We start from the raw sequence: 55545 nt of genomic DNA, 5'->3' as shown, positions 1-55545 counted from the left end.
CAGGCCGCCAAGCTGGTAGGTGGCGATGATGCCGCCAACGATGACGATCGCCGGCAGCGCCGTCGATTCAAGCGAGACGGCAAGGCCCTGGATGACGTTAGTGCCGTGACCGGTGACCGAGGCCTGGGCGATGGAATTGACCGGCCGCTTGTTCGTGCCGGTGTAGTATTCGGTAATCACGACGATCAGCGCCGTGACGATGAGACCGACGATGCCGCAGCTGAAGAGCTTCGTACCGGTAATGTCGAAGCCGGCGACAGTGCCGATCGAGCCCCAACCGATGGTCAGCGAGGTCGCCGCAGCCAGACCGACGATCGACAGCACGCCAGTTGCTATGAGGCCCTTGTAGAGAGCGCCCATGATCGAGCCATTGACGCCAAGCTTCACGAAGAAGGTGCCGATGATGGACGTGATGATGCAGGCACCGCAAATCGCCAGCGGGTAGATCATGGCAGAGCCGAGGAGCGGCGAGCCAGCGAAGAAGATCGCGGCAAGCACCATCGTCGCGACAACCGAAACGGCATAGGTCTCGAACAGGTCGGCCGCCATGCCAGCGCAATCGCCGACATTGTCGCCGACGTTATCGGCAATGGTGGCGGGATTACGCGGATCGTCTTCCGGAATACCGGCCTCGACCTTGCCGACGAGGTCGCCGCCGACATCCGCACCTTTGGTGAAGATGCCGCCACCGAGACGGGCGAAGATCGAGATCAGCGAGGCGCCAAACCCAAGGGCGACGAGCGCATCGATCACGTCGCGCGAGCCTGCTTCATGACCGAGAATGCCGGTCAGGACATAGAAGTAGATGGAGACGCCGAGCAGGGCGAGGCCTGCAACCAGCATGCCGGTGATAGCGCCCGACTTGAAGGCAATATCGAGGCCTGCGGACAGGCTCTGCGATGAGGCTTGCGCGGTTCGGACATTGGCGCGCACGGAGACATGCATGCCGATGAAACCTGCGGCGCCTGAGAGGATCGCGCCGATCAGGAAGCCGAAAGCGGCTTCGGCCGACAAGAGGAGCCATGCCGCGATGAAAACGATGACCCCGACGATGGCGATGGTTCTATATTGGCGCGCCAGATAGGCTTGCGCTCCTTCACGAATATACCCGGCAATCTCCTGCATGCGGGCATTGCCCTGATCGGCAGCGAGCACCGACCGGGTTGCCCATACGGCATAGATGACCGAGAGCAGTCCGCATGCGATCACTCCTAAAAGAATCGACATTTCGCTTTTTCCCTCCAAAAAAGCCGGCGGTTCACTCCTCCCCCGGCCGCCTGCGACAACAGCCGGTCCCCTCCTCCAGGAGATCGGCTGATGTGCAGTTGCGAGATTGCTGTTGGGAAAACGTCGCGTCAAGACCGCCCGCAGGTAAAACACCCGCAGGAGGTTCAAAAGAATATTCAGAGATGAAATCAGGCGCGAACGAAGCAAACGAAAATGCGTTACGCCGCGATCCGAACGTCCGGCGAAGCTTATTTCTTCGCTTCGCCGCGAACCTGCTTAGCGATTCGGTCGAGCACAGCGTTCACGAGCTTCGGCTCGTCCTCCTCGAAGAAGGCATGCGCGATCTCGACATATTCGGTGACGATGACCGGAACCGGCACGTCCTTGCGATCGATAAGCTCGAAGGTGCCGGCGCGCAGGATGGCACGCACGGTGCTGTCGAGGCGCGACAGCGCCCAGTCATCCTGAAGCGCGGAGCCGATCAGCGGATCGAGCCGGGTCTGCTCACGCACGACGCCCGACACGATGGAGCGAAACCAGGATGCGTCGGCCTTCAGATAGGTCTCGCCATCCAGCTCCTGACCGAGACGGTGGGCTTCGTACTCAGCCACCACCTCCAGAACGCCGGTTCCGCCGATATCCATCTGATAGAGCGCCTGAACCGCCGCAAGACGCGCAGCGCCCCGCTGGTTGGCGGGCTTTGCCGGTCGCTCGTTATCCTGATTGCTCATTTATTATGCACCCAACTTCTCTTTCAGCGCGATCATGGTCAGCGCCGCACGGGCGGCGAAACCGCCCTTGTCCTTGTCCGAACGGCGCGCACGCGCCCATGCCTGCTCATCGTTCTCGACGGTGAGAATACCATTGCCGATCGCGAGAGATTCGCTGACGGCCAGATCCATCAGCGCCCGCGAGGATTCATTGGCGACGATATCGAAATGATAGGTCTCGCCGCGGATAACCATGCCGAGAGCGACATAGCCATCATAGACCACATTACCATTGTCGCCACCATCGAGCGCCATGGCAATCGCTGCCGGAATCTCCAGCGCGCCAGGCACGGTGACAATGTCATAGGTCGCGCCAGCCTCGTCGAGAGCAGCCTTGGCGCCATCGAGCAGGGCATCGGCCATATCGTCATAGAAGCGAGCTTCGACGATAAGGATATGAGCATTGGAAGAGCTGGTCATACATCACCTGCGATTTGAGAGGGCGCGGCACCTTGTTAGGCCCGGGTCAAACCACGGCGGGCCGCGCTTGGCAAGTGTTTTTCAATGGCCCGCCCCGATTCCGACCCTATTTGGAAATGATCGGCGCACCGCGGAAATTGTGGCTTCCGCACACGCAACCGCTTCGATAATAATTTGAAGCCTGCGAGGGGGAGGTTCATGACGAAAAAATCCACACCCGCCGTCAATGTCGGCGAGCTTGAACTGGAACATTGGCAGCAAGGCAGCTTCTTTGCCGGCAGCGACACGTCCTTCGGGGCGAAGCTCGGGCTGAAGCAGCTCGGCATCAGCTACAACGAGGTGCCCCCGGGCAAATCCGGCTGTCCGTTTCACAATCATCATGTCGAGGAGGAGATGTTCGTCATTCTCGACGGCGAAGGCGAATATCGCTTCGGCGATCAGCGCATCGCAGTCAGCAAGGGCGATGTGCTGGGCGCTCCGGCCGGCGGCCGGGAAACGGCACATCAGCTGATCAATATCGGCCCCAGCGTGCTCACCTATCTCGCCATTTCCACCAAGGCCCGGACCGAAATCGTCGAATATCCCGATTCCGGCAAGTTCCTGGCTAAAACCTACAGCGACGGCAAAACGGCGTTCCGTGCCATCGGCCGAACCGCCACCACCAATCTCGACTACTGGGACGGCGAGCCCGGCGCCTCGAACGACTGACCATCACCAAAAACATTTTCGGCGAAGACCTAATCCGATGACCCATATTCCAACACTGACGACGGACCGGCTCCTGCTGCGCGGCCATACACTTGATGATTTCGACGAATTCCTCGAGCTCTGGAAACACAAGGACATTGTCCGCTTCATCGGCGGCGAGATGCCGACACGTGAGCAGGTCTGGGCTCGCCTGCTGCGCTATGCCGGCCTATGGCATCATCTCGGCTTCGGTTTCTTTGCCGTCGAGGAACGCCAAAGCGGCCGATTGATCGGTGAGGTGGGATTTCTCGATCTGCATCGCGACATGACGCCGATGACGGAAGGTACCCTGGAAGCCGGCTGGGGCATTACCCCGCCGATGCAGGGCAAGGGCTATGCGACGGAAGCCATGAGCGCGGCAATCGCCTGGGCGGACAAGCAATTTTCAGGACGTCGCATGACCTGCATCGTGGACCTGGAGAACGTACCGTCACTGCGGGTTGCCGAAAAGATCGGCTTCCGCCGCATCGGCGAACTCATGCTCAAGGACAGGTCCAACATCATATTCGAACGTCAGGCGTCACAGGGATGACCATCATGTCGGTTTCGCGGGGTGGATTTTCCGTCAAACCTTACGAACCGGGTGACGCCCAAGCCACGATCGACCTTTTCCTCGGGGCTATTCGCGAAGCGGCGTCGAAAGATTACAGCCCGGCGCAGATCGCCGCCTGGGCGAAGGTCGATGATCCCGAAATCTGGGCGCAGTATCGAGCCAGCCGGCCGACCTGGCTTGCGATGGATGGTTCTACACCCATCGGCTTCACCGACCTGAAATCGGATGGTTGCCTGGATATGATGTTCGTTTCGCCCGACTACCAGGGAAAGGGCGTCGCCAGCCTGTTGCTTGCGACTGTCGAAAACGCCGCGCGCGAACAAGGTTTTCGACGGATCTTCACCGAGGCGAGCCTGACCGCCCGCCCCTTCTTCGAGCGCAAGGGCTTTGTCATCCTGGCCGCGCAGCAAGTGGAAAAGCGCGGCCAGACGCTGGCGAATTTCCTTATGGAAAAAACGCTCCTACAGGATGCCGAGGCACCATAAGCGCCTCCCCAGCGCAGCCTATCCGTAAACCTCAGGATTCGCGGACGGCAGGGAATTCCGCCAGCCGTGCAGCGTAGCGCGCCATGGTGTCGACTTCGAAATTGACGAAATCGCCGGCCTTGCGCTCACCCCAGGTCGTCACCTCCAGGGAATGGCGGATCAGGAGCACGTCGAATTCCATACCCTCGACGGCATTGACCGTCAGCGAAGTGCCGTCGAGCGCGACCGAACCCTTCGGCGCCACGAATCTTGCAAGATGCTCCGGCGCGCGCAGGCGGAAGCGCGTGGCTTCGCCTTCGGCCGTCACCGAAAGAATTTCCGCCTTGCCGTCGATATGGCCGGAAACGATATGACCGCCAAGCTCGTCGCCGATCTTCAGGGAACGCTCAAGGTTGATCTTGGCGCCGGCTTCCCAGGTGCCGATGGTCGTCAGGCGGAGCGCCTCTTCCCAGGCCTCGACCTCGAACCAGCGCCCGTTGCTACCCTCTTCCGGCAGTCCGGTCACCGTCAGGCAGACGCCGGCGTGTGAAATCGAGGCGCCCATATCGATCGTCGCCGGATCGTAGTTGGTGGCGACGCGCAGCTTGATGCCTTCCTGCATCGGGGAAATGGATTCAACGGTGCCGACGTCGGTGACAATTCCGGTAAACATCAAAAACCTCTTTCGTATTCGTCGCAGAGATCATCGCCGAAGCGGCTCTCGCCGACATGCATAAAGTCAGCTGGGATATTGGACTTGAGGACGGGCGATTCAATACCGCCCTCGCCGATATCGGCCGGCCCCTGAAACAGCAGAATGCGATCGACCAATCCGGCGTCGAGAAAACGCCGCGCCGTCTTGGCACCGCCTTCCACCAGCAGGGACGAGATGCCGCGTGTGCCAAGCGCCTCCAGCAGTTCTCCCAGCTCGTTGGAATTGGATTGCAGCACCTCGACACCGGCGGCATCTAGGGCCGCGCGACGTCCAAGGAATACAGCATCGGTATTGTCGTCGAAGGACGGCGGATGGCCGGCGACCGCAATCACTGGATATTGCCGAGCCGTCCGGACCAGCTTGCTGCCGAGCGGCAGCTGAAGATCTTCGTCTATGACGATACGCAGAGGCGAGCGGTCTTCGAGGCCGGGAAGCCTGCATGTCAATTCCGGATCGTCGGCGATTGCCGTGCCGATGCCGACGAGAATGGCGTCGCTTTCAGCACGCAGCATCTGCACCTCAGCCCGCGAGACATCGCCGGTGATGCGGATCTGCCCCTCGCCCGTCTTGCCGATCATGCCGTCGGCAGAAACGGCAAGCTTGAGAGTCACATAGGGCCGGTTTCTCGTCTGGCGCATGAGATAGCCGGCGAGAGACCGTCTGCCTTCCGTCTCCAGAATCCCCGTATCGACCTCGATACCGGCCTCGCGCAGCATGGTGATGCCGCGCCCGGAAACGCGCTGATCGGCATCGGTGACGCTGATGACGACGCGCGCCACGCCATAAGCGATCAATGCTTCGGCGCAGGGCGGCGTCTTGCCGTAATGAGAGCAGGGTTCAAGCGTCACGTAGGCGGTGGCGCCTCTGGCCGCCTCGCCTGCCTCGGCCAGCGCCTGAGGCTCGGCATGCGGGCGTCCACCCAATGCGGTTACGCCGCTGCCGAGAATGACACCATCCTTGACAACGAGGCAGCCGACCGAGGGATTGGTGGAGGTCAGCCCCAGATGCGTGCGCGACAGGCGGATTGCCTCCGCCATAAAACGCTCGTCTTCCGGCCGCTGCACCATGATCAGGGATCCAGCGGATCGCGGGCGATCTTTGCGTTGATCTCCTCGATCACATGCTCGAAATCCTCCGCGTGCGAAAAATCGCGATAGACGGAGGCGTAACGCACGAAGGCGACGTCATCGAGGCTCTTCAGCGCTTCCAGTACCTGTAGGCCGATCTGCTCCGAGCTGATTTCCGTCTCGCCGGAGCTTTCCAGGCGGCGGACGATGCCGGACACGGCGCGTTCGATGCGATCACGATCGACCGGGCGCTTGCGCAGCGCGATTTCGAAGGAGCGTACCAGTTTGTCGCGATCGAAAAGCACCTTGCGGCCGGTCTTCTTGATGACCATGAGCTCGCGCAGCTGCACGCGCTCGAATGTCGTGAAGCGGCCGCCGCAATCGGGACAAATGCGCCGACGGCGGATGGACGTATTGTCCTCCGCCGGGCGCGAGTCCTTGACCTGAGTGTCTTCCGAGCCGCAGTAAGGGCAGCGCATGCGCTCTCCTTAGCCCATGTAGCCGTACATCGGGAAGCGGTCGGTGAGCTTGACCACTTTCTCGCGCACGGCAGCCTCGACGGCGGCATTGCCTTCGTCCGAATTGGCGACCTTCAGGCCATCGAGCACTTCGATGATCAGATTGCCGATTTCACGGAATTCGGCTTCCTTGAAGCCGCGCGTCGTGCCGGCCGGCGTGCCGAGGCGGACACCGGAGGTGACGAAAGGCTTCTCGGGGTCGAACGGAATGCCGTTCTTGTTGCAGGTGACGTAAGCGCGGCCGAGGGCCGCTTCCGCGCGCTTGCCGGTGGCGTTCTTCTTGCGCAAGTCCACAAGCATCAGGTGGTTGTCCGTGCCGCCGGAGACGACGTCGACGCCGCCAGAGATCAGGGTTTCGGCAAGAGCCTTGGCGTTCTTGACGATCTGGGCGGCATAGTCCTTGAAGTCTGGCTGCAGCGCTTCGCCGAGCGCGACGGCCTTGGCGGCGATGACATGCATCAGCGGGCCACCCTGGAGACCCGGGAAGACGGCCGAATTGAACTTCTTCGCCAGATCCTCGTCATTGGTGAGGATCATGCCGCCGCGCGGGCCACGCAGCGACTTGTGCGTGGTCGTCGTGGCAACGTGGCAATGCGGGAACGGCGACGGATGCTGGCCACCGGCGACGAGGCCGGCGATGTGCGCCATGTCGACCATCAGATAGGCGCCAACGCTGTCGGCGATCTCGCGGAAGCGCTTCCAGTCCCAAATGCGGGAATAGGCCGTGCCACCGGCGATGATCAGCTTCGGCTTGGTTTCTTCGGCCTTGCGCTGCACTTCGTCCATGTCGAGCAGGTTGTCGCCTTCGCGCACGCCATAGGAGACGACGTTGAACCACTTGCCGGACATGTTGACTGGCGAGCCATGCGTGAGGTGACCGCCCGAGTTCAGGTCAAGACCCATGAAGGTATCGCCCGGCTGCAGGAGCGCGAGGAAGACGGCCTGGTTCATCTGCGAACCGGAATTCGGCTGAACGTTGGCGAAGTTGACGCCGAACAGCTTCTTGGCGCGCTCGATGGCGAGCTCCTCGGCGATATCAACGTACTGGCAGCCGCCATAATAGCGCTTGCCCGGATATCCCTCGGCGTACTTGTTGGTCATGATCGAGCCCTGCGCTTCCAGAACGGCGCGCGAGACGATGTTTTCCGAGGCGATCAGTTCGATTTCGTGCCGCTGGCGACCGAGCTCCTTGCCGATCGCGCCAAAGATTTCCGGATCGGTATCGGCAAGCGAGCGATTGAAGAAGGGTTCGGTGGACGCGTTGGTCATCGTGAAAGCTCCTGAACGGGCCGGAACGGCAATGCAAACGGTATTAGCGTCAGGGTCGCCGGAGAGCAATACGACCAGCGACATTTGCTGGGCATTCTACGCAGAGCAGTGCCAGCCAATGAAAAAGCCGCATCAAAAGACGCGGCTTCGATAGGAATTGCAATTGGAACGCCGATTACTGAACCGGTTGCTCCATACCCTGGGTCGTGTCGAGCGCCAACTGGGAATTGCCGTCGAGATTGTAGATGTCGTCGCGGAACTGGACGATGCCGTCACGGGCGCTCCAGGCGGAGATATAGACGAAATAGACCGGGACTTCCGACGCCAGCGTAATCGGCGTGTTGACGCGGGTGGAGATGACCTGCTCGATGTGCTGGCGCGGCCAGCCCGGAGTTTCGGCCAGCAGCCAGGTCGCCAGGTCGCGCACATTCTGAACGCGCACACAGCCCGAGCTGTCGAAGCGCATCAGCTTGTTGAACAGGCCCTGCTCCGGCGTATCGTGCATATATTCGTTGTTGGGGTTATGGAAGTTGATCTTCGTGGACGCCATGGCATTCGTCTTGCCCGGGTCCTGGCGAAACATCAGGTCCGGCGCCTTGTCCGAATTCCAATCGATCGTCTCGGGTGCCACTTCCTGACCCTTGCCGTCGAGAAGGCGGATGTTGCTCCTCGCCAGATAGGTCGGGTCCTTGCGCATCAGCGGCATGATATCCTTGACGATGATGGAGCGCGGCGCCGTCCAGTAGGGATTGAGGATAACCTCGTAGATCTTCGAATTGATGATGTGCGTCGGGCGCGACTCCCGGCCGACGATCGCCTCGTGGCGCAGCGCCACCTGACCGTCTTCCACGGCTTCGACACGGGTCGCCGGGATGTTGACCATGACGTGACGGCGGCCAAGATCGGACGGGAATGTCTGAAGGCGGACGAGATTGGTATTCAGCTGCTGCAGACGGACGTTGGCGGGGATGTTCATCGCCTTCTGCGTGAAATCACCGATGACGCCATCCGGCGGCAGACCGTGGCGAGCCTGGAAACGCTTGACGGCGCCGTCCACGTAGGAATCGAAAGACGATGAAATGCCCGCCTCGCGCGGCAGGTCGCCTGAAACCATCAGATGCTGGCGAAGTGTCTGCACGGCGGGATCGGTAACGCCGATCTGCAGCGGCTGCTGGCTCGTCGGGCTGACTTGCGGCCAGCCGCCATTGGCAACGATGCTCTGATACTGAGCAATCGCCTGCTGAATGTTCGGCACGGAATCGGGGCCAAGGATCGGCGTGTTCGACTGGACGGCGGCGGCCGTACGAGCAGCAGCCTTGGCGTCGAACTGATCGTCCCAATTGCCGCGAGAACGGTCGTTGATCAGCGCTTCAAGCGGGGTCGCGTTTTGCGCTAGAGCCGGAGCGGCCAGTGCGGCAGCGCCAAGAGTTGCAGCCGACCGCAGGAAAGAGCGGCGCGAAAAGGGTCCAATTCCGTTTTTCTTCGACATGTCCTAACCGTTCAACGCTGCGATCCAATCATGCGCAGCCTAGAGAGGAAGCAGTAAATAGCGCAAGCTTGCGCCAAGTAACGTGGCTCAGTATCAATCCGTTCCCTTAATGCACCACCAAAAACTTGGCCACGAACTATCACAATATCGCGAAGCCAAGACCTTCAGGTTGGAAGATCGTATTTCGAGAACGCTGCTTGCAGTCGATTTCCGCTGTCATAGCAATATGGCCAATTCGTGTCTCCCGGCATGAAACTTGCCTTGCCATGCGAGGGCGAAAGAAAAGCCAAACTGCTTTTGCTAAAATACCACAGCTGCGCGTGGTTCATAGCGTGTCTTCATCCGGCGTCAATGGCTTAGCCGTCCGGGACCTTACATGTGACGGAAGGTGAAGCGCGGACGTGGCAAAAAGCGCACAACGGCCGGGCCGGCAACGCGTTCAAGCCGGACACGCAGGGAAACGTGTCCAGCTTGTTTGACTGGAAGATCTTGCGATCGTTCAGCTGCACTCACTCACATGCGGTAAGCGATGCTGTCGTTCCAGAAGCGGTCCAGACGCTGCAGCAGCTTGTTCATCTGGGTGAATTCGTCGGTGCCGATGCCGCCGACCTTGTCGATCGAGCCGATGTGGCGCTCATAGAGCTTGGCGACGGTTTCGGCGATGTCCTGGCCGGTTTCCGTCAGGCTGATGCGGACCGAGCGGCGGTCGATGCGTGAGCGCTGATGGTTGATGAAGCCGAGGTCGACCAGCTTCTTGACGTTGTAGGAAACGTTGGAGCCGAGGTAGAAACCGCGGGAGCGCAGTTCACCGGCCGTCAGCTCGGAATTGCCGATGTTGAAAAGGAGAAGTGCCTGGACGGCATTGACGTCGTCGCGACCCTGACGGTCGAACTCGTCTTTGATAACATCAAGCAGGCGGCGGTGCAGACGCTCGACCAGGTGAAGGGATTCCATGTAGAGAGCCCGGATGTCATCAACCTGCTGATCCCGAGCGTTTGCAACTGCCTGCGGCTTGATTTTCGTGTTCATCATGACTTGGCCTCACTCTGTTTTGTTTGGCGGTGTCGTTTTCTTCCCGCCTTGAGTGAGACCCTATCGAATACACATAAAATTCTACTTAAACTGCAGGCTTAACAGCACCTTACCAGGAAGTGTTGCTGTCTCAGGGTAAATCAACCATTACCTGCTGCTGGCGGCGCCGGCGTTTCTCCTGCCACAGAAGGACGCGGAAAAGGCAATAAATCACCGCAACGCAGGCATGCAAGATCATGATCAGTGGATTGGATCCGAATATCTCCGGCCAGACGCCATACATCAGTCCCTGGCCGCCTGCGGCCAGCACCCACATGACCGGCCCCCAGGAAACGGTGAGCCATAATCCGAGGGCTGCGACCGGGAAAACCACGGCAAGCCCCGCGCCCGCGACCTTCCAGGGCAGAGCGAGCAGATCGAAGCGCGCGTGGCCCGCGAGCGAATAGCCGACCAGCATCGCCCAATATTGCAGGCCGAGCCAGAAGCAAGCGATCGCGATCAGCCGCAGGAACAAAACGAACAGGATGTCCGTCAGCGTATTCTTGGGTACGGTCGAAGAATCAGGTTCCATGCGCGAACAATACGTAGGAGGCATCTGCCTCGCCAGAATATAATGGCTGCGGCCTTTCGCCTGGTTTTGAATCCTGGGGACAGCGTGATAGGTACGCGGCCTATATAGAGTGCCATAAATAAATGAAGAAGGATGACGGCATCATGGAGAACAAGACGCATCTCGTCGACGAGATCACCGGGCATCGCCGCATGCGACGCAACCGCAAGGCCGATTGGACACGCCGTCTCGTGCAGGAAAACCGTCTGACGGTGGACGATCTGATCTGGCCGATCTTCGTGATCCCGGGCACCGGCATCGTCGAGCCGATCCCCGCCATGCCCGGCGTCAACCGCATGACCGTGGACAAGGCGGTGGAAGCGGCCAGGGAAGCGGCCGATCTCGGCATCCCCGCGCTTGCCACCTTCCCGAACATCGAAATGGAACTGCGCGACGAGACCGGCTCCAACAGCCTCGAGAAGAACAATCTCATCAATCTTGCCAGCGCCGCGATCAAGAAGGCGGTGCCGAATATCGGCGTCATCACCGACGTCGCCCTCGATCCCTTCACAAGCCATGGCCATGACGGCATCCTGCGCGGCAATGAGATCGTCAACGACGAAACGGTCGAACAGGTGGCGCGTGCCGCCGTCTATCAGGCGGACGCCGGCGCCGATATCATCGCGCCTTCGGAAATGATGGACGGCCGCATCGGCGCGATCCGCCAGGCGCTCGATGCCGCCGGGCACCAGAATGTCGGCATCATGAGCTACGCGACGAAATTCAGCTCGGCCTTTTACGGCCCTTACCGCGAGGCGATCTCGACGGGCGGCCTGCTAAAGGGCGACAAGAAGACCTATTACATCGACCCGGCCAACGGCACCGAGGCCGTGCGCGACGCTGCGCTCGATGTCGAGGAAGGTGCCGACATGCTGATGGTCAAGCCCGGCCTGCCCTATCTCGACATCTGTTGGCGGCTGAAGGAAGCCTTTGGTCTTCCGACCTTCGCCTACCAGGTCTCCGGCGAATACGCGATGATCAAGGCCGCCGCCGCCAATGGCTGGATCGACGGCGAAAGGGTGATGTTCGAAACCCTGCTCGCCTTCAAGCGCGCCGGATGCGACGGCATCCTCACCTATTTCGCTGTCGATGTGGCAAAACATCTGGCGAGAAAATAGTTTCGACTCACGGGTTGGCGGCCTGCTTATTGTATTTGCAGGCCCTGACACCATATGTTCGGCAAATGTTTCCCAAGGAGGAAAGCAATGAGCCTGAACCCCAGCCCGCTTTATGCAGCACCGGACGACTGGCGCGCCTATAGTGGCGTGCTGAGCCGGCGCATCTTCGCCTTCATCGTCGATTACATCATCGTCGCGCTGCTCTGCATTCCTGCGGCCGTGCTGCTGTTTTTCGTTTCGATCCTGACGCTGGGGCTTGGCTTCTTCCTCTATCCGGTGCTCTTCGTCCTGGTTGCCGGCCTTTATTTCGGCTGGACGCTCGGCGGCCCCTATCAGGCATCGCTCGGCATGCGCGCCATGGGCCTCACCATGGTTCGAGTCGACGGCCGGCGAATGGATTTCCTGACGGCGATCGTCCATCTGGCGCTGTTCTGGATCCTGAACTCCGTCCTGACGCCGCTCATTCTGCTGGTAGGCCTCTTCACCGACCGTAGCCGGCTGGTGCATGACCTGCTGCTCGGCACCGTCATCGCCCGGACGGCTTAAAACAACGCATAATCATCGGACACCGCAAGATCTCCTGCGGAGCCAAAGGGCGCGCGGGAGATATTTCTGTGCATGGTCAATTAGGAAACTTCGATCTTTAGCGAAGGACGTAGTTGACGTTTTCTAAACTTGAGCCATGCTTGTAGAAAACGAGTGCCGAGAGAAAGGTCAATCAACGGCAGATGAACACGCAGTCGACGCCATCCCCGCAGTTTTATCTGACGGCACCGGCTTCCTGCCCGTACTTGCCGCACGAGATGGAACGCAAGGTCTTTACGCACCTTGTTGGTCCCCGTGCCGCCGAGATGAACGATATTCTGACCCAGGGCGGCTTCAGGCGCTCGCAGAACATCGCCTACCGTCCAGCCTGCGAATCCTGCAGGGCCTGCATATCGGTGCGTATCCTCGCCCAGGAATTCGAGCCCACCCGCTCGATGAAACGGGTGCTGACCGCCAACAGCGATATCATCGCCACCGAATTTCCGGCGCAGCCTTCCAGCGAGCAATATTCGCTCTTCCGCCGCTATCTCGACTATCGCCACCAGCAAGGCGGTATGTCCGACATGACCGTGCTCGACTATGCGATCATGGTCGAGGACACACATGTGAACACGCGCATCATCGAGTATCGCCGCCGCGAGGAAGGATCGGGGCTCGAACAGCGCCCGAAGGGTGAACTTCTGGCCGCTGCCTTGACCGACGTGATGAGCGACGGGCTTTCGATGGTCTATTCCTATTTCAATCCTGACCTCGATGCGCGGTCGCTCGGCACCTTCATGATTCTGGATCACATCAAGCGGACGAAAGCCCTCGGGCTGCCGCATGTCTATCTCGGCTATTGGGTCAAGGGCTCGCGCAAGATGGACTATAAGACGCGCTTCCAGCCGCAGGAACATCTGACGCCGCGTGGCTGGGAACGTTTCGATCCGGCCGCCGACGGCGACAAGGATACCTTCCGCTGAATGTTTGCCCATCTCTCGGATCATAAGAAGGGCTTGCTGCTGACGACACTCGGCGGTCTGGCCCTGTCCATGGACATCCCGCTGATCAGGCTTTCCAGCGGCGAGGTCTGGTCGGTGCTGTCAGTGCGCAGCCTTGCGACCATTGTCGTGGCGCTCGCCGCCCTCGTCGTCATCCGCCGGGTCACGGGTTCGCTGCGCGGCGTATTGCCGGGTTGGCTGGGGCTTCCCGTCGGCTTCTTCTATGGGCTGACGACCATCACCTTCCTGCTTGCTGTCTATTACACGAAGGCGGCGAACGTGGTGTTCATCATCGCCTTGAACCCGATGTTCACCGCGCTGCTCTCGTGGATATTCCTCAAGGAACGCCCGGCAATTTCGACCTTCATCACTATGGCTGTCATGATCCTCGGTGTCGGCCTGATTGTCGGGGATGGCATGGAGGGCGGGCATATGCTTGGCGATGCGCTTTCCGTGGTCGCCTCGTTCTCCATAGCGTGCGCCATCACGATCAGCCGTGCTTCGGGTCGGGATATGGGCTTCGCCTCCCTGCTGGCGGCCGTCATTCCAGCGGCGGTCGGGCTCTATCACATGGTGCCCTCGGGTTTTTCCATCGACCATCCGGGCTGGATCCTTTTCGACGGCGCCGTGCTGATGCCGCTTTCCTTCTGGTGTCTCGCAACAGGCACGCGCTTTCTCTCCGCGCCGGAAGTGGCGATGTTCTATCTGCTGGAAACGATCCTTGCGCCGATCTGGGTCTGGCTGATCTTTTCAGAGGCGCCGACCAACATGACGCTTGCCGGCGGTGCGATCCTGATCCTGGCGCTTGCCGCACACTCGGTCTGGCAGGCGCGGGTCAAGGCGAGAGCGGCGTTGGCGACGCAGGGACTTGCACATTGAAGCACGGCCCACCCAATGTTATAACTAGGTTATTACATTGGAGCTGAAATATGAACGTCACCATCCGCAAGATCGGCAATTCCGAAGGCGTGATTATTCCGAAGGAAGTTCTCCAAAGGCTTGGCCTCAAAAACGGCGATGCGCTGGAGATACGCGAAGTAAACGGCAACATCGAGTTGGTTCCCGAACGTGCGGATCTTGCCGAACAACTACGCGCGGCGAGACTTGGCATGCAGAAATATCGCAGTGCCCTGCGTGAACTCGCAAAATGAATGATTATAAATGGCTATCCCGTGAAGCCGTTGAGATCATGCATGAGGAACAGATCGCCGAACATGGTGGATTGCCGGGCCTAAAGGATGAGAACGCCTTGGAAGCCGCGATGGCACGCCCATTGAACAAGGCTGCCTACGGCGAAAGCAATTTATTTGCCTTGGCAGCGGCCTACCTCTACGGCATCGTCCGAAATCATCCATTCTCGGATGGAAACAAGCGAGCCAGCTACCTCGCGGCGTTTACGTTTCTCTATATCAACGGCTACCTTATCGAGGCTGACGATGGAACTATCGTCGCCTTCGTGCAGGGCGTCGCGGCTGGAGAAATTGACGAAGCGGGTGCGACGCAATTTCTCAAAGACTTCTGCGTCCCGCTGACCGGATGACAGCTATCTCATCAGCCGCAACACCTCGGCCCTTCGCTAGGGCTCAGGGCGTTCGTCGCTGCAATCGACCCACTGGGTCGATTGCTCGGGCTTTGCCCGACCACTCCTCACCCCGAAAACCTGCCGCTCCTTGGGAAGCCCTTCGGCACGGCACGGCCGGCGCCGGCGCGGTCGCCCAGCCATTCCGCCAGCTCATCCTTCGTCTTGGTGAAGGTGCGGCCGGCGCTGTCTTCCCAGGTCAGGCCCTCCGCGATCATGAAGCAGCGGATGTCGGAAATGCCGCCATCCTTGTATTTCTGCAGGCGCACGCCCTTGCCGCGTGACATTTCCGGTACCTGCGAGAGGGGGAAGATGACCATCTTCCGGTTCTCGCCGACCACGGCGACGTGGTCGCCTGATATCGGAACCAGAAGCTTGGTCTCGTCGGGATAGGAGACGTTCATGATCTGCTTGCCCTTGCGGGTATTGGCGACCAGTTCCGCCTCGGCGACAATGAAGCCGTTGCCTGCCGTCGATGCGATCATCTGCTTGCGCTGCGGATCGTGGACGAAGGCGGTCAGCACGTCCTGATCGTTTTCCATATCGATCATGATGCGCAGCGGCTCGCCATGACCACGGCCGCCGGGCAGCTTGTCGCCGCCGAGCGTATAGGCCTTGCCGCCCGTGGTGATGATGAGGATCTTGTCCGTGGTCTGCGCTGGGAAGGCGACCTTGAGGCCGTCGCCTTCCTTGAAGGTCAGCGACGAGGTATCGGAAATGTGGCCCTTGAGGGCACGGATCCAGCCCTTCTCCGAAACGACGACGGTGATCGGCTCCTTCTCGATCATCGCCTGCTGGATGGCTGCATCATCGGCTTCGGGTGCCTCGGCAAACTGCGTGCGGCGGCGGCCGATTTCAGTCGCCTTGGCGAATTTCTTCTTCACCTCGCCGATTTCCCAGGACACCGTCTGCCACTGCTTCTCGTCCGAAGCGAGCAGCGCCTCGATATCGGCCTTCTCCTTCGTCAGGCCATCGAATTCCTTGCGGATTTCGAACTCTTCCAGCTTGCGCAAGGAGCGCAGCCGCATGTTGAGGATCGCCTCGACCTGATTGTCCGTGAGGCCGAACCGCTCCATCATCACGGGCTTCGGTTCATCTTCCTCGCGGATGATGGCGATGACCTCATCGATATTGAGATAGGCGACCAGGAAACCGCCAAGGATTTCGAGTCGCTTTTCAATGGCCGCCAGGCGGAAGCGCGAACGGCGCAGCAACACCTCGCGGCGATGATCCAGCCATTCCTTCAGCACCTCGTTCAGGGCCATGACCCTGGGGATACGGCCCATGGACAGGACGTTCATGTTGAGCGGGAAGCGGCTTTCCAGCTCCGTCAGCTTGAACATCGATTCCATCAGGATCGTCGCGTCGACCGTGCGGCTCTTCGGCACGAGCACGACGCGGATATCCTCGGCGGATTCATCACGGATGTCCTCGAGCAGCGGCAGCTTGCGCGCCAGCAGCAACTCGGCGATCTTTTCGATCAGCCGCGACTTCTGTACCTGGAACGGAATTTCGGTGACAATGATCTGATAGCCACCGCGACCGAGATCCTCGATCTCCCATTTGGAGCGAACGCGGAAGCCGCCACGGCCAGTCTTGTAGCTTTCGATGATACTCTGGCGATCGTCGATAATGATGCCGCCGGTCGGAAAGTCGGGACCTGGAATATACAGTTCCACCAGCTTCTCGACCGTCGCCTCACGATCCTTGATTAAATGCAGGGCAGCGTCGCAAAGCTCGTGAGCATTGTGCGGCGGGATAGAGGTCGCCATGCCGACAGCGATGCCCGAAGAGCCATTGGCGAGCAGATTGGGAAAAGCCCCCGGCAGAACGATCGGCTCGGAATTCGACTCGTCATAGGTGTCGCGAAAATCTACCGCGTCCTGGTCGATGCCCTCGAGCAGCAGTTCGGAAACCGCCGTCATCTTGGATTCGGTGTAGCGCATCGCGGCCGGGCTATCGCCGTCGATATTGCCGAAATTGCCCTGGCCGTTGACCAGCGTATAGCGCTGCGAGAAATCCTGCGCCAGGCGCGCCAGCGCATCGTAGATCGACTGGTCGCCATGCGGGTGATAGTTACCCATCACTTCGCCGACGATCTTGGCACATTTGCGGAAGGCAGCATTGGGGCGCAGCCCCATCTCGCTCATGGCATAGACGATACGGCGATGCACCGGCTTCAGCCCGTCGCGAACGTCCGGAAGCGCGCGTTGCGTAATCGTCGACAAGGCATAGGCCAAGTAGCGCTCTTCGAGCGCCGCCTTCAGATCGACCGGAAGGATATTGTCGTCGCCGTCACTGGGCGGCGGTGTCAGATTTTTTCCCATGGCCCTTGACTATAAGAGATGGCGATTCACAGCAAGAAATCAGCCGAAAGCACCTGTGGATGAAGGCGTTTCGGCCCTCTTGCACGACGGCGACCGATGCATTTTTGCTGCACCTGCTTTCAGCACTCATTGTCATTGGATTTTCGAAGAAAGATCAATATAAGTCAGCGCAGTACACGCTCAATCTGTACACCCCCGCAATATACCACCGGCTCAACGAGGAACGCCATAATGACTTTCTATCGGACCACGCGGCTGATGCTTTGCAGCGCCGCAATCCTGTCTTTCGCCAGCTCGGCCTTCGCGCTCGACGGCAATGATCTGCTGAAGAAGATCAACGACGTCTACGGCCAGCAGGGCGGTTCGATTGCTGCCACGGGCGTCGACGTCGACGGCAGCACGGTGACGCTGAAGGGCGCAAGTTTCAAAGCGGCCGGCATGGACGACAGCATTCCGCTCGGGGACATTACCCTGGACGGCGTCGAGGAAAACAATGGCGGCTACACGATCGATGAAATCGATTTCGCAGATGTCGATTTCGAAAAGGACGGCGCCTCCGTTTCCGCCACCGACCTCAAGCTGAGCGGCGTCGAGATCCCAGCCGACACGACCAAGGGCGATCTCAGCTCACTGCTTTACTACAAGAGCGCCCACGCCGGCGCCGTGTCCGTGACCAAGGACGATACCGAGGTGTTCTCGATCGAGGGCGCCGACGCCAACATGAAGAAGCGCGACGACAAGTCGGGCCTCGACTTCGATGCCAAGATCAATGGCGTCAAGGCCGATCTCAGCAAGGTCGACGATGCGAAGACCAAGGAAGCTATCGAAGCGCTGAAGCTGCAGCAGATCGACGGCACGATCTCCATGAAGGGTAGCTGGGAAATCGGACCCGGCACGATCGACATCACCGAATATTCCTTCGACTTCAGGGATATCGGCAAGCTGAACCTCGCCTTCAGCATTTCCGGCTACACGCCGGCCTTTGCCAAGTCGATGCAGGATGCGCTCAAGACGGTTCGCTCCAACCCGAACCAGCAGGAAGCACAGCAGTCCGCCGGCCTCGCCATGCTCGGCCTGCTGCAGCAGCTCACCTTCAACAGCGCCCAGATCCGCTTCGACGATGCATCGATCACGGCTCGTGCGCTCGATTTCGCAGGCAAGCAGCAGGGCGTTACAGGCAAGCAGCTCGCCGACACCCTGAAGGCAATGACGCCGATCATGATGGCGCAGCTCAACATTCCGGAACTGCAGAACGCCGTTTCCACGGCCGTCAGCTCCTACCTCGACAACCCGAAGAGCATGACGGTGACGGCAGCTCCCGGCAAGCCGGTTCCTGTTCCGATGATCATCGGCGCTGCCATGGGCGCACCGCAGACGATCCCGCAAGTCATCGGCCTCAAGGTTTCCTCGAACGACTAATCTGTCGCTCCAGACCTCATTCAGAACCCGGCGATCTCGGTCGCCGGGTTTTTCTTTGCCTTGGTTCAGGCATCCTGCTGCACCTGATACGCTTTCAGCTCGCTGAGCGCATGAGACAGGAGGGCAAGCAATTCCTCCGTGGTCGCACCGTCGCGGGCCTGAACGGACATGCCCTGCACGATCGCGCCCAGAAAGCGGGCGAGCGAACGAGCATCGGCATCCGGGCGCATATCCCCCTCGGCAATGCCGCGTTCGATGCGGGCGGTGAAGATGTCAAGCGTCTGCAGGCGCATCGACGCGACGTGATGGGCGATCGGCTCGTTTTCCTCGGCGCAGTTCAGCACCGCCGTCGATATCATGCAGCCTTTCGGATGCTCCGGGGCCGTGAAAATCTTGGCAGAATTCATCAGAAAGCGCTCGAAGGCCGCCACCGTATCCAGCTTGTCCTGAAAGGGATTGCCGGGCTCCGGCCGCGGCATGCGCCGATATTGGTCGAGCGTCTCGCGATAGAGCTCGGCCTTAGAACCGAAGGCGGCATAGAGGCTTTGCGGCGTGATGCCCATGGCGGCCGTCAGATCGGCAATGGAGGAACCGTCATAGCCATGCTTCCAGAAGGTGTCGCGTGCCGACGCAAGAACCGTCTCGCGATCGAAAGCCGGCGGCCGCCCGCGCTTGCGCGGTGAAGAATTGTCCTTGTCTTCAATATTTTTCACAATGGTCACTCTAGAATTATTTCTCGACTTGGTTTATTCAGGAATGGTCATTGTGATTATATAAGGTTTTGCCCCATGAGTCTTCCCCTGGAAAATTCCGCACGCACCAGCGACGGCAGCCTTGCTGAAGGCGTCGATGCTGCAATCAATTCCGCCCTGGCCGAAAAGAGGCTGGTCGGAAGCGTCGTTCTCATCGCTCAAGACGGAGAATTGGTCTACGCCCGTGCCGCCGGCCTGGCGGATCGGGAAAACGGTGTGGCGATGCAGGAAGATGCCATCTTCCGCCTCGCCTCCGTCACCAAGCCGATCGTCACTATTGCCGCCATGCGGCTCATCGAACAGGGCCGTCTCGGCCTCGACGATCCGATCACCAAATGGCTGCCGGATTTCCGGCCGCGGCTGCCGGATGGCGGCGAAGCCACCATTCTCATCCGGCATCTCCTCACGCACACATCCGGACTGGGCTATACATTCGCGGAAGAGCAAGACGGCCCCTATCATCGCGCCGGCGTCTCCGATGGCCTGGACACGCCGGGCCGATCGGTGGCTGAAAACCTCAAGCGTCTCGCCAGCGCTCCCCTTCTCTTTGCGCCCGGGGAAAACTGGCAGTATTCCCTGGCAATGGATGTCCTCGGCGGCATCATCGAAAAGGAAACGGGCGGCGCCCTCGGCGATGCCGTTACGGAGCTTGTCATGAAGCCGCTCGGCGTCTCCGACACGGCTTTCTCGGTGCGCGACCGCAGCCGCCTGGCAGCCAATTACGTAAACGGAACTCCCGCGCCGCGGCGAATGGAAGACGGCACGCTTGTTCCCATACTCGACGGTGTGATCCGCTTTGCGCCCGACAGGATATTCGATCCCGCCTCCTACCACTCCGGCGGCGCGGGTATGGCTGGAACGGCAAGCGACATTCTGGCCATTCTCGACACCATCCGCAAAGGCGGTGCGCCGCTGCTGTCGGCAGATACGGTGAAGACCATGATGGCCGATCAGGCAGGCGGCCATATGCAGGCGCTGCAAGCCGGCGTCGGCTTCGGGTATGGCTGGTCCGTCGTCACCGATCCCGTGGCAGCGCAAGTTCCCTTCTCGGCCGGCACGATCAAATGGGGCGGCGTCTACGGCCACAGCTGGTTCGTCGATGCCGAAAAGGGGCTGACGGTGGTTGCCCTGACCAACACCGCGCTCGAAGGCATGTGGGGACAGTTCACCACGGATCTCGCCAAGGCGGTCTATGCGGCGATCTGACTGACACAAGCAGACAAACAAAAACCCGGCGATTTCGGTCGCCGGGTTTTGCATTTCGTCAAACTTGGAAGACTCAGTCCTTCTTGACCGGCGGTACCGGGCGAATGGCCAGTTCGCGCAGCTGTGTCGGCGTTGCGGCCGAGGGAGCGCCCATCAGCAGATCCTGTGCCTGCTGGTTCATCGGGAACAGCGAGATCTCGCGCAGGTTCTTGGCGCCGACCAGCAGCATGACGATACGGTCGATACCAAAGGCGGCACCACCGTGCGGCGGTGCACCGTACTGGAAGGCGCGGTAGAGGCCGCCGAAGCGCTCTTCGACGTCGGTCTGGCTGAGGCCGACCTTTTCGAAGGCGGCGACCATGGTTTCCGGCGACTGGTTACGGATCGAACCCGAAGCGATTTCGAAGCCGTTGCAGACGGCGTCGTACTGGAACGCCTTGATCGTGAGGGGATCCTGGTTCTGCAGCGCCTCAAGGCCGCCCTGCGGCATCGAGAACGGGTTGTGGGCGAAATCGACCTTCTTTTCTTCCTCGCTCCATTCGAAGAACGGGAAGTCGACGATCCAGCACAGCTCGAAGCGGTCGCGATCGACAAGATTCAGCTCTTCACCGGCCCTGGTGCGGGCTTCACCGGCAAACTTGTAGAACTTGGAGGGATCGCCGGCGACGAAGAAGCAGGCGTCGCCGTCATCGAGGCCGAGCTGGGTGCGGATCGCATCCGTGCGCTCTTCGCCGATGTTCTTGGCAAGCGGGCCGGCACCTTCGAGCTTTTCGCCTTCCTTGCGCCAGAAGATGTAGCCAAGGCCCGGCTGGCCCTGGCTCTGCGCCCAGGCATTCATGCGATCACAGAAGGCACGCGAGCCGCCGGTCTTGGCCGGGATTGCCCAGACTTCGACCTTCGGGTTGGAGGCGATCATGTTAGCGAAGACCTTGAAGCCGGAGCCAGCAAAATGCTCGGTGACGGCTTCCATGACGATCGGGTTGCGCAGGTCCGGCTTGTCGGAGCCATACTTGCGAATCGCGACGTCATAGGGGATGCGCGGCCACTCCTTGGTGACCGGCTTGCCTTCGGCAAACTCCTCGAACACCTGGGTCATCAGCGGACCCATCGTGTTCCAGACGTCTTCCTGGGTGACGAAGCTCATTTCGAGGTCGAGCTGATAGAATTCGCCCGGCAGACGGTCGGCGCGCGGGTCTTCATCACGGAAGCACGGCGCGATCTGGAAATAGCGGTCGAAACCGGCAACCATCAGCAGCTGCTTGTACTGCTGCGGCGCCTGCGGCAGCGCGTAGAAGGTGCCGGGGTGAATACGGCTCGGCACGAGGAAGTCGCGCGCGCCTTCCGGCGACGAGGCCGTCAGGATCGGGGTGGTGTATTCAGTGAAGCCGACATCGCCCATGTGGCGGCGCATCGAAGAGATGACCTGCGTGCGCTTGACGATGTTCCGGTGCAGCGTTTCGCGTCGCAGATCGAGGAAGCGATACTTCAGGCGAACGTCTTCCGGATAGTCCGGCTCACCGAAGACGGGCAGCGGCAGCTCCTTGGCGGCGGAGAGCACTTCGATCTCCTGAGCGTAAAGCTCGATCTCACCGGTCGGCATGTTCTTGTTGACGGTATCTTCCGTGCGGGCCTTGACCAGACCATCGATACGGATGACCCATTCGCCGCGAACGGTTTCGGCAAGCTTGAACGCCGGAGAATCAGGGTCGGCAACAACCTGGGTGATGCCGTAGTGATCGCGCAGGTCGATGAACAGCACGCCGCCATGATCTCGGACGCGATGAACCCAGCCGGAGATGCGGACGGTCGAACCGACGTCGGACTTGCGCAGGGCGGCGCATGTGTGGCTGCGATAGCGATGCATAGTATATATCCTGGGCTTGGCGGGCGGTGGCGCAAGGACATGCAAACCCCTCGCCCGCCGACGAGAAAATCGGGCGGAAAAGCGCATGGCACGCCCGATTTGTCAAGGCTCGAACGCCGGAAGTCGGGTTAAAGCTGTTTTCAATCGCCACCCATAACAGCATCCACAAGTAGCCGCTGCGGCAGTTTGGCTACCTCGATGCTATTGCTGAACATCGAAGTCAACTTTAAACAGGCATCCGTAGATCTTCGCCCCCGGAGCCTGACATGCCGATCCTCACCCGCCGCAATCTCCTGAAAGCCTCAGCCGTTGCAGGCGCCTATGGTGTCGGCCTTGGCATTGCCGCGAAGTTTGCGGGCAAGGCGGTGGCGGCCGAGCCACTCACGCTGAAGACCGCTAAGATCGAGGCGAACCTTACCGACGGCGGCACGACCAAGAGCGTGCTGACCTATGGCGACGCCGGCATGCCGCCTGTTGTCCGCATGAAGAAGGGCGAGTCCTTCGCGGCGCGGCTGATCAATGGCATAGACGATCCGACGACCATTCATTGGCACGGCATCCGGCTACCCAACACTATGGACGGCGTGCCCTTCCTCACCCAGCCCTATGTCTATACCGGCGATCATTTCGATTACGCCTTCACGCCGCCCGATGCCGGCACCTTCTGGTATCACCCGCATTGTAACACGCTGGAACAGATGGGCCATGGCATGACCGGTGTTATCGTGGTCGAAAACCCCAAGGACCCGGCATTTGATTCGGAAGTCGTGCTCAATCTGCGCGACTGGCGACTGGGCGGAGACGGGCAGTTCATCGCGCAGTTCCGCCCGCGCGATGCCGCCAAATCCGGCACTTACGGCACGGTCCGCACCGCCAACTGGCAGCAGGAGCCGCAATATGACGCGCCGTCCGGCGGCCTGGTGCGGCTGCGCATTGCCATTACCGATGTCACGCGCATCTTTTCCTTCCGCATGGACGGCGCCGAGGCGACCGTGATCGCGATCGACGGCAATCCCGTGCCGCAGCGCTTTCCGCTCGATCTCCTGCAGCTTGGGCCGGGGCAGCGGCTGGAGCTTGCCGTGCGCATGCCCGACAGCGAAGGCGCGATCGTCAAGCTCGAGGATATCAAGGGCACCAATCCGAAAGTGCTGGCGACCTTGCGCGCGGTGGGCGCTTCGCTGAAGCGCGATGTCCACGATCTCGCGCCACTCGAAGACAATCCCGTGCAGAAAGCCGATCTCAACTCGGCCACCCATATTCCATTGATCCTGAGCTCGACCGCGGAAAATACGGCCGACAACACCATATGCGGCTCGCTCGGCTACAGCTTCTGGGCCATCAACAAGGTTCCATGGCCGGGCGACACGCCCGATCCCACAGCTCCACTCGCCGAACTCAAGCTCGGCAAGAGCTATGTCATCGATATGGAAAACGTTACGCCGCACAGCCATCCGATCCATCTGCACGGAATGAGCTTTACCGTCATCTCCTCCTCGACCCGGCAGGTGCAACCGTTCGTGTCCGATACCTATCTGATCCAGCCGGATGAGAAGGTGCAGCTTGCCTTCGTTGCCGACAATCCCGGCGACTGGCTGCTGCATTGCCACATCATCGAGCACCAGAAGACGGGCATGACAAGTTACGTCCGCGTGGCATAGGCGGCCGCAAGCCATCCCGATTGCAGGCGGTTTAGGTCGAAGCCGTCACAGTTCCCGGCAATTTCAGCGAAAAGCGAAACGCGGCAAAGGCTTTGTCCGCGAAAGTATTGACATATCCGGCTGAAAGGAGAAGGAAGTTAAGGAAGTATTTTACCGTTGAATGTGTTGAGATGATCGAAACTACCGCCCAATTGGAGGCGGCCTGCCAAGAGCTGGCCAAGTCGGAATTCATTACCATCGATACGGAATTCCTGCGAGAAACGACCTTCTGGCCGGAACTGTGTTTGATACAGATGGCAAGCCCCACCACCGAAGTGCTGGTGGACCCGCTGGCCAAGGGGCTGGATCTGGCACCCTTCTTCGAACTGATGGCCAATCCATCGGTCCTGAAGGTGTTTCATGCTGCGCGCCAGGATATCGAAATCATTTTCCATCGCGGCAATCTCATTCCGCATCCGATCTTCGATACGCAGGTCGCGGCGATGGTCTGTGGCTTCGGAGATTCGGTTTCCTACGACCAGCTCGTCAGCCGCATCAAGAATGTCCATATCGACAAATCCTCGCGCTTTACCGACTGGAGCCGGCGGCCGCTGTCCGAAAAGCAGCTGGACTATGCACTGGCCGACGTCACCCATCTACGCGACGTCTATCTCTCCCTCAGCGAACAGCTGAAACGCGAAGGACGCGCATCCTGGCTGCAGGAAGAAATGGCGATCCTTGAAGCACGCGAGACCTATGACCTGCATCCGGACGATGCCTGGCAGCGACTGAAGATGCGACTGCGCAAGCCACAGGAGCTGGCCGTCCTCAAATATGTGGCCGCCTGGCGTGAGCGCGAGGCCCGTGCGCGCAATGTTCCGCGGGCACGCGTGCTGAAAGACGACGCGATCTATGAGATCGCCCAGCAGCAGCCGAAGGACACCGAAGCACTTGCGCGGCTGCGGACCATTCCCAAAGGCTGGGAGCGCTCGGCAGCCGGTACGGCAGTGCTTGAAGCAATCAATGCGGCGCTGGCGCTGCCGAAATCCGAAATGCCACATCCACCACGCCATCAGCAGGCTCCTGAGGGCACCGCCGCCGCTTCCGAACTGCTGAAAGTGCTGCTGAAGCTGATCGCGGAAAAGCATGGCGTCGCTCCGAAAGTGATCGCCAACAGCGACGATCTCGACAAGATCGCGGCGGAGGGCGAGAAGGCCGATGTCGCAGCCCTGACCGGCTGGCGGCGCGATCTCTTCGGCGAGACAGCCTTGCAGCTGATCCAGGGCCAGGTGGCCCTGCGTTTCGTCGGCAAGCGGATCGAAACCGTCACCCTCTAGCCGCGACATTCTCCTTTCCCGGCGCCTTGCGATTGCGTATGATTCGCGCATCGAGATGTCGGCCGCCATCACGATTGCGCCGCAAATCTCGTGGAATGAACGTCTTATGTAATCGTTCTATTCGATGACGTTCCAGTTTGCCGACGCAATCCCGCGTCGATGACAGGCGTCGCTTCTCGGCGGAAAAGTGAATGGGCATTCTCCATTCGATGCGCAACTGGATCCTGACGTCGCTGTTCGTCGCTTCGACGGGCGTCATCTACGGCAAGCTGTTCTTTCCGCAAGCGCCCATGTATATCGGCGCAATCTTCGCTTTGTTCTGCGGTATGCCGCTGCTGGTCTTCGAACGCCGCATGATCCTGCCGCGGCTGAATGACTGGATGCATCGCCTGCCGACGCCGGCCTTCATCCTTTCGGCTCTCATCGTCGATTTCCTGCTGATGAGCGTCGGCTATGCCATGGCGGGCAGCATCATGAAGCTGTTGGGCCTGGTCGACGGGTCCTGGGAAGACCTCACGCTGCTGAAGATAAATGTCTACCTCTATGCCGTCGTCGTGACCGCGATCGTTATTTTCATCGGCCGCGTGCGGGAGTTGCTCGGTCGCGACGTTTTCTCCAGCCTGTTGACCGGCCGCTATCGAAATCCGGTGCAGGAGGAGCGCGTCTTTCTCTTCATCGACCTCGTCGGTTCCACCGCCTTTGCCGAGGAATATGGTGACCTGAAAACGCAGGCATTCCTCGGTGCGGTGTTCGGTGCCATGGCCGAGCCCGTTCGCCGTCACAAGGGCGCGATCGACGACTATATCGGCGATGCCGCCATCATCACCTGGCCGCTTCAACGTGGCATCAAGAACGCCAATTGCGTGCGCTGCGTCTTTAATATCCTCGACAACATCGAAAAGAACGCCGAGACGTGGCTGAAATCCTACGGCAGAGTGCCGCGTCTGCGAGCCGCCCTCCATGGCGGCAGCGTCGTGACGGCCGAAATCGGCGTCGACCATCACAAGATCGCCTATTTCGGCGACACGGTGAATACGACTGCAAGGCTGGAGTCACTCTGCAAGACGCTGGAGCGCCAGGTGCTGATTTCCAGCGACCTTGCCAGACGGATGGAGCTTCCTGAAGCGATCATCAAGGAAGAACTCGGAGAACATGCCGTTCGCGGCCGCGATCAGCACTTGGGTGTGATCGCCCTTCACACACAGGACCGACATGCGCTGAAGACCATTCGCGGTAGATCGTAAGCAATACAAATCATTGGCTGCGCTTCAATATCGATGCACGCCTGGGCTTCACACCCTATGGGTTGTCCACAGTCACCAAATCTTCACCTAAGCGTTAATTCGCGGACATGGGTCGCCTGTTAAGCGGAGTTGTTTTCGCCACTCTCCACCACAAGGTGACATGATGATCCGAATTCTTTCCGCCTCCACGGCACTCCTCATTTTTCTCGCCGCCTCGGCCCAGGCCGACGAACAACAGTTCAAGGCAAAGCTCGTCGGACAGGCCATCCTGCCGGCCAACACCATCGCAGACGCACCTGCCGATGCACCCGATTTCCTGAAGACTTCAGGCAAATTTACCACGCCGGATCGCAAGCGCACCGACGCTCTCGGCACCGTGCCGGGCAAGGATGGCGCCCGCGTCACCGACCTGAAGCTGCCCTTCGCCGGTCAGCCGATCCAGGGCTTCTCGGGCATCAAGACCATGCCCGATGGCACGTTCTGGACGCTCTCCGACAATGGTTTCGGCTCCAAGCAGAATTCTTCCGACGTGATGCTTTTCCTGCATCAGCTGAAGTTCAATTGGGATAGCGGCAAGGTCGAGGTCGTCAAGAACCTGTTCCTGTCCGATCCGAACAAGAAGGCCCCCTTCCCGATCGTCATGGAAGGCGCCGACAAGCGTTACCTGACGGGCGCCGATTTCGACATCGAATCGGTCCAGCCGGTTGCCGATGGCTTCTGGATCGGCGAGGAATTCGGTCCCTACCTGCTGAAATTCGATACCAGCGGCCAGCTGACCGACGTTTTCGCAACGACGCTTGACGGCAAGCCCGTCATGTCTCCGGACAATGCTCTGCTGCAGCTGCCGGGCAACCCCACCCAGAAAATGCCAGCCTTCAACCTGAAGCGCTCGGGCGGCTTCGAGGGCCTTGCCATGTCGAAGGACGGCTCCAAGCTTTACGGTCTGTTGGAAGGCCCGATCTACAAGGGTGACGGCCAGATGGAGAGCGTCGATGGCAAGACCGCCATCCGCGTCATCGAATTCGACGTCGCCTCCAAGAGCTGGACCGGCCGCAGCTGGCTCTATCCCTTCGCAGACAAGGGCGTGTCGATCGGCGATTTCAACATGCTCGACGCAACGACGGCCCTGGTGATCGAACGCGATAATGGCGCCGGCACCAAGGACAAGGCTTGCGCCGATCCCAAGCAGCCGAAGCCGGATTGCTTCGAGGCTCCGGCCGAGCTGAAGCGCGTCTACAAGATCGAGTTCAGCGACGCCAATGTCGGCAAGTCCGTTCGCAAGATCGGCTATATCGACCTGCTGCGCATCGAAGATCCGGACCACAAGCGTCGCCAGGGCGGCGGCGAAGGCTTCTACGACATGCCGTTCGTCACCATCGAGAATGTCGACCGCGTCGATGCCACGCATATCATCATCGGCAATGACAACAACCTGCCCTTCTCCGCAGGCCGCGCCGTCGACAAGGCTGATGACAACGAATTCAGCCTGCTTGAAGTGGGTGATTTCCTGAACGCGAAGTAAGCACAATGAAACCACCTCTCCCTGCCATGCAGGGAGAGGTTCGAATTTATTGGAAACGAAGCTTTATTCGAAGCAGAAGGCCAGCCGGCGGTTGGTGAGCTTGCCGAGCTGCTGCAGGCGTCCGTCCAGTCGCTCACCGGCAAAGTCGTGATATTCGGCGGGAACGACGAATTCGAGATCCAAATCCGGGTTTGCCGAGCGGCGGAACGACAGGTTGCGAACGATACCGGGCATCGACGCCGAAAACAGATAGACGACCCGCAGCAAACCGCCGAGCAGCTTGGCGCGCTCGATGTAGAGCGGCGTCGCGATCGTCGCCAGCGGTTCGGTCGCCCCGTCGTCATTCAATCCCTCGAAGCGATAATAGTTGGCAAGCGCGATGAAGGCGCGGCCGGCATGGGTGATGCCGACAAACGACGTGTGGGCGATGATGTTCAGCGCCTGCAGGCCGCGATAATCCGGATGCGCGCGCCAGCTGATATCGGCAAGGAGGCAGGCTGCCTGGCGATAGCGGCTTTCCTCGTCGGTCTCGGTGATGCCGAAGAACGGCATCATCCGCCCCGTCCACTCCGCCAGCTCGCGGGCATGTTCCGGCGAACGGGCGCGCAGGATGGCAAGCTCGCCGGCCGCGGTGAGCAGCGGATCGCTGTTGCGCTCGGCCTCAGTCAACAGAGAGTAGAGATAACCTTCGCGCACGCCTTGGGCGGAGAAGGAGATGACGGACGGCTTCATCGCAGCCAACACCTCGCGCATGGCAACCGCGCCGAAGGGCAGCAGCGAACGACGATGCTTGGAAACCGCCTGCAGCGCCGGGTCCTTCGAATCCTTCGAGTCAACGATCTGATCCAGGAAGCGGATCATCTCGTCGAGCGGCACTTCATAGCCCTGCATCATGTGCAGCGGATATTTGCGGATTTCCATATGCAGCTTGGCGATGTTTCGCCATGTCCCGCCAACCGCATAGAAGGTGCGGCCCTCGCCTTTGCTCAAGAGCTTGGCGGTCTTGACGTGCTTGCGCGCGAAGCTGCGCGCCTTTTCGATCGAGCCGCCGGCATATTCGGAGAGACGCAGGCCGCCGAGCGGCAGGGTGATGCCCTTGCCGATCTCCCGATCCTTGATGTCGATCAGCTCCAACGAACCGCCGCCGAGGTCGCCGGCGATGCCATCGGGATGGAAGAAACCGCTGATAATGCCGAGCGCAGAGAAGCGTGCCTCTTCTTCGCCCGAAAGCACGCGCACCTTGCGCTGAAGAATGGCTTCGGCCTGATGAATGAACTGCGGGCCGTTGCTTGCTTCGCGCGCCGCAGCCGTTGCCAGAACATAGATGGTGGAGGCGCGCGCCTGATCGGAGAGCGCCTTGAAGCGATGCAGCGCGGCAAGCGCTCGTGCCACGCTTTCCTCATCCATCTTCCCCGTCAGCGCTATGCCCTTGCCGAGGCCGCATAGCACTTTTTCGTTGAAGAGAATGGTTGGCGACCGTGAATGGCCTTCATAAACGACAAGACGGACCGAGTTCGACCCGATATCGACAACGGAGACAGGGGCGATGCCCGGAAGACGCCCCTGGGCTTCTGATTCAACCATGCAGGTCCAATTTATTTGTTGCGGCCCGACAGCAGCCCAGCGATGAGTTTCGGTGCACTGGATTTCAGGGCTTCACCACGGCCAGACAGGCTGGGATTGGTCATGAAATACTGCTGCGCATTAAATGGCTCTTTTCCCTGGCGCACTTCCATGCGCCGTGAAGTTCCGTCCGGCAATATCTCGTAGCTTTGCTGATTGTCAATGATATTGCCCAGCATGATCTGTGAAAGCACCTGCTCGTGCACCGTCTTGTTGGTCAGCGGCACAAGGGTTTCGACGCGGCGATCAAGGTTTCTCGGCATCATGTCGGCAGAGCCGATATAGACCAGGGCCTTGTCCGACGGCAGGCCATGACCGTCGCCGAAACAGAAGATGCGGCTGTGCTCGAGGAAGCGGCCGACGATCGACTTGACGCGGATCCTCTCCGAAAGGCCGGGGATCTGCGGACGCAGGCAGCAGATGCCGCGCACGACCAGATCGATCTCGACGCCGGCATTGCTGGCGCGATAGAGCGCGTCGATGATGTCGGGATCGACGAGCGAATTCATCTTCATCCAGATCGCGCCCGGACGGCCGCTCTTGGCGTGCTCGATCTCGCCTTCGATATGCTGGAGGATGCGGGACCGCAAGGTATAGGGCGAAACCGCGATCTTCATGCCGTGCTCCGGCTCACCGTAACCGGTGATGAAATTGAAGATGTTCGCCATATCGTGGGCGATCGCCGGATCGCAGGTGAAGTAGGAAAGGTCGGTGTAGATCTTGGCGGTGACCGGATGATAATTGCCGGTGCCGAGATGGCAGTAGGTGCGCAGCTTGCCATCCTCGCGGCGCACGACCATCGACATCTTCGCGTGCGTCTTGAGCTCGATGAAGCCGAAGACGACCTGAACGCCGGCGCGCTCAAGGTCGCGTGCCCAGCGGATGTTCGCCTCTTCGTCGAAGCGGGCCTTGAGTTCCACCAGCGCGGTCACGGACTTGCCCATGTCGGCGGCGTCGATCAACGCGCGAACGATCGGGCTATCGTTCGAGGTACGGTAGAGCGTCTGCTTTATCGCCAGAACGTCAGGATCCCTAGCAGCCTGGAGAAGGAACTGGACCACCACGTCGAAGGATTCGTAGGGGTGGTGGACGACCATGTCCTTTTCGCGGATCGCGGCGAAGCAATCGCCGGCGTGTTCGCGGACGCGCTCAGGAAATCGGGCATTGTATGGCTCGAAGCGCAGATCGTCGCGCGGCGCCTTGCAGATTTCCGACAGCGTATTGAGCGCGAGCAGCCCGGGCAGAACCGCGATGCGGTTTTCCGGGACATTCAGCGACTCCACCACGAACTGACGAAGCTCGAGCGGCATTTCGGAGTCGGTCTCGATGCGGATCACGGAACCGCGGCGGCGGCGCTTCAGCGCGGTTTCGAAGAAGCGCACCAGATCTTCGGCCTCTTCCTCGACTTCGATATCGCTGTCGCGAATGATGCGGAACGTACCCGAGCCCTGCACCTCATATCCGGGATAGAGCCGGTGGATGAAGATGTTCACCACGTCTTCAAGCGTGATGTAGCGGATGACGTTGCTGGCATCCGGCAGGCGGACGAAGCGATCGAGCGCCGGCGGCAGGCGCAGCAGCGCCGTCATCGGCTCGCGGCCGTTCATGCTCTTCAACTGCAGCGCGATCGAGAAGCCAAGGTTTGGAATGAATGGGAATGGATGCGCCGGATCGATGGAGAGCGGCGTCAGGACCGGGAAGATCGCCTGTTCGAACTCGGTATGAAGCCACTGCCGATCCATGTCGGAAAGGGCGGCCGGCCGGACGATCAGAATATCTTCCTTGGCGAGGTACTGCTGCAGGACGGCAAGCGAGGCCTGCTGCTCCATCTGCAGATTGTCGATCTCGCGCAGGATGTCATCGAGCTGCTCGGCGGGCGTCTTGCCGTCAGGCGTGCGCACGAGAATCTTCTGGCGGACCTGGCCTTCAAGACCGGCAACGCGCACCATGAAGAATTCATCCAGATTGGCGGCGGAAATCGACAGGAAGCGGACCCGCTCCAGCAGCGGATGAGCGGTGTTCAGCGTCTCTTCGAGGACGCGGCGATTGAACTGGAGCCAGGAGAATTCGCGGTTGATGAAGCGCTCGGGGCTGGTCAGCAATTCGCTGACCGGAGGTGCGGCCTCTGGAGTTTCCTGGTTGGCGTCCTGATGTTCCGTGAGTGCCGAGTCCATGTTCCACCTACCCTCTTCTAATCTTGTGCCACGTATATCAGTTTGACGACGGAACTGTGACAGTCGATGTCAACTCAATCCGGCTGACTGGAGCTACCCAGTTCGTTCAGGACCTCAGCGGCCAACAGGCGCGTGATCCTTGTTCCTCGCGCCAGTGCCAGCCGGTCCAGCCTGTCGACGATCAGCTGCGCCGCGTTCAGGGAACGCTCCATGCGATTGACGATATAAAGGACAAGTTTGTCATCGATATAAAGCTGGCGGTCGGCGAACAGCTTGACGATCACCTGCGACAGCAATTCCTCATCCGGCTCGCCGATCTCGACCACCGTCGCAGCCTTCAGGCGGGAGCGCAGGTCGGGCAGCGTAACCGGCCATGACATCGGCCAAAGCCGGCTCGTCATCAAGAGACTGGTGCCGTTTTCGCGCACACTGTTGATGACATGGAAAAGCTCCGTATCGTCAAAACCAAGGCGATCCACATCTTCGAAGATGACAGGGCCGTTGGCCGCTGCGACTGCGGCATCGGAGCCGGCGGCGGGATGAATGTGGACTGCCCCGCACCGCTCGGCCCAGATGCTAGCAAGATGCGATTTGCCCGAGCCGACGGGACCCGCCAGGATGACGGCCGGCGACGGCCAATTCGGCCAGGCGTCGACGATCTTCACGGCCGCGTGCAAGGGATCGGCGACGAGCAGATCGTCGCGCCCATTTGCGGGATCATGCGTAAAGGCCAAGGGCAGCTGCTCGGCGGCCTTGCGCCTTAGATCAGCGTTCTTTGTGTCGGTCATGTCTAGCTATTCTCGGTCTTGCCGGCCTTGGCTCTGCGCGCCTTGCCCGCTTCCGAGCGTCCGTAATAGAGATCGCTCTGAAGGTAGCGCGAAAGGGCGAAGCGGACAAGAACGCCGCAGGCGGCGGCGGCAGGAACCGCAATCAGCAGCCCGACGAAGCCGAAGAGCGCGCCGAAGGCAAAAAGGGCGAACATCAGCCAGACCGGATGCAGGCCGACACTTTCGCCGACGAGCTTCGGCTGCAGCACGTTGCCTTCCAGGAACTGGCCGGTGAAGAAGACGGCAAGCGTCAGGCCGACCCAGAGATAATCGGGCCAGAACTGCACCAGCGCGACGCCCACGGCCAGAACGAGACCGACCATCGAACCGACATAGGGAATGAAGCTGATCATGCCGGCAAAGAGGCCGATCAGCAGGCCGAAGTTCAGGCCGACCAATGACAGCCCGACGCCGTAATAGACGCCGAGGATAATGCAGAGCGAACCCTGCCCCCGGATGAAGCCGGCGATCGCCTGATCGATTTCGTGGGCAATTTGGCGAACGGTGGCGACATGATCGCGCGGGATCCAGTCGTCTACCTTGGCGACCATCCGATCCCAGTCGAGCAACATATAGAAGGCGACGACGGGTGTGACGACCATCAGCGAGAGGATGTTGACCAGCGCCTTGCCGGAGCTCCAGAGCTGCGCGAACAGGCCGCCGACAAAGCTCAGACCCTCGGACATGATGCTGGAGAAATTATCCTTGATCGCGCCGAGCTGATTGCGGATCCAGTCCGGCAGCACCATCGTCTGCGCCTTGGCGATAAGCTGCTGGATCTGCTGCACATAGGTCGGAATGTGCTGGATGAAATCGTTGAACTGGTTGACGATGATCGGAATGAAGATCGTCAGTGCCAGCGCGAAGATCAGTATGAAGGAGACGAGGATCACCACCGTCGCCATCAGACGGCTGAGGCCGATCCGCTCCAGCCGGTCGGCGATCGGATCGAGGAAATAGGCGACCGCCATGCCGGCGATGAACGGCAGGAGGATCGTGCTGAAGATATAAACAAAGGCGACGAAAACGACGAGCACGATCACCCAGAAGGTGACTTGACGCTTGAGGCTCGCCCCGCTGACCTTTTGCTCCATCGTCTTCCCCGTTGCTTCGCGCTCGTTTGCCGTGTGCTTAGGACATAGGATGATGCCGCAATTATGGTCAAGCCTGAGGCCGGAAATCTGCCTCGGGCAATGGGAAGCGGGGAAAATCGAGGGTGTTGCGGCGCTTGCGCCTTGCATAAAGGCCCCTATCATGCAATGGCGACCCGATCAAAGCCCTGTCATAATGGACGGGCGGCCATCGGAGGCGGAAGCATGAGCCAGTCTGGAAAAAACGGTCTGACCTATAGCGACGCGGGTGTCGATATCGACGCCGGCAACCTGCTGGTCGAAAAGATCAAGCCCGCCGTCCGTTCGACGCGCCGGCCGGGTGCGGATGGCGAGATCGGCGGCTTCGGCGGCCTCTTCGACCTCAAGGCTGCGGGCTTTACCGATCCGGTGCTGGTGGCCGCCAATGACGGCGTCGGCACCAAGCTCAAGATCGCAATCGACGCGAACTATCACGACACCGTCGGCATCGACCTCGTTGCCATGTGCGTCAACGATCTGGTCGTCCAGGGCGCCGAGCCGCTATTCTTCCTCGACTACTTCGCCACCGGCAAACTCGACCCCGACCAGGGTGCGGCGATCGTCGGCGGCATTGCTGCCGGCTGCCGGGATGCAGGCTGCGCGCTGATCGGCGGCGAGACGGCCGAAATGCCGGGCATGTATTCCCACGGCGATTACGATCTGGCGGGCTTTGCCGTCGGTGCCGCCGAACGCGGCCAGCTGCTGCCGTCAGGTGACATTGCCGAGGGCGACATCATTCTCGGCCTTGCCTCGTCAGGCGTTCATTCCAACGGCTTTTCGCTGGTGCGCAAGATCGTCGAGCTTTCCGGGCTTGGTTGGGATGCGCCGGCTCCCTTCGCCAAAGGCAAGGCGCTTGGCGAAGCATTGCTGACGCCGACGCGCATCTATGTGAAGCCGCTGCTCAAGGCCATCCGCGAAACCCATGCCCTCAAGGCACTCGCCCACATCACCGGCGGCGGTTTCCCGGAGAATATTCCGCGCGTGCTGCCGAAGCATCTCGCCGCCGAGATCGATCTGGCTGCCGTCAAGGTACCGCCGGTCTTCTCGTGGCTTGCCAAGACGGGCGGTGTCGAAGCCAAGGAAATGCTGCGCACCTTCAACTGCGGCATCGGCATGATCGTGGTCGTTGCTCAGGAAAACGTCGAGGCCGTAAAGGCCGCGCTCGAGGCTGAAGGCGAAGCCGTCGTTACGCTCGGCCGCATGATCGCCCGCGACGAAGGCGCCCACGGCACCGTCTACAAGGGCACGCTGGCCCTATGACCACGCCGCGCAAACGCGTCGTCGTCTTCATCTCGGGCGGCGGCTCCAACATGCTGGCTCTTCTGAAAGCCACGAAGGCAGCCGACTATCCGGCCGAGATCGTCGGCGTCATCTCCGACAAGACGGATGCCGGCGGACTGGCAAAGGCAGCCGCCGAGGGCATCGCTACCTTCGCCTTCGTGCGCAAGGAATTTGCCAGCAAGGAAGCGCATGAAGAGGCGATCCTTTCGCAGCTGGAAGCGCTCTCGCCCGACATCATCTGCCTTGCCGGCTATATGCGGCTGCTCTCCGGCCGGTTCATCCAGGCTTATGAAGGGCGGATCATCAATATCCACCCTTCCCTGCTGCCGCTTTTCCCTGGCCTGCACACGCATCAACGCGCCATCGACGCCGGCATGCGCATCGCCGGCTGCACGGTGCATTTCGTCACTGAAGGCATGGACGAAGGCCCGGTCGTCGGCCAGGCGGCCGTGCCTGTCTTGACCGACGATACCGCCGATAGCCTCGCCGCCCGTGTCCTCACGGTCGAACATCAAATCTATCCGCAGTCGTTGCGGCTGCTGGCGGAAGGCAAGGTTAAAATGGACGGTGGCAAGGCCTTGAGCCTTTCCGAGACATCTGCCGCTCCGGGGCGGCAGATCGTGTCACTACTTGGTGACGCAAGCTAACCTTCAAGCAGCCATTGCCATCAGCGGGTGCAGCGTGCCGTCGCTATAGACGATGCGGCCGCCGCGGAAAGTTGCGCGGATGCGGTGAACCGAACCCGGCTCGACGGCAACCAGATCGGCGAGCTGGCCGACAGCGATTTCACCGCGATCCATCAGACCGGCCGAACGGGCGGCGTTGGAGGTTGCCGTCGCAACGGCAGCCGGCAGACCGCCTGCAACAACATCGGCAATCTTGAAGATCGCCGGCACGAAGGCTGCGGGGTGATAATCGGCCGCGATGATGCCGAGTAGGCCCGAGCGAGCCGCATCCAGGGCACTGAGATTGCCGGACATGGACTGACCGCGCAGCGCGTTCGGCGCGCCCATTAGCGTCCAGAGACCGCGACGGCAGGCTTCTTCGGCGGCCGGTCCCGTCACCGGAAACTCGCTGATCGTCACGCCGAGATCGTGCATGGCCGCGACCTTCTCGGCGCTGTCATCATCATGCGAGGCGAGCGACAGCTTGTGCTTCAGCGCAAGCTCGACCACGTCATGCAGCTTGCGCTCGATCTCCGGATCCTGGCGCTGCGCGATGCGCTGTGCGACGACTTCCTCGGCCGCCTCGCGCGACATGGAGCGGCGCTCAGACATGCTGCGGATATAGCTTTCGATATCGTTGTATTGCCCCTGCCCCGGCGTATGGTCAGTCAGCGAGACCATGTCGACGGAGCCTTCTTCCAACAGCCGCTCCAGCGTCGGGGCCGCGCCGAGATTGGTGATTTCGTAGCGTGCATGGACGCGATGATCGATCAGGAGTTCATCGCGCAGGCTGCCGATGCCGCGGATAACAGCCGAGGTAGTTTCGAGCGAACGGACATGGCCGTAGACGCTTTCGGTCGCAAAAGAGAGTGCCGCGAAGGCCGTGGTAACGCCGGCTGCCGCCAGCTTCTTGTCCAGCTCGTGAATGCCGAAATCGATCGGCATCATCGCATTCGGACGCGGCGCGATCTCGCGCTCCACCATGTCACAATGCAGGTCGACAAAGCCTGGCATCAGCAAACGACCACCGCCGTCGAAGGTCGGCTGTTCCACCGGCTCCGAGCGGATTTCGGCAATCACGCCGTCCTCGATGCGCACCGCGCCGCTCTCGACGACTTCATTGGGAAGAACGAGCGTGAAATTGCTGAGCCACATCGGCTTTCTCCTGAAACAGCGTCCATGATCGAAGGAGGCTCGGAAACATTCGAATGTTTCCGGCCAGCACGCCCCGGTAAGCTCGATTCGTGACATTGTGATGAACGACGCGAAGATAGTTCCCCGCCGTCGAACGGACTATCTCAGACTGGCCTCGTTCAGCACTGCCCATTGCAGCAGCATGATCGTCTTGGCGTCATAAATATCGCCCCTTTCGATCATCGCCATCGCGTCGGAGAGGCGAACTTCCAGAACCTCGATATCCTCATGCTCTTCGGCAAGCCCGCCGCCATCGGCAACACGGTCGGACGTGTCGATCACGGCTGCAAAGAAATGGATGACCTCAGTCACGGCTCCCGGCGAGGTCATGGCCTTGAACAGGAAGCGGACATGACGCACACGAAAGCCGGTCTCTTCCATGGCCTCGCGGCGGATCGCAGCTTCCGGATCGTCGCCGTCGAGCAGGCCGGCGGGCACTTCGATCATCCAGGCCGGCTCGCCGACAAGCTGTGCCGGCAGACGGTATTGCCGAACAAGCACCACGGTTTCACGCCTGGGATCATAGAGCAGGATGCAGGCGGCAGGCGTGCGATGATAGACTTCGCGCTTCAGGCGATGCTGTTCACCGCGTGAATCGATGTAATCGACCTCAAAGGCGCTGAGCCGCGTCCATTGATCCGCCAGCGTTTTTTCACCGGCGATTTCGGCTTTCGCCTTTTCGAATTTACTCATGCCACATCCTTGCGGAGCCATACCTTGTTATCGTGGACAGCCGCGCCGCCATAGGGCGCGACCGGATCGGCGCCGGTGAGCACGTTGATGCCCTCACCGTCGACATGGGCTTTGTTCGGCCAAAGCCCCTCGGCAATCAGCACACCCGGTTTCACTTCCGTCGTCACGCGCGCATGAATGCGGATATCGCCTCTCCCGTTACCGACGCGAACCAGTTCGCCATGGGCCATATCAAGCGCTTCGGCATCGGCCGGATTGATCATCACTTCGGGGCGCCCCTCCTTCTGCCGCGACGTCTTCGTCTCCGCAAAGCTCGAATTCAGGAAATTGCGCGAGGGCGAAGTCGCAAGCCGGAACGGATGCTCGGGATCGGCCACCTCGATCACATCGACCTGATCCGGAAACTCCGGCAGCTCGACATAAGGCCCGAGCAAGCCGACAGCCGCGGGCGGGCGGTTCGGCGCCGGCTGGTTGACCCAATCCGGGCGGAAACGGAACTTGCCATCTGGATGGGCGAAGCCGTTGACGAAATGGGCCTCCTCGAAATCCGGCTGGCGGTCGAACCATTTGTGCTCGAGGAAATAATCGTAATCCGGCAGGCCGCTCCTCGACAGAACCCGATCGATCATCTCCCGGGCGGAAAAACCGAAACCGGGGCGATCCGCGATGCCAAGGCGTTTGGCCAGTTCCTCGATGACGAAAAGATTGCTGCGCACCATCGGCGGGGGCTCGACGAGCTTTGGGCCGAGGAGAATATGGTTCTGGCCGCCAGCGCGATAAATATCGTCATGCTCGACGAACATGGTTGCGGGGATGACGATATCGGCCATCTCGGCCGTATCGGTCATGAACTGCTCGTGCACGGCGACGAAGAGATCGGAGCGGGCAAAGCCGCGCTTCACCAGCCGCTGTTCGGGCGCAATGTTTACCGGATTGGTGTTCTGGATCAGCATGGCCGTGACCGGGCCGCGATGCCGCAGCGCCACGGCATCGCCCGTCAAGGCACGGCCGATCTGCGACTGGTCGATCATACGGATATCCATATCTTTCATGGCGCGGCCGGTCAGTTCGCTCGCATCCATGCGGAAGATATCGCTGTTCGAATGAAAGGCACCGCCGCCTTCATACTGCCAGGAGCCGAGCACCGTCGCGATCGAGGCTGCCGCGTGCATGGCGATCGCGCCGTTGCGCTGGCGGGTAAAGCCATAGCCGAGACGAAAATAGGTCTTCCTCGTCGTTCCCACGAGCTTGGCGAAGGCTTCGATCTCGTCGACCGAAAGGCCGGTGATGTCAGCGGCCCATGCCGGGGTCTTCGATTTCAAATGCTCTTCGAGGCCGGCGGGATCATCGGCATATTTTGCCATATAGGCGCGGTCAGCATAGCCGTCTCGGAAGGCGATGTGCATGACGGCGCAGGCAAGGGCCGCATCCGTGCCCGGTTTGACGATGAGCGCCATGTCGGCCTGCTTCATGGTCGGGTTATCGTAGATGTCGACGACGACGATCTTTGCGCCGCGTTCCTTGCGGGACTTCACCGCATGGGTCATGACGTTGACCTGAGTCGCAACCGCATTCGTGCCCCAGATGACGACGCAGTCGGTGCGGCCCATCTCGCGCGGATCGGGGCCGCGCAGCACGCCCGTCGCCATTGTGAAGCCGGTCCAGGCCGGATTGGTGCAGATCGACGAGAAGAAACCGGAATAGCGCTTGGCATGGCGCAGCCGCTCGATGGAATCACGCTGCACCCAACCCATGGTGCCGGCATAGAAATAGGGCCAGATCGCCTCGCTCCCATCCCTGGCTTCGGCCTTGACGAAGGCTTCGGCGATCTCGTCCAGCGCCGCGTCCCAGGAAAGCTCCTGCCAGCGCCCCTCACCCTTGGCACCGGCGCGGCGCAGCGGCTTCATCAGGCGATCGGGGTGGTAAAGCCTTTCCGCATAACGCGCCACCTTGGCGCAGATGACGCCGGAGGTATAGGAATGGTCGTTGGCACCGCGCACCCGGCCGATCTTGCCGTCCTCAGTCAGATCGACCTCCAGCGCGCAGGTGGAGGGACAGTCGTGCGGACAGGCGGTGTGGCCTACACGCGATTTGGCTTGGATGGGGGTCGCAATGTTCATGAGGTTTGTATATTTCAAGCGGGGACCGGCCACTAGAGACAATCCGGCCCATCTCAACAATTCATGCGGACTTCAACGACGATGAACTATCGGCATATCTACCACGCGGGCAATTTTGCCGATGTATTGAAACACGCTGTTCTCGCGCGCCTCGTCCGCTACATGCAGAACAAGGACAAGGCCTTTCGCGTTCTCGACACGCATGCCGGCATCGGGCTCTATGATCTGTCGTCCGAGGAAGCGCAGAAGACGGGCGAGTGGCGCGACGGCATCGGCAGAGTGCTGGAGACGGAACTCGTGCCGCAAGTGGCAAACTTGCTGGAGCCCTACCTCGCCGCCATCCGCGAGCTGAACCCGGAAGGCGGTGTCCGGCTCTATCCCGGTTCGCCGAAGCTTGCGCGCATGCTGTTTCGCCCACAGGACCGGCTTTCGGCCATGGAGCTGCATCCGGACGACTTTCAGCGGCTTCACCGGCTGTTCGAGGGCGATCATCACGTACGCATTACCGAACTGGACGGCTGGCTGGCGCTCGGCGCGCATCTGCCGCCGAAGGAAAAGCGCGGCATCGTGCTCGTCGATCCGCCGTTCGAAGAGGAAGGCGAGTACGAGCGTCTGATCGACGGTCTGGCGAAGGCCTGGCGCCGGTTCCCCGGCGGCACCTATTGCCTCTGGTATCCGATCAAGAAGGATGCGCCGATCAAGCAGTTTCATGAAGCGCTGCAGGCGCTGGAAATTCCGAAAATGCTCTGCGCCGAGCTGACGATCAAAAGCGATCGCGGCTTTACCGGGCTTACTGGCTCCGGCCTCATCATCGTCAACCCGCCCTTCACGCTGAAGGACGAGCTGCATGCGCTGCTGCCCGCCCTGAAGGACATGCTGGCGCAGGACCGTTTCGCCTCGCAGCGCGCCTTCTGGCTGCGCGGCGAACATTGAGACTTTTCATATACATACAGGTGATTTCATGAGACTTCTCTGCTCGTCCACCTCCCCCTTCTCCAGCAAGGTGCGCATGGCGGCACGCCATCTCGGCATCAAGCTCGAGGAAATACACGTCGACACCAATGCGGGGCCCACGCTTCTGATCGACAACAATCCACTCGGCAAGATCCCGACATTGCTGACCGGTGACGGCGAAGCGATTTTCGACAGCCGCGCCATCATGCACTATTTCGATCGGCAGGAAGGCGGGCTCTATCCTTCGAAAAAGAGCAAGCGCACCGAGATCGAAGTGTTGGAAGCGCTGATCGACGGCACCAACGAGTGCCTGCTGTCCATCGTCTACGAGCGCCGCTTCCGCGAGATGGAAAAGCAGCATCAGCCGTGGATCGACCGGCAGTGGACGAAGGTGAGCCGCGCCCTCACCCATCTCGATGCCGAACCGCCGAAAATCGGCAAGAAGCTGCACGCCGGCCATTTCGCCTTCGCCGCCCTCATCGGCTACCTGCAGCTGCGCTTCGAAGGGCAATGGGAGGCCGACCACACGGGGCTGATCGAATGGGCGCGCAAGTTCGAGAAGCATTTTCCGGATTATCCGGCAATGAAGCCACAGAGCTGACGCCGCCTACCCCTGGCGAGCATCGCCTGATTTCATGAAATCGACAAAGGCGCGCAGAGCCGTCGGCAATTGCCGGCGGCTCGGATAATAGAGGAAGAAGCCGGGATAATAGGGGCACCAGTCTTCCAGCACGCGGATCAGCCGGCCATCCTGCAAAGCCGGTAGCGCGTGATCCTCAAACACGAAGGCGAGACCGGAGCCATCAATAGCGGCATCGAGCATGATGTCGAGATCGCCAAGCGTCAGCGGCCCCTGCACCTCGATCTCCAGTTCAACGCCCCCACGCTCGAACTCCCAGCGATAATAGGCGCCGCCCGGAAAACGGTAGCGGATGCAGGGGTGATCTTTCAGATCGTGGGGCGTGATCGGTTTGGGGAAACGCTGAAAATGCTCGGGCGAGCCGACGATCGCCGTCCGCTGGCGGGGACCAATGGCAATCGCGATCATGTCTGCCGCGATGCTTTCGCCAAAGCGGATGCCGGCATCGAAACCGGCGGAGACGGTGTCCACAAGCGCATCGTCCACCACGATTTCCACTTCGATGGCGGGGTAAGCCCTCAAAAACCGGGATACGATCGGCAGCAACACCATCCTGGCGGCAGGCCGCGGCGCGTTGATGCGTAGCTTTCCATAAGGCTGGCCACGGAATTTATCGAGATCCTCGAGCGCATCGTCGATATCGAGAAAAGCTGGGCGGATACGGTCGAACAGGCGCTCGCCGGCCTCCGTCAATCCGACGCCGCGTGTGGTGCGATTGACCAGCCGCACATCCAACCGCTCCTCGATCGCCCGCAGCGAATGGCTGAGCGCGGAAGCCGTCACGCCAAGCTCTACCGCCGCTTTGCGAAAGCTGCGGTGTTGGGCGATTGCGAGAAAAATTGCCAGATCGGTCGAACGGATGCGTCGCATTGATGAGATTTTCTCAGTACTTCATGGAAGACAAAGTAGATTATCTCAACGATGCCATCAAGCTACCTTTCTCCTGCAAGCGAATTCCACTCACGGAATTGCAAACCTAAGAAGAAGAAAGCCATGCGTGTTTGGTTCATCACGGGCGCATCCCGCGGCTTCGGCGCCCTCATCGCCCAGGAAGCCCTCACCGCCGGCGACGCTGTCGTTGCCACGGCCCGCAACCCCGCCGGCCTGGCGGAAAAGTTCGGCAATCACCCGAACCTCCTGCCCGTCGCGCTCGACGTGTCGAACGAGGACCAGGCCCATGAAGCCGCCCAGATCGCCGTCAAGCGTTTCGGCAAGATCGACATCCTCGTCAACAATGCCGGCTACGGGCTGCTCGGCGCCGTGGAAGAGGCAACCGCCGAGGAGATCGAAAAGCTCTATGCGACAAACGTCTTCGGCCTGCTGAAAGTCACGCGCGCCATCCTGCCGCATATGCGCCGGCAGCGTTCGGGCCATGTGATCAACATGTCCTCGGTTGGCGGCTATCAAAGCCATGCCGGCTGGGGGATCTATTGCTCGACAAAATTCGCTGTTGAAGGCCTGTCCGAGGCAATGGCGGCGGAACTGCATCCACTCGGCATCAAGGTCACCATCGTCGAACCCGGCTTTTTCCGGACCGATTTCCTCGATGAAAGCTCGCTTGCCGTCAGCCCGAGCTCGATTGCCGACTACGGGGACACGCCCGCCGGGGCCATGCGCGATTTCGCCGCCGGCCACAATCACGCCCAGCCCGGCGATCCCAAACGGCTTGCAAGATCGATGATCACGCTTGCCCATTCGGCCAACCCGCCGCTGCGCATGCCTTTCGGTTCGGATACCGTCGGCGCAATCGAGACCAAGAACGAGTATGTCGCCAAGGAGCTGGCCGATTGGCGCGAACTGGCCATCTCAACTGACTTCCCGAAGGACGCCGCATAGGTCTTCAGACGCATAACGCAAAAAAGCCGGGGCGAAACCCCGGCTTTTTCTTCATTCCATATCGTCGAGCGATTAGAACTTCACGCCGATACCGACCTTGACGCTCTGCTCGTCGAAGCCACGCGAGAAGCTACCGGAGTCGAGGTTGAAGGTCTTCTTGCCGTAGTCGGTGTAACGGTATTCGAGACGAGCCGTGATGTTGTTGGTGATGAAGGTTTCAGCACCTGCACCAACCGTGTAGCCAACAGCCGTCTTGCTTTCGGAAGACGTGTCGTCGGACAGCTTGTTCTGGCCGAGTGCCAGACCAGCCGTGCCGTACAGCATGAACGGGTTGAAGTCGTAACCGAGGCGACCGCGAACCGAGCCGTTGATGCCGTTCTTGGCAGTCAGGCCATTGCGGCTCGTTTCGGAGTCTGCGTAACCGAGGTCACCTTCGATACCGTATACGATCTGGCCCTGCTGCCAGTTGTAGCCGGTGAAGGCGCCGCCGCCGAATCCGTAAGTGTTGCCGGTGCGATTGAAGTGACCCTTGTTCCAGTCACCTTCACCACCGATGTAGAAACCGGACCAGTTGTTGACGACCGGAGCTGCTTCCTGAGCGACGGGCGGCTGCGGAATCTGCTCAACAGCGTCAGCAGCCTGAGCTGCGGTGTAGCCGCCGAGAGCGAAAGCGGAGACCATGAGGGTCTTGATAAGAGTACGCATACTTTTCTCCTTTCAGTCTCGTGTGCCCCGCTTACTGTCCTTGACTTCGAAGCGCCACGAGCAATTAAAACATATCCCTCCCGGATCGAGGTTGAAATTGGAATGCAAATGAGGAATTGGAAGAGCCAAAATATGATATCATTGTGGCACAGACGTGGCTGAATTTCGATGTTGCTTCATCGCAACAGAGGAATTGTTAACCCTAATCATCGGTTAAACCGTGTATACTTATTTTAAACTAAATATACCTCAAGTTTTACATAAGAAACCCCAAAGGGCATCATTCGCTCATGCATCTTTTCATATGGTGTATCGACGCCCTATATGAGCATCGATTGGGTAACGACGAGCAAAAGGCGATCTCTTGAGCCAGGAAAAACTACGCACGGCGCTGATAACCGGCGCCTCCAAAAGAATAGGCCTGGCAATTGCCGAGGATTTGTCGGCTAACGGCTTCGCGGTGGCGTTGCACGCCAATCAGTCCCTCGCCGAGGCCGAGGAAATTGCGGCGAAACTGCGGCGAATGGGCCGGAGGGCCATTGCGATCAAGGCAGATCTGCAGAATTTGGACGAGACATCCACCCTTGTCGAAAGGGCTGCGGACGCCCTCGGTCCGCTCGATCTTCTTGTCAATAATGCCTCCGTCTTTCTTGGTGATTCCGCCGATCGTTTCGACGCGGAAGCCTTCGAGGCACATTTCGCTGTACATGTGCGGGCGCCGTCGATTCTCGCGGCCGATTTCGTCAGGCAGCTTCCCGAGCCGTATCCGGGTCTGATCGTCCATATGGTGGATCAGAGGGTATGGGCGCTGAATCCGCGCTTCTATTCCTATACGCTGTCGAAGGCTGCCCTGTGGACGGCGACACAGACGATGGCGCAGACCTTTGCTCCCCGCATCCGCGTCAATGCGATCGGCCCAGGCCCGACCGTGCGCAGCGTGCGGCAGACCGAAGAGGACTTTCAAGCGCAGATCGACGGCCTCATATTAAAGGCGGCACCAGGCCTCGAAGAATTCGGCCGGACCATCCGCTTTCTTTTTGACACGCCCTCGATCACGGGCCAAATGATAGCGCTCGATGGCGGCCAGCATCTTGCCTGGGAAACGCCAGACGTGTCGGAGAGTGCGGAATGAATGGAAGAAAGCTGCCTGATGGCGGCGTTCTCTATGACGAATCAGAGGATATCGAAGACGACATCGAGGTGGAAGGCGATGCCGCCGCCTCCCCTGTTGCGTCCATCGACTGGAACGAAGGCGGAAAGAATGAGACCGGGCTTCGCGGCGCCGAGCTGATCGCCGAATTCGTCAAACGGTTGCCCAACAATCCCGGCGTCTACCGCATGTTCAACGAAGGCGGCGACGTGCTTTATGTCGGCAAGGCGCGGAGCCTGAAGAAACGCGTTTCGAACTATGCCCTCGGCAAGGTCCATTCCAACCGCATCGCCCGCATGGTGCGCGAAACCGCGAACATGGAATTCGTCACCACGCGGACGGAAACAGAAGCGCTGCTGCTGGAAGCGAATCTCATCAAGCGCTTGCGCCCGCGTTTTAACGTTCTGCTGCGCGACGACAAATCCTTTCCCTATATCCTGATTACCGGCGATCAACGCGCGCCCGCGATCTTCAAGCATCGCGGCGCCCGTGCCCGCAAGGGAGATTACTTCGGCCCCTTCGCCTCGGCGGGCGCCGTCGGCCGCACCATCAACTCGCTGCAGCGCGCCTTCCTCATCCGCACCTGTACCGACAGCGTTTTCGAGACGCGCACACGCCCCTGCCTGCTCTACCAGATCAAGCGCTGTTCCGGGCCCTGCACGCACGAGATCAGCGATGCGGGCTACAGAGAACTGGTGCAGGAGGCGAAGGACTTCCTTTCGGGCAAGAGCCAGAACGTCAAGGCGCATATGGCCGAGGCGATGAATGCCGCCGCCGAGGATCTGGATTTCGAGCGCGCCGCGATCTTTCGCGACCGGCTGGCCGCACTCTCGCATGTGCAGAGCCATCAGGGCATCAACCCGGCCGGGGTGGAGGAAGCCGATGTCTTTGCCATCCATCACGAGGGCGGCATTTCCTGCATCCAGGTCTTCTTCTTCCGCACCGGCCAGAACTGGGGCAACCGCGCCTATTTCCCGAAGGCCGATCCATCGCTCTCCGGCGCCGAAGTGCTGAATGCCTTCCTGGCGCAGTTCTATGACGACAAGCCCGTGCCGCGGCAGATCTTGCTGTCGGAGACCATCGAGGAAATCGAGCTGCTGGCGGCGGCCCTCAGTGAAAAGGCCGGCCACAAGGTCGCGATCCTCGTGCCGCAGCGCGGCGAGAAGCGCGATCTGGTCGAGCATGTCATTGCCAATGCCCGCGAAGCGCATGGCCGCAAGCTTGCGGAAACCGCCTCGCAATCGCGGCTGCTCGAGGGCTTCAAGGAAACCTTCAAGCTTCCCTATACGCCGCAACGCATCGAGATCTACGACAACTCCCACATCATGGGCACGAACGCCGTCGGCGGCATGGTGGTGGCCGGGCCGGAAGGCTTCGTCAAAGGCCAGTATCGCAAGTTCAACATCAAATCGACCGACATCACGCCGGGCGACGACTTCGGCATGATGCGCGAGGTCATGACCCGCCGCTTCTCCCGGCTGCTCAAGGAGGAAGGCAAGCCTGACCGCAGCGGTGAGGCCGATGCTGGCGTCGATGCCGCCGATCGCGCCTTTCCCGCCTGGCCCGATGTCATCCTCATCGACGGTGGCCAGGGGCAGATGACGGCCGTGCGCGCCATTCTCGAGGAGCTCGGGATCACCGACAGCGTCATCGCCATCGGCGTTGCCAAGGGTGTCGACCGTGAGGCCGGGCGCGAGCGCTTCTTCGCCCCAGCGCGCGAAAGCTTCTCGCTGCCGCCCCGCGACCCCGTGCTCTACTTCATCCAGCGCATGCGCGACGAGGCGCACCGCTTCGCGATCGGCTCGCATCGCGCCCGGCGCAAGAAGGAGATGGTGAAGAACCCGCTGGACGAGATCGGCGGCATCGGCCCTTCGCGCAAGCGCGCGCTTCTCCAGCATTTCGGCACGGCGAAGGCCGTGTCGCGCGCCGCCCTTTCGGATCTGATGGCGGTGGAGGGCATATCCGAAGCCGTCGCACGGCAGGTCTACAACCATTTCCACGAAGACGCCGCGAAATAGGGAAAGCTCGTCGCAAATTCCACGCAATAGCGGTGAAAAAACAGAAACAATATTGACGATAAACTGACCGAACCATCATCTAGGGTATGACCACCAAAAAGTGCGAAGCGGTTTTTGGGATCACGCTCAATCAAATGACTTCAGCTGGATGAGATCAACAGAGCCCCATCCGGCCTGGTCGAGACAACAGAAACGAAACGATTTCCATGGCGTCGCGCGCTTACAGCATCCCCAATCTGCTCACCTACGGCCGCATTCTCTGCGTACCCCTGATCGTTCTTTGCTTCTTCATCGAAGGCAAGCTGGAAGGTTCTGATTTCGCGCGCTGGGTCGCGCTCTGGATCTTCGTCATTGCCTCGATCACCGACTTCCTTGACGGCTATCTTGCGCGCATCTGGAACCAGACCTCGAATATCGGCCGCATGCTCGATCCGATCGCCGACAAGCTGCTGGTCTCCGCGATCCTGCTTCTGGTCGCAGCCGACGGCACCATTGCGGGCTGGTCGCTCTGGGCCGCAATCATCATCCTCTGCCGCGAAATCCTCGTCTCTGGCCTGCGCGAATATCTGGCGGCACTGAAGGTCAGCGTTCCGGTGACGCGCATCGCGAAATGGAAGACGACCGCTCAGCTCGTGGCGATCGCCTTCCTGCTGGCTGGGCCGGCGGGCGACAAGGTGCTACCCTACACGACTGAGATAGGCATAGTCCTGCTCTGGGTCGCAGCGCTTTTGACCATCTACACCGGCTATGATTATTTCCGGGCCGGGCTGAAGCATGTCGTGGATGAGGAATGATGACGAAGCTCGTCTATTTCGCCTGGGTGCGTGAGCGGATCGGCAAAACGGAAGAGGAGATTTCCCTTCCGGCCGAAGTCGTCACCGTCGGCGATCTCCTGAGTCATTTGAAGGGCTTGGGAGAAGAATACGAGGCGGCGCTTCAATTTCCCAACGCGATCCGCGTCGCCATCAACATGGAGCACGCCGAACACGACGAGCCGATCGCCGGAGCGCGGGAGATCGGGCTCTTCCCGCCGATGACAGGGGGCTAAGCCGATGGCTATGCAGCCGGTAGTCCGAGTCCAGCGCGAGGATTTCGAGCTTCAGGCGGAGATCGACCGGCTGACGGACGGGCGGCGCGACATCGGTGCGGTCGTTACGTTCTCCGGTCTTTGCCGTGACGAAGGCGGCACTTTGGGTGCACTTGAACTTGAGCACTATCCCGGCATGGCGGAAGCGGAGATCGCCCGCATCGCCAATCTTGCCATCGAGCGTTTCGAACTTCTCGGCCTGACCGCCATCCATCGCTATGGCAAGATTATCCCCGGCGAGAACATCGTGCTCGTCATTGCCGCCGCCTCGCATCGACAAGCGGCCTTCGATGGCGCCAATTTCGTTATGGATTTCCTGAAGACATCCGCGCCCTTCTGGAAGAAGGAGCATGGCAAGAACGGCGAAGAAGGTGGCTGGGTCTCGGCTAAGGATGCCGACGATGCGGCGCGGGCCAAATGGGCGGGCGAGACATAGGTTTCAAGGCACGACGCGCTCGCGCCGGCTGAACACCAGCAGCAGCACCAGCAGCGAGAAGATGACGAAGTCGCGCCACAGGAACGGGCCATAGGCACCCCACATGGTCTCGGTGAGGCCGAGAAGTGCCGCCCCGCCTGCCGATTTCAGCGGATCGGAATAGCCGCCGACCGCCGCGATCATCAGCACTTTAAGCCCGAACATCAGCCCCGCCCCGAAATCCATCGTTCCATAGTAGGAAGTAGCCAGCAGGCCACAGATGGTTGCGACCACCGCAGAGGCGACGTACGCGAGTAGGAAAACACGATTGGCGCTAGCGCCGCATAGTTCAGCGGCGAGAGCATCGTCGGTGACCGCCCGCCATATGCGGCCCCATCCCGTGCACTTCAAGACATAGGCACCCATAAGGATGACGAGGATCATCAGCGCGGTGTTGAGCAGCTGGATTTCGGTGAGCGTCACGCGGAAATCGCCGCTATCCCAGAAGACGACGGCCTCGTTCAGGAAGGGCGGTAGCCAGATGCCGCGCGTATTCGAGGCCAGCCGCGCGGTTTCCATTAGGATGATCATCATGCCGAGCGCCGCGACGATGACGGTATTCGGCGATTTTCGCGACAGCGGCAGCATGATCGCGCGACCAACCAGAAAGCTGGTGCCGATCGTATAGCCGACGGCGATGATGGCGCCGAAGGCGAAGGCGGCCGGCAGGACCAGATACATCTTGGTGTAACCGACATCGGTGAACAGCACGAGCATCTGGCCGGCGAAGGCGAAGAGCGCGCCATAGGTGATATCGGCCCGCTTCATGACCCCGAATGCAATGGAATAGCCGAAGGCAAGCGTCGCATAGAGCGCCGCCAGCGGGACGGCATTCGCCAATTGCTGCAGAAGATAGGCCATTCACTCCTCCGAAGGACGAATAAATAGTAACTGGCAAAATGAATTTTACCAGTTATAATTTTCACCATGAGCTTCACTTGGACCCCACATCGCTTCTCCGGCGGCGCGCTTGCGCTCGATGTCGCCAACAGCGTGATCCTGCGCCATGACGACGAGCGCCGCATCGACCGTTTCGAAGCGACGGGACAGATGGACAGCTTTCCAAAGGCGGCCATCAATTTCTGCGCAGAGCGCGTGCTCTTCGGCGATATCCTGCCGGTCCGGCGCGAAAACCGTGCCGATTTCATCTCATTGCGTGAGATGATCGATCGTTATTTCCGGGCGCGCGTTCTGGACGAGGCCGCCGATCTGCTGCTAGCGGATCTGCTTGCGGCTTTGGCGAGGGTTCTGAAACAAGCCCCATCCGATGGGCTCGATGCCGCGACCGTCCATTCGACGCTGCGCCTCATCGCCATGCCCGATCCGGAACGAATGAAAATATGCCGCAACTGCGGCTGGCTCTTTATCGACCGCAGCAAGAACAAAAGCCGTGCCTGGTGTGACATGGCGGTCTGCGGCAACCGTGCCAAGGCCAGCCGGCACTACCGGCGCAAGAAGGAGGAGACTGCGCCATGACAATAAGAAGGATTTTGCTGACAACGATAGGTGCCGGGATTATCGCCGGCCTCGCGCTGGCCGGCTGCCAGAGGAAAGACGATGAAGGTCCGACCCAGCTCACCGGTCGCCTCTTCGTCTTCAACTATCGCGTGGCGAGCGCGAGCTATATGATTACGCTCAAGAAGATCGCCCCGATCCCTGAGGGGACGACAGCCGTTGCGGAGTTTGAAAACCCTGCCGGCGGCAATCCCCTTGTCGTCAACCAAAAGATCTATACATTCTGGGACAAGATCACGCTGGAGAGCCCGGATCTGCGCTGCGTCCGCAAGGACCGTCCCTATTCCGTCTCGATCAAGCTGGTCGATGCCAGCGACAAAACGATCCAGACCATCAAGACCGAGGTCAAATCCGATCTCGACCAGACCGTGCTCCCCACGAAGCCACTCGTCGTCGGTCCCGCCTACACGGCCAATCCGGATATTTTCAAAGGGGACGGCAGCGTCGATTACGGGAAGGATATGGCCTGCCCGGCATGAAAAAAGCCGGGATGCGATCCCGGCTTTTATTGAGTCATTTCAAATCGTTCAGCGCTGAAGCTGAAAGGCCGATTCAGCCGACGATTTCGGTTTCTGCGAACCAGTAGGCGATTTCGACGGCAGCCGTTTCCGGAGCATCCGAGCCGTGAACGGAGTTTTCGCCGATCGACAGGGCGAAGGTCTTGCGGATCGTGCCTTCGTCAGCGTTGGCCGGGTTGGTTGCACCCATGATTTCGCGGTTCTTCAGGATGGCGCCTTCGCCTTCCAGGACCTGAACGATGGTCGGGCCGGAGGTCATGCCTTCGACGAGTTCGCCGAAGAACGGACGTTCCTTGTGAACGGCGTAGAAGCCTTCGGCTTCGCGCTTGCTCATCCAGACGCGCTTGGAGGCGATGACACGTAGGCCGTTGTCCTCAAAAACCTTGGTGATGGCGCCGGTCAGGTTGCGCTTCGTCGCATCCGGCTTGATCATCGAAAAAGTACGTTCAATCGCCATGGGTCCATTCCTTGTAATCAGAGAAAAGTGGGCGGTCTTTACCTGCCCCAAAGCCCGAAAACAAGGGGGATCGCCCAATTTCACGCTGCTGTCACAGTCCGTGCGGCCGATTCGCGATCCGCTGGGGCGGTGAAGCGGCTATCCATCGCCGAACTTCACGATACCATCATCATCACCATGGAGGAGACGCATATGCTCAGACATTTCAGAATGCTTGCCGACTACAATCACTGGGCCAACGCTCAGGTCTATAATGCCGCGGCGGATCTCAGCGACGCGGAATTTCACGAGGATCGCGGCGCCTTCTTCGGTTCGCTCCATGGAACGCTGAACCATCTGGTGGTGACGGATCGGCTGTGGATGCACCGATTCAACGGCACGGGCGAGGCTCCAGCCGCGCTGGGCGTCGTTCTGCACGACGATCTCGCAGGGCTTCGTATGGCCCGCGAGGCCGAGGATCGGCGGATCATGGATTGGATCGAGACGCTCGATGACGCTGCCCTTGCCACCGACGTCACCTATACGTCCGTTCTCCGGCCAGGTGCGATCACCCACCCTCTGCATCTGGCGGTCGCGCATATGTTCAACCATCACACTCATCACCGCGGCCAATGCCACATGATACTGACGTCGATGGGCAAGCCGTCTCTGGTGCTCGATCTCCTGCATTTCCTGCGCGGCGAAGGGCAGCACTGGATGTCAACATGAAGCCAACCGATATTGATCGGCTTCGCTCAAGCGTTGAGCGCATGCCTCATTTTGTTGCGCAAGCACGCGCATAGACCGTTTTGTTCATGTTCCCTTAACCTGCCAGCCTGCAGATTGATAAGATATATCAGCTCACGGTCAGAAGCAGGCATGAAGAACTCGCAGACAAGCGTTTCGGCATATTCCATCGATGACGATGAAACGGAAACCGAGCTTGAGGTCATCGGTCGCTTCATGACGCGACTGAAGATCAAGAACCTGCCGCGCAACTATCAACTATTTTACGAAGCACTCTACGGCGAAGACCGCTGTCTTGCCGAAGAGATCGAGGCGCTCGGTCCCCTTCCCTCGCAGAGCGGGCTCGATGAGATCGGGCTGAAGCATCGCCTGGTCAGCCACTGCGGCCTGGTGGCGCGCAAATCGGAAAGCGATGCGGCCGAAATGCTGCGGGAAGTGGCAGATCAGCTCGCCAAGGGGCTGAAGAAGAAGCAGCGATTTAGCCGTGAGACCGAAACGGCAGCCAATGCCAATTCCGCCCTCGACAGCCTCAATGCCTCGCTCAGCAACCTCATGCTCTATGAAACGGAGCTGACCGAGCGGCTGCGCAACTGCGCCAACCTCTCGAAGTCCTCGTAAAGCGCGGACGCCTAAGCGCCCTCGCACTCTTGCCTTCGGCGCCGAGTTCGGCCAAAACCGCGCCATGATTTCGATTTCAGACCTCTCCGCCCGCATTGCCGGCCGCCTTCTCATCGACCATGCCAACGTGACGCTTCCGGCGGGCACGAAGGCCGGCCTCGTCGGCAAGAACGGCGCCGGCAAATCGACGCTGTTCCGGATCATCACCGGCGATTTTGCCGCCGAGAGCGGCTCGGTCTCGATCCCGCGCAATGCCCGCATCGGCCAGGTCGCGCAGGAAGCGCCCGGCACCGAGGAGCCGCTGATCGATATCGTCCTGGCAGCAGACAAGGAACGCTCCGCACTGCTTGTGGAAGCCGAGACCGCGACTGATCCGCATCGCATCGCCGATATCCAGACGCGTCTAGCCGATATCGACGCACATTCAGCCGAAGCGCGTGCCGCCAGCATCCTTGCCGGCCTCGGCTTCGACCACGAGGCGCAGAAGCGCCCGGCCTCCTCCTTCTCCGGCGGCTGGCGCATGCGCGTTGCGCTTGCGGCGGTGCTGTTTTCCGAGCCGGATCTGCTGCTGCTCGACGAACCGACGAACTATCTCGACCTCGAAGGCACCTTGTGGCTGGAGGATTACATCCGCCGCTACCCGCACACGGTCATTATCATCTCGCACGACCGCGATCTTTTGAATACGGCGGTCAATTCCATCGTGCATCTCGACCAGAAGAAGCTCACCTTCTATCGCGGCTCCTACGATCAGTTCGAGCGGCAGAAGGCCGAAGCCGACGAGCTGCAGATGAAGGCGAAAGCGAAGAACGATGCGGCGCGCAAGCACCTGCAAAGCTTTATCGACCGCTTCAAGGCCAAGGCCTCGAAAGCCCGGCAGGCGCAGTCGCGCATCAAGGCTCTGGAGCGCATGGGCACGGTCGCGGCCGTCATCGAAGACCATGTCATGGGCTTCAGCTTTCCCGAGCCCGAAAAGCAGCCCGCCTCGCCCATCATCGCGATCAGCGGCGGCGCCGTCGGCTACGAGCCAGGCAAACCGATCCTCAAGCGCCTCAATCTGCGCATCGATGCCGATGACCGCATTGCCCTGCTCGGCTCGAACGGCAACGGCAAATCGACCTTCGCGAAATTCATCTCCGGCCGGCTCGGCGCCGAGAGCGGCGATGTCAGGCTGGCGCCGAACCTGAAGATCGGCTTCTTCGCTCAGCACCAGCTCGACGATCTCATTCCGAACCAGACGGCCGTCGAACATGTGCGCCGCCGCATGCCCGAAACGCCGGAAGCCAAGGTGCGCGCCCGCGTCGCGCAGATGGGTCTGGCGACGGAAAAGATGGACACGCAGGTCAAGGATCTCTCCGGCGGCGAAAAGGCGCGGCTGCTGATGGGTCTTGCCGCCTTCGACGCGCCGAACCTTCTGATCCTCGACGAACCGACCAACCATCTCGATATCGACAGCCGCAATGCGCTGATCCAGGCGCTGAACGATTATTCCGGCGCCGTCATCCTCATCTCGCACGATCGCCATCTGATCGAGGCCACAGTCGACCGGCTCTGGCTGGTGCGCGATGGCACCGTCTCCACCTTCGACGGCGATCTCGAAGAATACCGCAGCCTCGTCGTCGCCAGCCCGAAGACCAAGGACGGCAAGGCGGCGGCAAACGGTGGTGACGATTCCGTTTCCAAGGCCGACCAGCGCAAGCTCAATGCCGATCGGCGCGCATCGCTCGCACCGCTCAAGAAGAAGATCAACGAAATCGAATCCTTGACCGGCAAGCTTGAGAAACTGATTCAGGCGCTTGATGCAGAACTTGCGGATCCCGCCCTCTACGAAAAGGCGCCGGCAAAGGCGGCGGAGAAGGCAAAGCAGCGTGCGGATGCCGCCGAGAAGCTTGCGGCCGCCGAGGAGCAGTGGCTCGAACTGTCATCGGAATATGAAAGCGGCATGGCCGGCTGAAACCTGACGGCTCGTTAAGGAATTCGCCGCCGATCCTAACCGATCATTAACCATAACTGCAGAAAATGCGCTCAACTTTCATAGACATATTGTTGAGCGATTCTGATGAACTACCGTGTTTTGCTGGCTGGCCTTGCCGTGTCCCTGGCTCTCGGAGGATGCGCCACGAAACCGACCAATGACGCATCGCTCAAGACCGGCTATGCCGCCGAAGAGCCGCGTCACAAGCCGCTGAAGGCCAACGACCCCGTCGAGATGGAGCCGAAGAAGTGGCTCGTCGCCGATCTGGAAACCCGCGACGACCTGGCGGGCATGAACGGCCCGCACAATCTCGCCGGCCGGACGCTGGAAGTCGCCTCGCTCAAGGACATCCGGCTCGCCGACAAGGAAGTCATCCTCACTTTCGACGACGGCCCTGCCCCGGGCAAGACGGAACGCATTCTCGCCACGCTCGACAAGTTCGGCGTCAAGGCCGCCTTCATGATGGTCGGCGAAATGGCACAGGCTCATCCGGCGACGGCGCGCGAAGTTCTCGCCCATGGCGATGCGATCGGCAGCCATACATTCCGCCATCCCGATCTGGACAAGATGACCTTCGATGCGGCGATGACCGAGATCGCCCGCGGCAAGGATGCCGTCACCAAGGCGATCGGCACGGATGTTCCCTTCTTCCGCTTCCCCTATCTTGCCGACTCCAAACGCCTGCGCGCAGCCATCGCCTCCCGCGACATGATCGTCATGGATGTCGATATCGACAGCAAGGATTACTTCAC

The 55545-nt window shown here is 60.4% G+C and carries 55 protein-coding genes (2 of these 55 only partly in view); 31 read left to right on the top strand and 24 right to left on the bottom strand.

Translation table 11 applies throughout. The features are described from left to right. From ABOK31_RS04410 to ABOK31_RS04400, 3 genes are all read right to left on the bottom strand, one after another. Nucleotides 1–1227, bottom strand: the 5' portion of a protein-coding gene (locus ABOK31_RS04410) for a sodium-translocating pyrophosphatase (RefSeq protein WP_174174242.1). 912 nt of this gene lie to the left of the window's left edge; the window shows 1227 of its 2139 coding nt (coding positions 1–1227); it begins with the start codon at nt 1225–1227; its stop codon lies off the left edge, out of view. A 248-nt stretch (nt 1228–1475) separates the two neighbouring features. Next, nucleotides 1476–1958 (bottom strand): transcription antitermination factor NusB, encoded by a 483-nt coding sequence (gene nusB / locus ABOK31_RS04405; RefSeq protein ID WP_047627120.1) that lies wholly within the window; start codon nt 1956–1958, stop codon nt 1476–1478. Between the two features lie 3 nt (nt 1959–1961). Next, complete coding sequence (locus ABOK31_RS04400) at nt 1962–2417, bottom strand: 6,7-dimethyl-8-ribityllumazine synthase (protein WP_075852228.1); 456 nt, start codon at nt 2415–2417, stop codon at nt 1962–1964. Nucleotides 2418–2615: 198 nt separating this feature from the next. On the opposite strand from ABOK31_RS04400, the gene ABOK31_RS04395 reads away from it, so the two are divergent. From ABOK31_RS04395 to ABOK31_RS04385, 3 genes are read left to right on the top strand one after another with little or no spacing between them, the layout of a single operon-like run. Continuing rightward, nucleotides 2616–3125, top strand: coding sequence for a cupin domain-containing protein (locus ABOK31_RS04395; protein WP_349957882.1), 510 nt, complete (start codon nt 2616–2618; stop codon nt 3123–3125). Nucleotides 3126–3162: 37 nt separating this feature from the next. Next, on the top strand, nt 3163–3696 hold the full coding sequence (locus ABOK31_RS04390) for a GNAT family N-acetyltransferase (protein WP_174174240.1): 534 nt from the start codon (nt 3163–3165) through the stop codon (nt 3694–3696). A 5-nt stretch (nt 3697–3701) separates the two neighbouring features. Continuing rightward, nucleotides 3702–4202: a GNAT family N-acetyltransferase gene (locus ABOK31_RS04385; RefSeq protein WP_349957881.1), complete on the top strand. Its 501-nt coding sequence runs from the start codon at nt 3702–3704 to the stop codon at nt 4200–4202. A gap of 31 nt (nt 4203–4233) precedes the next feature. Here ABOK31_RS04385 and ABOK31_RS04380 read toward each other — a convergent pair whose 3' ends face one another. The 7 genes from ABOK31_RS04380 to ABOK31_RS04350 form a co-directional block, all read right to left on the bottom strand. Further along, on the bottom strand, nt 4234–4854 hold the full coding sequence (locus ABOK31_RS04380; RefSeq protein ID WP_349957880.1) for a riboflavin synthase: 621 nt from the start codon (nt 4852–4854) through the stop codon (nt 4234–4236). Continuing rightward, the gene (gene ribD / locus ABOK31_RS04375) at nt 4854–5963 is read right to left on the bottom strand and encodes a bifunctional diaminohydroxyphosphoribosylaminopyrimidine deaminase/5-amino-6-(5-phosphoribosylamino)uracil reductase RibD (RefSeq protein WP_349957879.1); all 1110 of its coding nucleotides are present in this window, start codon (nt 5961–5963) and stop codon (nt 4854–4856) included. Before ribD ends, ABOK31_RS04380 begins: the two co-directional genes overlap by 1 nt. 2 nt (nt 5964–5965) lie before the next feature. Next, complete coding sequence (gene nrdR / locus ABOK31_RS04370) at nt 5966–6442, bottom strand: transcriptional regulator NrdR (protein WP_120663528.1); 477 nt, start codon at nt 6440–6442, stop codon at nt 5966–5968. A gap of 9 nt (nt 6443–6451) precedes the next feature. After that, nucleotides 6452–7750, bottom strand: a complete 1299-nt coding sequence (gene glyA, locus ABOK31_RS04365) for a serine hydroxymethyltransferase (protein ID WP_047627127.1) — start codon at nt 7748–7750, stop codon at nt 6452–6454. A 175-nt stretch (nt 7751–7925) separates the two neighbouring features. After that, complete coding sequence (locus tag ABOK31_RS04360) at nt 7926–9239, bottom strand: L,D-transpeptidase family protein (protein WP_092710717.1); 1314 nt, start codon at nt 9237–9239, stop codon at nt 7926–7928. A 513-nt stretch (nt 9240–9752) separates the two neighbouring features. Then, nucleotides 9753–10268 (bottom strand): MarR family winged helix-turn-helix transcriptional regulator, encoded by a 516-nt coding sequence (locus tag ABOK31_RS04355; RefSeq protein WP_041677845.1) that lies wholly within the window; start codon nt 10266–10268, stop codon nt 9753–9755. Between the two features lie 133 nt (nt 10269–10401). After that, nucleotides 10402–10842 carry a DUF6163 family protein gene (locus tag ABOK31_RS04350; protein WP_174174236.1) on the bottom strand — a complete coding sequence of 147 codons (441 nt, stop codon included), beginning with the start codon at nt 10840–10842 and terminating at the stop codon, nt 10402–10404. A 143-nt stretch (nt 10843–10985) separates the two neighbouring features. On the opposite strand from ABOK31_RS04350, the gene hemB reads away from it, so the two are divergent. The 6 genes from hemB to ABOK31_RS04320 all read left to right on the top strand — a co-directional run bounded on the left by hemB (nt 10986) and on the right by ABOK31_RS04320 (nt 15065). Next, nucleotides 10986–11999: a porphobilinogen synthase gene (hemB, locus tag ABOK31_RS04345; protein WP_174174997.1), complete on the top strand. Its 1014-nt coding sequence runs from the start codon at nt 10986–10988 to the stop codon at nt 11997–11999. 87 nt (nt 12000–12086) lie between these two features. Next, entirely contained in the window at nt 12087–12545 is a 459-nt protein-coding gene (locus ABOK31_RS04340) for an RDD family protein (RefSeq protein WP_075852219.1), read from the top strand. A gap of 182 nt (nt 12546–12727) precedes the next feature. Beyond that, nucleotides 12728–13507, top strand: a complete 780-nt coding sequence (locus ABOK31_RS04335) for an arginyltransferase (protein ID WP_174174235.1) — start codon at nt 12728–12730, stop codon at nt 13505–13507. Next, nucleotides 13508–14404 carry a DMT family transporter gene (locus ABOK31_RS04330; protein ID WP_174174234.1) on the top strand — a complete coding sequence of 299 codons (897 nt, stop codon included), beginning with the start codon at nt 13508–13510 and terminating at the stop codon, nt 14402–14404. Between the two features lie 50 nt (nt 14405–14454). Further along, a complete protein-coding gene (locus ABOK31_RS04325; RefSeq protein ID WP_174174233.1) occupies nt 14455–14676 on the top strand; it encodes an AbrB/MazE/SpoVT family DNA-binding domain-containing protein in 222 nt (73 codons plus the stop codon). Beyond that, entirely contained in the window at nt 14673–15065 is a 393-nt protein-coding gene (locus tag ABOK31_RS04320; protein WP_349957878.1) for a type II toxin-antitoxin system death-on-curing family toxin, read from the top strand. The genes ABOK31_RS04325 and ABOK31_RS04320 overlap by 4 nt, the downstream gene beginning before the upstream one ends. 107 nt (nt 15066–15172) lie before the next feature. Here the strand turns inward: ABOK31_RS04320 and parC are convergent, their stop codons facing one another. Further along, complete coding sequence (parC, locus tag ABOK31_RS04315; RefSeq protein WP_349957877.1) at nt 15173–17431, bottom strand: DNA topoisomerase IV subunit A; 2259 nt, start codon at nt 17429–17431, stop codon at nt 15173–15175. Between the two features lie 231 nt (nt 17432–17662). Between parC and ABOK31_RS04310 the strand changes: the two genes are divergently transcribed. After that, a complete protein-coding gene (locus tag ABOK31_RS04310) occupies nt 17663–18850 on the top strand; it encodes a hypothetical protein (RefSeq protein WP_174174230.1) in 1188 nt (395 codons plus the stop codon). Between the two features lie 65 nt (nt 18851–18915). On the opposite strand, the gene ABOK31_RS04305 is transcribed toward ABOK31_RS04310, so the two are convergent. Beyond that, a complete protein-coding gene (locus ABOK31_RS04305; protein WP_349957876.1) occupies nt 18916–19572 on the bottom strand; it encodes a TetR/AcrR family transcriptional regulator in 657 nt (218 codons plus the stop codon). A gap of 66 nt (nt 19573–19638) precedes the next feature. Between ABOK31_RS04305 and ABOK31_RS04300 the strand changes: the two genes are divergently transcribed. Continuing rightward, nucleotides 19639–20808, top strand: a complete 1170-nt coding sequence (locus ABOK31_RS04300; RefSeq protein WP_349957875.1) for a serine hydrolase domain-containing protein — start codon at nt 19639–19641, stop codon at nt 20806–20808. A gap of 73 nt (nt 20809–20881) precedes the next feature. On the opposite strand, the gene aspS is transcribed toward ABOK31_RS04300, so the two are convergent. After that, complete coding sequence (gene aspS, locus ABOK31_RS04295) at nt 20882–22672, bottom strand: aspartate--tRNA ligase (protein WP_075852212.1); 1791 nt, start codon at nt 22670–22672, stop codon at nt 20882–20884. A 266-nt stretch (nt 22673–22938) separates the two neighbouring features. Between aspS and ABOK31_RS04290 the strand changes: the two genes are divergently transcribed. The 4 genes from ABOK31_RS04290 to ABOK31_RS04275 all read left to right on the top strand — a co-directional run bounded on the left by ABOK31_RS04290 (nt 22939) and on the right by ABOK31_RS04275 (nt 28412). After that, on the top strand, nt 22939–24330 hold the full coding sequence (locus ABOK31_RS04290; RefSeq protein WP_349957874.1) for a multicopper oxidase family protein: 1392 nt from the start codon (nt 22939–22941) through the stop codon (nt 24328–24330). Between the two features lie 170 nt (nt 24331–24500). After that, nucleotides 24501–25646, top strand: coding sequence for a ribonuclease D (gene rnd / locus ABOK31_RS04285; RefSeq protein WP_174174226.1), 1146 nt, complete (start codon nt 24501–24503; stop codon nt 25644–25646). 191 nt (nt 25647–25837) lie between these two features. Then, nucleotides 25838–26890: an adenylate/guanylate cyclase domain-containing protein gene (locus ABOK31_RS04280; protein ID WP_174174225.1), complete on the top strand. Its 1053-nt coding sequence runs from the start codon at nt 25838–25840 to the stop codon at nt 26888–26890. A gap of 163 nt (nt 26891–27053) precedes the next feature. After that, nucleotides 27054–28412 carry an esterase-like activity of phytase family protein gene (locus ABOK31_RS04275; protein WP_349958854.1) on the top strand — a complete coding sequence of 453 codons (1359 nt, stop codon included), beginning with the start codon at nt 27054–27056 and terminating at the stop codon, nt 28410–28412. Nucleotides 28413–28475: 63 nt separating this feature from the next. Here the strand turns inward: ABOK31_RS04275 and ppx are convergent, their stop codons facing one another. The 4 genes from ppx to ABOK31_RS04255 form a co-directional block, all read right to left on the bottom strand. Further along, nucleotides 28476–29996: an exopolyphosphatase gene (ppx, locus tag ABOK31_RS04270; RefSeq protein WP_174174224.1), complete on the bottom strand. Its 1521-nt coding sequence runs from the start codon at nt 29994–29996 to the stop codon at nt 28476–28478. 11 nt (nt 29997–30007) lie between these two features. Continuing rightward, a complete protein-coding gene (locus ABOK31_RS04265) occupies nt 30008–32209 on the bottom strand; it encodes an RNA degradosome polyphosphate kinase (RefSeq protein WP_174174223.1) in 2202 nt (733 codons plus the stop codon). A 74-nt stretch (nt 32210–32283) separates the two neighbouring features. Continuing rightward, on the bottom strand, nt 32284–32997 hold the full coding sequence (hdaA, locus tag ABOK31_RS04260; protein WP_349957873.1) for a DnaA regulatory inactivator HdaA: 714 nt from the start codon (nt 32995–32997) through the stop codon (nt 32284–32286). A gap of 2 nt (nt 32998–32999) precedes the next feature. Beyond that, nucleotides 33000–34130, bottom strand: coding sequence for an AI-2E family transporter (locus ABOK31_RS04255; RefSeq protein ID WP_174174221.1), 1131 nt, complete (start codon nt 34128–34130; stop codon nt 33000–33002). A 222-nt stretch (nt 34131–34352) separates the two neighbouring features. Here ABOK31_RS04255 and purM point away from each other — a divergent pair, with 222 nt between their 5' ends. Beyond that, the gene (gene purM / locus ABOK31_RS04250; RefSeq protein WP_349957872.1) at nt 34353–35426 is read left to right on the top strand and encodes a phosphoribosylformylglycinamidine cyclo-ligase; all 1074 of its coding nucleotides are present in this window, start codon (nt 34353–34355) and stop codon (nt 35424–35426) included. Next, nucleotides 35423–36094 (top strand): phosphoribosylglycinamide formyltransferase, encoded by a 672-nt coding sequence (gene purN / locus ABOK31_RS04245; RefSeq protein WP_349957871.1) that lies wholly within the window; start codon nt 35423–35425, stop codon nt 36092–36094. Before purM ends, purN begins: the two co-directional genes overlap by 4 nt. A 3-nt stretch (nt 36095–36097) precedes the next feature. On the opposite strand, the gene ABOK31_RS04240 is transcribed toward purN, so the two are convergent. The 3 genes from ABOK31_RS04240 to ABOK31_RS04230 all read right to left on the bottom strand — a co-directional run bounded on the left by ABOK31_RS04240 (nt 36098) and on the right by ABOK31_RS04230 (nt 40119). Beyond that, complete coding sequence (locus tag ABOK31_RS04240; RefSeq protein ID WP_349957870.1) at nt 36098–37267, bottom strand: alpha-D-ribose 1-methylphosphonate 5-triphosphate diphosphatase; 1170 nt, start codon at nt 37265–37267, stop codon at nt 36098–36100. Between the two features lie 138 nt (nt 37268–37405). Continuing rightward, nucleotides 37406–37999, bottom strand: coding sequence for an NUDIX domain-containing protein (locus tag ABOK31_RS04235; RefSeq protein WP_349957869.1), 594 nt, complete (start codon nt 37997–37999; stop codon nt 37406–37408). Further along, nucleotides 37996–40119, bottom strand: a complete 2124-nt coding sequence (locus ABOK31_RS04230; RefSeq protein WP_349957868.1) for a molybdopterin oxidoreductase family protein — start codon at nt 40117–40119, stop codon at nt 37996–37998. Before ABOK31_RS04230 ends, ABOK31_RS04235 begins: the two co-directional genes overlap by 4 nt. 81 nt (nt 40120–40200) lie before the next feature. On the opposite strand from ABOK31_RS04230, the gene ABOK31_RS04225 reads away from it, so the two are divergent. Further along, nucleotides 40201–41052 carry a 23S rRNA (adenine(2030)-N(6))-methyltransferase RlmJ gene (locus ABOK31_RS04225; RefSeq protein WP_349957867.1) on the top strand — a complete coding sequence of 284 codons (852 nt, stop codon included), beginning with the start codon at nt 40201–40203 and terminating at the stop codon, nt 41050–41052. Between the two features lie 28 nt (nt 41053–41080). Next, nucleotides 41081–41674, top strand: a complete 594-nt coding sequence (locus ABOK31_RS04220) for a glutathione S-transferase (RefSeq protein WP_349957866.1) — start codon at nt 41081–41083, stop codon at nt 41672–41674. Nucleotides 41675–41680: 6 nt separating this feature from the next. On the opposite strand, the gene ABOK31_RS04215 is transcribed toward ABOK31_RS04220, so the two are convergent. Beyond that, complete coding sequence (locus tag ABOK31_RS04215) at nt 41681–42583, bottom strand: LysR family transcriptional regulator (protein ID WP_349957865.1); 903 nt, start codon at nt 42581–42583, stop codon at nt 41681–41683. 123 nt (nt 42584–42706) lie between these two features. Between ABOK31_RS04215 and ABOK31_RS04210 the strand changes: the two genes are divergently transcribed. After that, nucleotides 42707–43549 carry an oxidoreductase gene (locus ABOK31_RS04210; protein WP_349957864.1) on the top strand — a complete coding sequence of 281 codons (843 nt, stop codon included), beginning with the start codon at nt 42707–42709 and terminating at the stop codon, nt 43547–43549. Between the two features lie 72 nt (nt 43550–43621). Here the strand turns inward: ABOK31_RS04210 and ABOK31_RS04205 are convergent, their stop codons facing one another. Beyond that, nucleotides 43622–44254, bottom strand: coding sequence for an outer membrane protein (locus tag ABOK31_RS04205; protein ID WP_092710635.1), 633 nt, complete (start codon nt 44252–44254; stop codon nt 43622–43624). A 364-nt stretch (nt 44255–44618) separates the two neighbouring features. Between ABOK31_RS04205 and ABOK31_RS04200 the strand changes: the two genes are divergently transcribed. From ABOK31_RS04200 to ABOK31_RS04180, 5 genes are all read left to right on the top strand, one after another. Further along, a complete protein-coding gene (locus ABOK31_RS04200) occupies nt 44619–45386 on the top strand; it encodes an SDR family oxidoreductase (protein WP_349957863.1) in 768 nt (255 codons plus the stop codon). Then, the gene (gene uvrC / locus ABOK31_RS04195; RefSeq protein ID WP_349957862.1) at nt 45383–47422 is read left to right on the top strand and encodes an excinuclease ABC subunit UvrC; all 2040 of its coding nucleotides are present in this window, start codon (nt 45383–45385) and stop codon (nt 47420–47422) included. Before ABOK31_RS04200 ends, uvrC begins: the two co-directional genes overlap by 4 nt. A 206-nt stretch (nt 47423–47628) precedes the next feature. After that, a complete protein-coding gene (gene pgsA / locus ABOK31_RS04190; protein WP_015339389.1) occupies nt 47629–48216 on the top strand; it encodes a CDP-diacylglycerol--glycerol-3-phosphate 3-phosphatidyltransferase in 588 nt (195 codons plus the stop codon). Further along, the gene (moaD, locus tag ABOK31_RS04185; protein ID WP_113347477.1) at nt 48216–48470 is read left to right on the top strand and encodes a molybdopterin converting factor subunit 1; all 255 of its coding nucleotides are present in this window, start codon (nt 48216–48218) and stop codon (nt 48468–48470) included. Before pgsA ends, moaD begins: the two co-directional genes overlap by 1 nt. A gap of 4 nt (nt 48471–48474) precedes the next feature. Further along, entirely contained in the window at nt 48475–48945 is a 471-nt protein-coding gene (locus ABOK31_RS04180) for a molybdenum cofactor biosynthesis protein MoaE (protein ID WP_349957861.1), read from the top strand. Nucleotides 48946–48948: 3 nt separating this feature from the next. Here ABOK31_RS04180 and ABOK31_RS04175 read toward each other — a convergent pair whose 3' ends face one another. After that, nucleotides 48949–49845 carry a branched-chain amino acid ABC transporter permease gene (locus ABOK31_RS04175; protein WP_174174208.1) on the bottom strand — a complete coding sequence of 299 codons (897 nt, stop codon included), beginning with the start codon at nt 49843–49845 and terminating at the stop codon, nt 48949–48951. A 66-nt stretch (nt 49846–49911) separates the two neighbouring features. Here ABOK31_RS04175 and ABOK31_RS04170 point away from each other — a divergent pair, with 66 nt between their 5' ends. Further along, complete coding sequence (locus tag ABOK31_RS04170) at nt 49912–50460, top strand: CGNR zinc finger domain-containing protein (protein ID WP_349957860.1); 549 nt, start codon at nt 49912–49914, stop codon at nt 50458–50460. Beyond that, the gene (locus ABOK31_RS04165; RefSeq protein WP_174174206.1) at nt 50457–50978 is read left to right on the top strand and encodes a hypothetical protein; all 522 of its coding nucleotides are present in this window, start codon (nt 50457–50459) and stop codon (nt 50976–50978) included. The genes ABOK31_RS04170 and ABOK31_RS04165 overlap by 4 nt, the downstream gene beginning before the upstream one ends. Before the next feature lie 73 nt (nt 50979–51051). On the opposite strand, the gene ndk is transcribed toward ABOK31_RS04165, so the two are convergent. Next, nucleotides 51052–51474: a nucleoside-diphosphate kinase gene (ndk, locus tag ABOK31_RS04160; RefSeq protein WP_174174205.1), complete on the bottom strand. Its 423-nt coding sequence runs from the start codon at nt 51472–51474 to the stop codon at nt 51052–51054. Between the two features lie 192 nt (nt 51475–51666). Here ndk and ABOK31_RS04155 point away from each other — a divergent pair, with 192 nt between their 5' ends. The 4 genes from ABOK31_RS04155 to ABOK31_RS04140 all read left to right on the top strand — a co-directional run. Next, a complete protein-coding gene (locus tag ABOK31_RS04155; protein ID WP_349957859.1) occupies nt 51667–52182 on the top strand; it encodes a DinB family protein in 516 nt (171 codons plus the stop codon). 150 nt (nt 52183–52332) lie between these two features. Beyond that, a complete protein-coding gene (locus tag ABOK31_RS04150) occupies nt 52333–52818 on the top strand; it encodes a hypothetical protein (RefSeq protein WP_349957858.1) in 486 nt (161 codons plus the stop codon). A gap of 64 nt (nt 52819–52882) precedes the next feature. Beyond that, the gene (locus tag ABOK31_RS04145) at nt 52883–54772 is read left to right on the top strand and encodes an ABC-F family ATP-binding cassette domain-containing protein (RefSeq protein WP_349957857.1); all 1890 of its coding nucleotides are present in this window, start codon (nt 52883–52885) and stop codon (nt 54770–54772) included. A 105-nt stretch (nt 54773–54877) separates the two neighbouring features. Next, nucleotides 54878–55545, top strand: the 5' portion of a protein-coding gene (locus tag ABOK31_RS04140) for a polysaccharide deacetylase family protein (RefSeq protein ID WP_174174201.1). Its footprint extends 226 nt past the window's final position; only the first 668 of its 894 coding nucleotides appear in the window; the start codon lies at nt 54878–54880; its stop codon lies beyond the right edge, outside the window.

The sequence above is a fragment of the Rhizobium sp. ZPR4 genome (genome assembly GCF_040215725.1).
Lineage (GTDB): Bacteria > Pseudomonadota > Alphaproteobacteria > Rhizobiales > Rhizobiaceae > Rhizobium > Rhizobium rhizogenes_D.
This window is presented reverse-complemented; position numbering and strand designations above follow the sequence as displayed.

What these genes read in the sequence shown, in the direction of transcription:
- ABOK31_RS04310 (WP_174174230.1), top strand. Translation starts at nt 17,663, where the DNA reads ATGACTTTCTATCGGACCACGCGGCTGATGCTTTGCAGCGCCGCAATC.
- ABOK31_RS04320 (WP_349957878.1), top strand. Translation starts at nt 14,673, where the DNA reads ATGAATGATTATAAATGGCTATCCCGTGAAGCCGTTGAGATCATGCAT.
- ABOK31_RS04170 (WP_349957860.1), top strand. Translation starts at nt 49,912, where the DNA reads ATGAGCTTCACTTGGACCCCACATCGCTTCTCCGGCGGCGCGCTTGCG.
- ABOK31_RS04380 (WP_349957880.1), bottom strand. Translation starts at nt 4,854, where the DNA reads ATGTTTACCGGAATTGTCACCGACGTCGGCACCGTTGAATCCATTTCC.
- ABOK31_RS04290 (WP_349957874.1), top strand. Translation starts at nt 22,939, where the DNA reads ATGCCGATCCTCACCCGCCGCAATCTCCTGAAAGCCTCAGCCGTTGCA.
- moaD (WP_113347477.1), top strand. Translation starts at nt 48,216, where the DNA reads ATGACGAAGCTCGTCTATTTCGCCTGGGTGCGTGAGCGGATCGGCAAA.
- ABOK31_RS04235 (WP_349957869.1), bottom strand. Translation starts at nt 37,999, where the DNA reads ATGAGTAAATTCGAAAAGGCGAAAGCCGAAATCGCCGGTGAAAAAACG.
- ABOK31_RS04400 (WP_075852228.1), bottom strand. Translation starts at nt 2,417, where the DNA reads ATGACCAGCTCTTCCAATGCTCATATCCTTATCGTCGAAGCTCGCTTC.
- aspS (WP_075852212.1), bottom strand. Translation starts at nt 22,672, where the DNA reads ATGCATCGCTATCGCAGCCACACATGCGCCGCCCTGCGCAAGTCCGAC.
- ABOK31_RS04145 (WP_349957857.1), top strand. Translation starts at nt 52,883, where the DNA reads ATGATTTCGATTTCAGACCTCTCCGCCCGCATTGCCGGCCGCCTTCTC.
- ABOK31_RS04215 (WP_349957865.1), bottom strand. Translation starts at nt 42,583, where the DNA reads ATGCGACGCATCCGTTCGACCGATCTGGCAATTTTTCTCGCAATCGCC.
- ABOK31_RS04240 (WP_349957870.1), bottom strand. Translation starts at nt 37,267, where the DNA reads ATGTGGCTCAGCAATTTCACGCTCGTTCTTCCCAATGAAGTCGTCGAG.
- ABOK31_RS04335 (WP_174174235.1), top strand. Translation starts at nt 12,728, where the DNA reads ATGAACACGCAGTCGACGCCATCCCCGCAGTTTTATCTGACGGCACCG.
- ABOK31_RS04395 (WP_349957882.1), top strand. Translation starts at nt 2,616, where the DNA reads ATGACGAAAAAATCCACACCCGCCGTCAATGTCGGCGAGCTTGAACTG.
- rnd (WP_174174226.1), top strand. Translation starts at nt 24,501, where the DNA reads ATGATCGAAACTACCGCCCAATTGGAGGCGGCCTGCCAAGAGCTGGCC.
- ABOK31_RS04165 (WP_174174206.1), top strand. Translation starts at nt 50,457, where the DNA reads ATGACAATAAGAAGGATTTTGCTGACAACGATAGGTGCCGGGATTATC.
- ABOK31_RS04385 (WP_349957881.1), top strand. Translation starts at nt 3,702, where the DNA reads ATGTCGGTTTCGCGGGGTGGATTTTCCGTCAAACCTTACGAACCGGGT.
- ABOK31_RS04175 (WP_174174208.1), bottom strand. Translation starts at nt 49,845, where the DNA reads ATGGCCTATCTTCTGCAGCAATTGGCGAATGCCGTCCCGCTGGCGGCG.
- glyA (WP_047627127.1), bottom strand. Translation starts at nt 7,750, where the DNA reads ATGACCAACGCGTCCACCGAACCCTTCTTCAATCGCTCGCTTGCCGAT.
- ABOK31_RS04150 (WP_349957858.1), top strand. Translation starts at nt 52,333, where the DNA reads ATGAAGAACTCGCAGACAAGCGTTTCGGCATATTCCATCGATGACGAT.
- ABOK31_RS04255 (WP_174174221.1), bottom strand. Translation starts at nt 34,130, where the DNA reads ATGGAGCAAAAGGTCAGCGGGGCGAGCCTCAAGCGTCAAGTCACCTTC.
- ABOK31_RS04355 (WP_041677845.1), bottom strand. Translation starts at nt 10,268, where the DNA reads ATGAACACGAAAATCAAGCCGCAGGCAGTTGCAAACGCTCGGGATCAG.
- pgsA (WP_015339389.1), top strand. Translation starts at nt 47,629, where the DNA reads ATGGCGTCGCGCGCTTACAGCATCCCCAATCTGCTCACCTACGGCCGC.
- ABOK31_RS04325 (WP_174174233.1), top strand. Translation starts at nt 14,455, where the DNA reads ATGAACGTCACCATCCGCAAGATCGGCAATTCCGAAGGCGTGATTATT.
- ABOK31_RS04225 (WP_349957867.1), top strand. Translation starts at nt 40,201, where the DNA reads ATGAACTATCGGCATATCTACCACGCGGGCAATTTTGCCGATGTATTG.
- ABOK31_RS04390 (WP_174174240.1), top strand. Translation starts at nt 3,163, where the DNA reads ATGACCCATATTCCAACACTGACGACGGACCGGCTCCTGCTGCGCGGC.
- ABOK31_RS04230 (WP_349957868.1), bottom strand. Translation starts at nt 40,119, where the DNA reads ATGAACATTGCGACCCCCATCCAAGCCAAATCGCGTGTAGGCCACACC.
- uvrC (WP_349957862.1), top strand. Translation starts at nt 45,383, where the DNA reads ATGAATGGAAGAAAGCTGCCTGATGGCGGCGTTCTCTATGACGAATCA.
- ABOK31_RS04210 (WP_349957864.1), top strand. Translation starts at nt 42,707, where the DNA reads ATGCGTGTTTGGTTCATCACGGGCGCATCCCGCGGCTTCGGCGCCCTC.
- ABOK31_RS04220 (WP_349957866.1), top strand. Translation starts at nt 41,081, where the DNA reads ATGAGACTTCTCTGCTCGTCCACCTCCCCCTTCTCCAGCAAGGTGCGC.
- ABOK31_RS04350 (WP_174174236.1), bottom strand. Translation starts at nt 10,842, where the DNA reads ATGGAACCTGATTCTTCGACCGTACCCAAGAATACGCTGACGGACATC.
- purN (WP_349957871.1), top strand. Translation starts at nt 35,423, where the DNA reads ATGACCACGCCGCGCAAACGCGTCGTCGTCTTCATCTCGGGCGGCGGC.
- nusB (WP_047627120.1), bottom strand. Translation starts at nt 1,958, where the DNA reads ATGAGCAATCAGGATAACGAGCGACCGGCAAAGCCCGCCAACCAGCGG.
- ribD (WP_349957879.1), bottom strand. Translation starts at nt 5,963, where the DNA reads ATGGTGCAGCGGCCGGAAGACGAGCGTTTTATGGCGGAGGCAATCCGC.
- purM (WP_349957872.1), top strand. Translation starts at nt 34,353, where the DNA reads ATGAGCCAGTCTGGAAAAAACGGTCTGACCTATAGCGACGCGGGTGTC.
- ABOK31_RS04300 (WP_349957875.1), top strand. Translation starts at nt 19,639, where the DNA reads ATGAGTCTTCCCCTGGAAAATTCCGCACGCACCAGCGACGGCAGCCTT.
- ABOK31_RS04340 (WP_075852219.1), top strand. Translation starts at nt 12,087, where the DNA reads ATGAGCCTGAACCCCAGCCCGCTTTATGCAGCACCGGACGACTGGCGC.
- ABOK31_RS04205 (WP_092710635.1), bottom strand. Translation starts at nt 44,254, where the DNA reads ATGCGTACTCTTATCAAGACCCTCATGGTCTCCGCTTTCGCTCTCGGC.
- ndk (WP_174174205.1), bottom strand. Translation starts at nt 51,474, where the DNA reads ATGGCGATTGAACGTACTTTTTCGATGATCAAGCCGGATGCGACGAAG.
- ABOK31_RS04180 (WP_349957861.1), top strand. Translation starts at nt 48,475, where the DNA reads ATGGCTATGCAGCCGGTAGTCCGAGTCCAGCGCGAGGATTTCGAGCTT.
- hemB (WP_174174997.1), top strand. Translation starts at nt 10,986, where the DNA reads ATGGAGAACAAGACGCATCTCGTCGACGAGATCACCGGGCATCGCCGC.
- ppx (WP_174174224.1), bottom strand. Translation starts at nt 29,996, where the DNA reads ATGGTTGAATCAGAAGCCCAGGGGCGTCTTCCGGGCATCGCCCCTGTC.
- nrdR (WP_120663528.1), bottom strand. Translation starts at nt 6,442, where the DNA reads ATGCGCTGCCCTTACTGCGGCTCGGAAGACACTCAGGTCAAGGACTCG.
- ABOK31_RS04275 (WP_349958854.1), top strand. Translation starts at nt 27,054, where the DNA reads ATGATCCGAATTCTTTCCGCCTCCACGGCACTCCTCATTTTTCTCGCC.
- ABOK31_RS04265 (WP_174174223.1), bottom strand. Translation starts at nt 32,209, where the DNA reads ATGGACTCGGCACTCACGGAACATCAGGACGCCAACCAGGAAACTCCA.
- parC (WP_349957877.1), bottom strand. Translation starts at nt 17,431, where the DNA reads ATGGGAAAAAATCTGACACCGCCGCCCAGTGACGGCGACGACAATATC.
- ABOK31_RS04330 (WP_174174234.1), top strand. Translation starts at nt 13,508, where the DNA reads ATGTTTGCCCATCTCTCGGATCATAAGAAGGGCTTGCTGCTGACGACA.
- ABOK31_RS04280 (WP_174174225.1), top strand. Translation starts at nt 25,838, where the DNA reads ATGGGCATTCTCCATTCGATGCGCAACTGGATCCTGACGTCGCTGTTC.
- hdaA (WP_349957873.1), bottom strand. Translation starts at nt 32,997, where the DNA reads ATGACCGACACAAAGAACGCTGATCTAAGGCGCAAGGCCGCCGAGCAG.
- ABOK31_RS04155 (WP_349957859.1), top strand. Translation starts at nt 51,667, where the DNA reads ATGCTCAGACATTTCAGAATGCTTGCCGACTACAATCACTGGGCCAAC.
- ABOK31_RS04360 (WP_092710717.1), bottom strand. Translation starts at nt 9,239, where the DNA reads ATGTCGAAGAAAAACGGAATTGGACCCTTTTCGCGCCGCTCTTTCCTG.